A 54,599-nucleotide genomic window follows, 5' to 3' on the forward strand; every position below is an offset into this window, starting at 1 on the left:
GCCCTCCATGCGGTCGAGGCTGTCGCAGGTCGGGCCGAACAGGGTGAAATCCTGCAGCGGCGCCGCGGACTCGCGCAGCAGCCGCAGCGGAAAGCGCCAGCGCAGCGCACCGGCATCCGACAGGCTGCCGTAAATGCCGTCATTGATATAGAGCGCGCCCTCGCGCCGCGCCTGCACCTGCACGACCACCGAAACACCCTGGGCGACCAGGGCGCGGCCGGGCTCCGCCCACAGCTCGTCCGGCGCCTTGCCGCCGAGCCGGGCGGCCAGGGCATCGCGGCCGGCCGTTATGGCGGCCATGATCGCGGCCAGCTCGGGCAGCCCGGCGCCGGGATAGGCGACGGGGAAGCCGCCGCCGACATCGAGGATGTCGAGCTTCACGCCGGCGGCCTGCGCGATCTCGCCGGCGCGCGCGATCGCCGCCGTCCACAGCGCCGGATCGGTCGCCTGCGAGCCGACATGGAAGGAGATGCCGAGCCGCGCGGTGCGGCCGCGGGCGCGGCGCAGCAGGTCCGGCGCGGCCTCGCCGGGCGCGCCGAACTTGCCGGACAGGTCCAAAGCCGCGCCGTTGCCGGGCGCCGTCTTGGGCAGCGCGATGCGCAGGATCAGGCCGAGATCGCCGGCCTGCCTGGTCTCGGCCAGGATCTTGTCCAGCTCGTCGGCGCCGTCGAAGGCGAAGTCGCGCACGCCATGCTCGAAATACGCCGAGCGGATGGCCGAACGGGCCTTGACCGGATGCATGTAGTGGATGCCGGCCTCGGGCAGCACCTGGCGCACCAGGGCCACCTCGGCCGGCGAGGCGCAGTCGAAGGCCCGCACGCCGCCGCGCCACAGCGCCGAGAGCACGCGCGGCTCCGGGTTGCACTTGACGGCATAGAGCGTGCGGCCGGGAAAGGCCGCGACGAAGGACCTGGCCGCCGCGGTGATCGCCTGCGGGCGCAGGCAATGCAACGGCTCTTCCGGGCGCAGCGCGGCGACCGCCGCCGCCACGGAGGGCAGGGCTTCTCGGCTGCGCCGTCGCGCATCGCGGCGCAGCGGGGATACGGCTACTCTCAGACGGGACGCGCGCATCGCACATCCTCCCAGGTACACTCCGGCCTCGCCGCGAACGGCGTGGCGGAACCAACAATGTCGGGGGAAACGCTAACCGATCCGGCGATCCCTGGACCGGCGCGCAACAAGGCTACAACCAACCTCTATGAGGCCAACCTCCATGAGGCCAACCTCTATAAGGCCAGCTGGCGCTGTCTGACGGCGCAACCATCGTCACCTCCTTCAAGGCACCAGCCCACGGATGGCTGGCTCTCCGAAAAGGACGCGTGCGTCGTTGCTTGACCCTGGCGGCCTTGGGCACGTGCGACCTGCGTCTGAGGCGTCATTTAACAACTCTGCGCCGCGACGCAAGTTAAAATTTGCCCGGCGGGAAAATTTTTGCCCGCGCGCCGGCGGCGGATGACAGCGTCAGGCCGGCAGCGCGAGGGCGAGATATTCGTAGACGAGCGTCGCCGCCGCCAGCGCCGTGATCTCGGCATGGTCGTAGACCGGCGCGACCTCGACCATGTCCATGCCGACGAAATTTAGGCCGCCCAGCCCGCGCAGCAGCGCCTGGGCCTGCCAGGTGGCAAGCCCGCCGATCTCCGGCGTGCCGGTGCCGGGCGCGAAGGCGGGATCGAGCGCGTCGATGTCGAAGGACAGATACGCAGCGCCGCCGGTCTTTTCCGAGCCGAGCACGGCGCGGATGCGCTCGACGATGCGGGCGACGCCCTGTTCGTGCACCTCCTGGGCGCTGACGATGCTCACGCCCTGCTGCAGCGTCCAGTCGAGCACCTCCTTCTGCACCGGCGAGCGGATGCCGACCTGGATCATGCGGCGCGGATCGACGAGACCCTCCCGGATGGCGTGGTAGAAGACCGAGCCATGGCCGTAAGGCTGGCCGAAGCTGTCCGGCCAGGTATCGACATGGGCGTCGAAATGCACCACGCCGACCGGACCGTGCCGCCTGGCCCGGGCGCGCAGCAGCGGCAGCGCGATGGCATGATCGCCGCCGAGCGTGACCAGATGGCGGATCGGCGCCGCCTGTCGCTCGATCAGCTCAAGGCTCGCCGCCACATCGCCGAGCGCGATCTCGAAATCGCCGATATCGGCGAGTTTCCCGGTCAGGTCGCGCCGCTGGGTCGGATGATCGCCATCGACCAGCATGCGGCTGGCGCGGCGGATCGCCTCGGGTCCGAAACGGGCGCCGGGGCGGTTGGTGGTGGCGATGTCGAACGGCACGCCGGCGATGACGGCCGCGGCATCCGGATCGCGGCGGGTGACGCCGAGAAAGCCGCCGGCGATGGCGAAGGTCGGGGTTCCGGTCATGACATTCCTCCAGCCTGGGGCGGGATGCGGGCCTGTTTTCGCCGGCTACCCTACAGCCCGGCCGGCCCGGGTCAACCGCATCCCGCAGACGCTCCGCGGCCCGGTGGTCCGGCCGGCGGCAGCCTGATACATTTCTGCGGGTTGCGCTTCCTGGAGCGGATAGCGGAGGGACTGCCATGCCGGACGATCGCAGAGCCCTGCCCGAGCAAGCGACCTGCTGCATCGTCGGCGGCGGCCCGGCGGGCATCATGCTGGGCTTTTTGCTGGCGCGCGCCGGCGTCGATGTCGCGGTGCTGGAGAAGCACAAGGATTTCCTGCGCGACTTCCGCGGCGATACCATCCATGCCTCGACGCTGGAACTGATGCGCGAGCTGGGCCTGCTGCAGGATTTCCTGCGCCTGCCGCATGAGAAGGTGGAATCCTTCACTGCCCGGTTCGGCCGCGAGGACGTGCGGATCGGCGACTTCACGCATCTGCCGACGCATTGCAAGTTCGTCGCCTTCATGCCGCAATGGCATTTCCTCGATTTCCTCGCCGGGCATGGCCGGCGCCATGCCGGCTTCAACCTGCAGATGGAAACCGAGGCGACCGGCCTGATCGTCGACGGCAGCGGCCGCATCGCCGGCGTGCGGGTGCAAACGCCGGCGGGCGCGCGCGAAATCCGCGCCGATCTCGTCGTCGCCTGCGACGGCCGGCATTCGCTGATGCGCCAGCAGAGCGGCCTGCCGCTGACGGATTACGGCGCGCCGATCGACGTGCTGTGGTTCCGCATCCCGCGCCGGGACGGCGATCCGCAGGAATTGCTCGGCCGCGTCGATTACGGCCATGCGCTGGTGCTGATCGACCGCGGCGCCTATTGGCAATGCGCCTATATCATCGCCAAGGGCAGCCTGGATGCGCTCAAGCGCCGGGGGCTGGCCGCGTTGCAGGCGCAGATCGCGCAGCTGGCGCCGTTTGCCGCCGACCGGCTGGACATGCTGGACGACTGGGAGAAGCTGAAGCTGCTTTCGGTGCAGGTCAACCGCCTGCAGCGCTGGCACCGGCCGGGCCTGCTTTGCATCGGCGATGCGGCGCATGCCATGTCGCCGGTCGGCGGCGTCGGCATCAATCTCGCGATCCAGGACGCGGTGGCGGCGGCCAACCTGCTGCATGCCGCGCTGCGCGCGCGCAAGCCGGTCGATCCGCTGCTGCAGCGCGTGCAGCAGCGCCGTTTCCTGCCGACCTGGCTGGTGCAGCGCTTTCAGGTGATGGCGCATGGCTTTCTGGCGCGCCATGTCCTGACGGCGCAGCCGGATCGCACCAGGAATGGCGCTTTGGCGCCGCCCTGGCCGCTGCGGCTGATCACCCGCCTGCCGGTGCTGCGCCAGCTTCTGCCGCGCTTCGTCGCGGTCGGCTACCGGCCGGAGCATATCGCCACGCCGCAGCTATAGGCTAGCCGGCAAGCCGCGCCGGGATGCCGGTGCCGGTACTCCTATTCATTCACCGGTCCTGTTATTCGCCGGGGCCGCGCACCAGGAAGCCGTAATGCAGGTCGAGCATGGCGACGCCGCCGCTGAGCATGCCGACCTCGGTGGCCGCCTGTTCGGCCTTGGCCTGCAGCATCTGGCATTCCCTCCGCTTCTGCTCGCAGAGCGCGGCATAGTCGTCGGGGCTTTGCGCCGCCGGGCCGCGCCTGAGCAGGCTGTTGAGTTCGGCCTCGCAATGCGCCTTGGCGCGGGACAGTTTCTGCTGCCGCTTGATGGCATCCAGGACGCGCTGCTGCGTCGCCTGACGCTGGCGGAGATTGGATGCGGCACTCGGGTTGGCGCTGGCCATGAGATGCTCCTGTCTGCGTGAAATGAAGATCGCGAAAACCAGTGTCGGGAAGTGTCGCATCGAAATGCGCCGCTATCGTGGCGCTATAACACCCGATGACGCGAAATGGTTGCATCGCAGCGGCGCTTTGGAACGGCAGCAGTCTGGAGCGGGGCGCCGGAACATGGCGGGGCCATCCCGGTTGACGGACAGCCGGTACTGGCCATGAGGCGGATGACAATGATCCCCGTCAGTTCCTCCACCCTGCGCGCCGTCGGCTACGAGCCCGAGCGCCGCATCCTGCGGCTGATCTTCAGCAGTGGCATAACCTACGACTATTTCGCCGTACCGTTGTCGGTCTATGACGCGCTGATGTCCGCCGTTTCGAAAGGGCGGTTTTTCAACACGCGGATCCGCGACCGCTATCGCTGCCGCCGCATGCCGCGGCAATGGAACAAAATGACCACCACGCGCGTTTGAATTACGTTGCGGCCTGTTGCCGCAGGCCAGCTGTCATGCTGGGAGTGTACTGGTGACTGTGAGTGTGCTGGTGACTGTGCGTTTCCCGACAGTGGGCGGCTGCAATCCCGTTTTCCTGCAGCCTTGTTGAACGGAGGGGGTACCATGCAGGTGAACGACTGGATCATCGATGTCTGCGCCAAGATCGTCGAGAACGAGGATTATGTCGTTTCGCTGTGCGACGATGCCGATGGCGGCTACGATGTTGCCTTCGTCCGCCCGAAGCGGCGCAGCCAGCTGGCCGGCATGGAGCAGATCGCCGGCCGCGAAGCCCTGATCGCCTTCCGCCAGGCTATGCGCGCCGCCGGCAGCCGCCACGGCTTCCGACCGTAATACTTCCTTACAAGTATTGATCGCGCCGCGATGGAACGCGGCGCGGCGCGTGGTGTTTCCCGCCCGCATGACTGTCGGGGATTCGAACGGGAGGCACCATCATGCAGATGACCGTGCTCCTACTGACGCTGCTGTTCCCCAACTGGGCGCAACAAAGCGCGCCGCACGCCCTGCAAGCCTGCACTGAACGCGCGACCATCCTGGCATCGCGGATGGAGGATTCGGCGGCGAAAGCCGCCGAATTGCAGCGCGCCTGCCGTGCCTTGCTGGCGGAAAAGCGGCAAAAGAGCTGACGCCGAAGCGGGCTTGAGGCGCCGCCGCCGAACAGGCGAGCTTGCGATCTCCTGCTAGCCGTTCAGCGCCGCCCACATCTCGCGGTCGCGTTCCGCCGTCCAGATGCGCGGATGATCCAGCCCGAGCGCCTCGTCGTAGGCGCGCGCCACGTTGAAGGGCTGGCAATGGTCGAAAATGGCGAAATTGCCGAAGCGCGGCCGCATCGCATCATTGGCGCGATCGAAGGCTTCCTTCAGCGACAAACCCTTGGCGGCGCTTTCCGCCACCGAGCCGTAGAGCGTGGTGAGGAAATCGCGGGTCAGCTGCAGGCCGTCGTTGACCTGCCTGGGATTGCTCAGCGCATCGCCGCGCCCGGGCACCAGGGCCTTGGCGTTGAAGCCGGCCAGAACGTCCAGCGTCTTCGGCCAGTCCTTGAAATGCGCATCGCCGCAATAGCAGGCCGAATGATATTCGACCAGATCGCCGGAGAACATCACGCCGGCATCGGGCACCCAGGCCACCGTATCGCCCGCGGTATGGCCGCGGCCCAGATGCATGATCTCGACCCGCCGCTTGCCCATATAGAGCGTCATCTGCCTGGGGAAGCTGATGGTCGGCCAGGTCAGCCCCGGGACGCTGTCGGCGGCCTGGAACAGGCGGGGGAAGCGGCCGTATTCGGAATCCCAGTCCTCCTTGCCGCGCTCGATGATCAGCGAGCGCGTCGCATCCGAGGCGATCACCTGCTGCGGCTTGTAGGCCGAGGCGCCGAGCACGCGCACGGCATGGTAATGCGACAGCAGCACGTATTTGATCGGCTTGTCGGTGACCTTGCGGATATGCGCGATCACCTGATCGGCCATCTTCGGCGTCGCCTGGGTGTCGATCACCATCACGCCGTCATCGCCGATGATCACGCCGGTATTGGGGTCGCCCTCGGCGGTGAAGGCATAAAGGCCATCGCCGAGCTGGGTGAAGGAAATCTTCTTCTCGGCGGTATCGGCGGTGGAAGCGAAGGCTTTCGACATGATGATCTCCCGCTATTTGCCAAACAGGGTTCCGGGCAGCCACAGCGCCAGCTCCGGAAAGAATACCGTCAGCAGCAGCGCAAGCAACTGAATGACGACGAAGGGCATGATGCCGCGATAGATGACGCGGGTGCCGATCTCCGGTGGCGCGATGCCGCGGATATAGAACAGGGCATAGCCGAACGGCGGCGTCAGGAACGAGGTCTGCAGGTTGACGGCGAACAGGATGGCGAACCACAGCAGCACCTGCTCCTTGGGCAGGCCGAAATCCAGCCCGGCAATGATCGGCGCCACGATGGGGATGACGATGAAGGTGATCTCCACCCAGTCGAGGAACATGCCGAGGACGAAGATGAAGGCCATGATGACGAACAGCACCCAATAGGCATTGGTGCCGGCCTCCTCGGCGCCGAGCACGTCGGCGATCATGGTATCGCCGCCCAGCTTGCGGAAAATGACGCTGAAGATGGTGGCGCCGATCATCACGAACATGATCATCGCCGTGGTCTTGGTCGTCTCCTGCAGCACGGCGGTGAACTGCCGCCAGTCCAGCTGCCGCGTCGCCAGCGCCAGCAGGAAGGCGCCGGCGGCGCCCAGGGCGGCCGCCTCGGTCGGGGTGGCGATGCCGGCGATGATCGAGCCGAGCACGAGCAGGATCAGCACCAGGGGCGCCAGCAGATCGCGCGCCAGGCCGAAAGCGGCGGCGGCGAAGCCGATCCGCTCGCGCCGGCCCGAGGGCGGCATCACCTGCGGGCGGAAGATCGCCAGCAGAACGAGATAGGCGACATACAGCACGCCGAGCAGCAGGCCGGGGATCATCGCGCCGGCGAACAGGTCGCCGACCGAGATGCGCAGGGTATCGCCCAGCACCACCAGCATGATGCTGGGCGGTATGAGGATGCCGAGCGTGCCGGTGGCGGCGATGACGCCGGTGGCCAGCCGCGGGTCGTAGCGGTTCTCCAGCATGACCGGCAGCGCCAGCACGCCCATCAGCACCACCGAGGCGCCGATGATGCCGGTGCTGGCCGCCATGACGATGCCGATGATGGCGACCGCGAAGGCATAGCCGCCGGGCAGCGTGCCGAGCAGGCCGGCGAGCGAGCGCAACAGCCGCTGCGCGATCCCGGACTTTTCCAGGATCAGCCCCATGAAGACGAAAAGCGGCACCGCGATCAGCAGCCAGTTGCTCAGGATGCCGGAGAAGGTGCGGGAAACCCCGGTGGAGAGGAAGATCATCGGCACGTCGGCGGCGAAGGCGAACAACACGCCGATGCCGGCCAGTACCAGCGCCACCGGATAGCCCGAGAAGATTCCGAGCAGCAGGGCGGCGCACATCGTCAGCGGCCAGAAATATTCCACGGTCAGGCCTCGCGCCGCGACGGAAGGAAGAAGGAGAGGATCAGGCGCAGCGCGCGCGTCACCCCCAGCAGGCCGAGCAGGCCGAAGCCGAGCGGCATCACCGCCTTGATGATCCAGCGGTCGACCAGGCCGCCGTAGGACGAGCTTTCGCCCGAGTCGAACGCCGCCGCCATGTAGCGCCAGGCGAACCAGGTCATCACGGCGGCGAAGGGCAGCAGGAAGAAGAGATCGCCGAAGATGGTGACGATGCGGCGCAGGCGGTCGGAAAAACTGCCGGCGAGGAAATCGACGCTGACATGGGCGTCGGCATGCAGGGCGTAGACGCCGCCCAGCATCACCAGCAAGGCGAAGAGATGCCATTGCAGGTCGTTGAGGCCGTTCAGGGTCAGGCGCTCGCCGAACAGCGGCACCGGCACGCCCCAATCGAGCAGCACATTGGTGCGGGCCTGCACCATGGCGACGCCGATGCAGACGCTGAGCGTCAGGATCGGCACGGTCCAGCCGATCACCCGCCCGAGTGAGGCGCAGCCGGCTTCGATCGATTCAAGCAACCTGATCACGGATATCATCCTCGATGAATCGAGCCGCCGCCGGCCTGCGCCGGCGGCGGCGTATTGACCCGGTCAGTTGCGCGGCAGGGCCTGCAGCTGGTTCCAGCGGCCGACGCGCTTGATATAGGCGGTCAGCGACTGGTAGGCCTGATTGAACAGCGCATCCTTCTGGGCCTCTTCCTCCATCACCTCGGTGGAAGCCTTATGCAGGGCGGCCAGCACCGGCTCGGGGAAGCGCTGCACCTTCACGCCGGCCTTCTCGATCTGCTCGATGGCGGCGATCTGCGCATTCATCTGGTCGTACATGTTGTAGGTGATGTTGGCCTGGCAGGCCTCGACCATGATCTGCTGCTGCTTGGGCGAGAACTTGTTCCACACATCCATGTTGACGATGATCGTGTCCCAGCTCGCCGGCTGATGCCAGCCGGGGAAGTAGTAGTATTTGGCGATCTTCTGCAGGCCGAGCCCGAGATCGAGCTGCGGCGCCGAGAATTCCGCCGCCTCGATGCGGCCGCGCTCCAGCGAGACGAAGATTTCGCCGGCCGGCACGAGCTGCACATTGGCGCCCAGCTTGGCCATCGCCTTGGCGCCCAGGCCGGCGATGCGCATGTTGAGGCCCTTGATGTCGTCGACGGTCTTGATCTCCTTGTTGAACCAGCCGCCGGCCTCGGGCACGACCAGATGGCAGGGGATGATCTTCACGTGATGCGGATCATAGGCCTTCTGGATGATCTCCAGGCCGCCGCCCTGGAACATCCAGCCGAGGAACAGGTCCGGGTCCGGGCCGAAGGGCATCGAGCCGACCAGATTGGCGACCGGGATTTTGTTGGCCCAGTAGCCGACCCAGTCGAAGCCCATCGGAATCGAGCCGTTGCTGACCGCGCCGAACACCTCGAAGGGCGGCACGAACTCGCCGGCGCCGTGCACCTTGATCTTGATCTCGTTGTTGGTCATCAGCGCGACGCGCTCGGCCCATTTGACCGGGCTGGGGCCGATCGACGGTACCTGCAGGCCGAACACGCTCTGCAGATCGTAGTCCTTGGCGATTGCCGGCGTGGTGGCGAGCAAGGCTCCGCCAAAGGCAATAGCCGCCGCCTTCAAGAATAGCTGACGCATAAGTCCCTCCCCTCGGGGTCTGAAAACCGACCGATCATCCGGCGGCCCTTCTGGGCCCCGGCTGAGCATTCCTCCAATCGCGATCGCAGACGGCCCCGCGAACGGCCCGCTTGCAATCCGACAAGACGGAGAATATGAAATAACGAATACGTTCGCAATACACGAATTAAGATAGGACAAGGACCAATGGCTAAACTATTGGAAAGCGATGTCGCTATCGTCACCGGGGCGGCGCAGGGCAATGGCCGGGCCATCGCCTTCGGCCTGGCCGAACAGGGCGCCGCCGTGGCGCTGGGCGATGTGAAGGCCGCCGACTGCGAAGCGGCCGCGGCGGAAATCCGCAAGCGGGGCGGCCGGGCCTTCGCCGCCGCGCTCGACGTGACCGATGCCGCGCAATGCGCAAGCTTCGCCGCCCAGGCCGAAGCCGCCCTCGGGCCCGCCTCGATCCTGGTCAACAATGCCGGCATCATCCGCCGCGTCGGCATCGACGACCCCGACTACGACCGGCACTGGCAGGAGACGCTGACGGTCAATGCCACCGGCATGAAGAACATGGTGCGCGCGCTGCTGCCGCAATTGCGGCGCACCAGGGGCCGCATCGTCAATCTCGGCTCGATCAACTCCTTCGCGACCGGGCCGCGCGCCACCACCTACACCGCCAGCAAGGGCGCGGTGCTGCAATTCACCCGCGCCCTCGCCGCCGAACTGGCGCCCGAAGGCATCCGGGTCAACGGCATCGCACCCGGCGTGATCGATACGCCGATGACGGAGGCGACCCGCGCCGATCCGGCCGCCATCGGCCGCTTCATGGCGCATACGCCGATGGGCCGCACCGGCCGGCCCGAGGAACTGGTCGGTCCGGTCGTCTTTCTCGCATCCACCATGTCAAGCTACGTCACCGGCGCCATGCTGCCGGTCGATGGCGGTTATCTGACGCTTTGAGCGGAGTACGGCAGTTATGAACGCATCCTCCCCGATAACGAAAACCCATGATTGCGACCTGCTGGTGATCGGCTCCGGCGCCGGCGGCATGGCGGCGGCAATCACCGCGAAGCTGCATGGCCTCGACGTGCTGATCGTCGAGAAGGAGCCCGTCTATGGCGGCACGACGGCGCGTTCGGGCGGCTGGCTGTGGATTCCGGCCAATCCGCTGGCGGCGCGCGAAGGCATCCAGGACAGCAAGGAAGCCGCCCGCACCTATCTGCAGCACGAGGCCGGCAACCATTTCGATGCGGCGCGCGTCGATGCCTTCCTGGAGAACGGCCCGAAGATGGTCGATTTCTTCCAGAACAAGACCGCGGTGCAATTCGTGCTCGGCGCGCAATTCTCCGACTATCATCCCTATCAGCCGGGCGGCCTGGCCGGCGGGCGGTCGATCTGCGCCGAGCCCTTCGACGGCCGCGCGCTGGGCGATCGCATCAAGACGCTGCGGCCGCCGCTCGCCGAGATCACCTTCGTCGGCATGATGATCGGCTCGGGCAAGGAGCTGCTGCATTTCTTCAACGTCACCCGCTCGGTGGTCTCGGCGGCCTATGTCGCCAAGCTGCTGGTCAAATACGGCCGCGATCTTCTCACGCATGGCCGCGCCATGCGGCTGACCAACGGCAATGCCCTGGCCGGACGGCTGGCGAAATCCGCCTTCGATCTCGGCATTCCGCTGTGGCTGGAAGCGCCGGCGCAGGAGCTTTTGCGCGAGGGCGAGGCCGTGACCGGCGCGATCATCGGCTGCAAGGACGGCCCGGTGCGGGTGAACGCCAAACGCGGCGTCGTTCTGGCCACCGGCGGCTTTCCGCATGACATCGCGCGCCGCGCCAGGCTGTATCCGCATGCGCCCAGCGGCCGCGAGCATTGGTCGCCGACGCCCGAGGGCAATACCGGCGACGGCATCAGGCTGGCCAGCGCGCTGGGCGCGACCACGGCCGACGAGCTGCCCAATGCCGCGGCCTGGGTGCCGGTCAGCCGCGTGCCGCGCAAGGACGGCAGCATCGGCACCTTCCCGCATTTCATCGACCGCGCCAAACCGGGCGTCATCGCGGTGACCCGCGCCGGCACGCGCTTCGTCAACGAAGGCAACTGCTATCACGATTTCTGCCAGGCCCTGGTCAAGGCGAGCAAGAACCTGCCCGGCGAAATCTGCGCCTGGCTGATCTGCGATCATCCGACCCTGCGGCGTTATGGCCTGGGCCATGTGAAGCCCTTCCCGGTGCCGCTGTCGCATCAGATCAGGAATGGCTATCTCAAGCGCGGCGCGACCCTGGCCGAACTGGCGCAGGCCTGCGGCATCGACGCCGCGGCATTGCAGCGCACGGTGGCCGACTACAACAGCCATGCGCGCAAGGGCGAGGATCCGCAATTCGGCAAGGGCAGCACGGCCTATAACCGCTATCTCGGCGATCCCACGGTGAAACCCAATCCCTGCATCGCGCCGGTCGAGACCGGACCCTTCTATGCCGTGCAGGTCGTGATCGGCGATCTCGGCAGCTTCGCCGGCCTGAAGACCGATGCGCAGGCCCGCGTGCTGGACGGCCGCACCGGCCAGCCGGTGCCCGGGCTGTATGCCGCCGGCAACGACATGGCCAGCATCATGGGCGGCAACTATCCCGGCGGCGGCATCACGCTGGGCCCGGCGATGACTTTCGGCTATATCGCCGGCCGGCATGCCGCCGGTGTCGCCGATTGACAGGGCACGATTGACAGGACGCGAATGACAGGGCGCGAGTGACAGGCGCGGCCATACCCGCTATTGAAGGGAAAACTGGGTAGGCGAAGCGGCATGTCGGAAAAGGTGGCGGGCGCACAGCAGCCGATCTCGCTATACAGCGAGAACGATTCCGAGGCGCGGCTGCGCATCGGCGGACGCGGCGTGCAGTCGGTCGAAATCGGCGGCCGGCTGCTCAAGCTGCTCGCCGATGCCAGCCAGCCGATGATGCTGCGCGATCTCGCCACCCAGGCCGAGCTGACGCCGGGCCAGGCGCATGCCTATCTGACCAGCTTCCGCAAGCTCGAACTGGTCGAGCAGGACGCGGCCTCGGGGCGCTATCATCTCGGCCCTTTCGCGCTGCGCCTCGGCCTCGCCCGGCTGCACGGCACCGATCCCTACCGCCTCGCCTCGGAAGCGGTGATCGGCCTGGCGGAGGAACTGAGCCTGATGGTGGCAGTCACCGTCTGGGGCACGCATGGGCCGACCATCGTGCTGGTGCAGGAATCCTCCAACTACATCCACGCCAATGTCCGCCCCGGCGGCATGTTCACCGTCACCGGCACGGCGACCGGCAAGATCTTCGCCGCCTATCTGCCGCCCAAGCTGGTCGAGCCGGTGATACAGGCCGAATTGCAGGCGGCGCAGAAGGGCTGGAACAACAGCGGCGCGCTCTCCGGCGAGGCGCTGACGCGCGAGATCGAGAAGGTGCGCCGCGACGGCATCGCCGCCACCATCGACCTGCCGGTGCCGGGCATCAGCGCGCTGGCGGCGCCGATCTTCAATCACAGCGGCCATTTGCAGCTGGCGATCACCGTAATCGGCCCGACGCCGAAGATCGATGTCGGCCTCAGCGGCCCGCATGCCGAGGCGCTGCGCAATTTCACCCGCCGCATTTCCGCCCAGCTCGGCTATTTCCCGCCATCGGCGTGAGGTGCCGGCGCGGAACAAGCCGCCATCCGCCCGGTTGTCTCCTTTCAACACAAGCATAGAGAGGAGAGACAACGATGGCGAAGATCACCGAATCCCGCGTCCTGATCATCGCGGCCAACGGCGTCGAGCAGTCGGAACTGACCGTGCCGCGCGACCGCCTGCGCGAAAAGGGCGCGACCGTCGAGGTCGCCTCGCCGGACGGCCGTCCGATCCGCGGCTGGAACAAGGACGATTGGGGCGAGGACATCAAGGCCGATTGCCGCATCAACGACGTCAATCCGGCCGATTACGACGCCCTGGTCATCCCCGGCGGCCAGATCAATCCCGATCTGCTGCGCGTCAACCCCAATGCGGTGAGCGTGGTGAAATCCTTCGTCGAATCCGGCAAGCCGATCGGCGCGATCTGCCACGGACCCTGGCTGCTGGTCGAGGCCGATGCCGTGCGCGGCCGGCGCATGACCTCATACAAATCGGTGCGCAAGGATGTCGAGAATGCCGGCGCCACCTGGCTGGATCAGGAGGTCGTGGTCGATGACGGCATCGTCACCAGCCGCTCGCCCGCCGATCTGGCGCCCTTCGTCGCCAAGGTGATCGAGGAAATCCAGGAAGGATCGCATCGCCGCCGCGCCGCCGCCGAATAGCGGCCGCGCCGCTTCGCGCATCAGCCGGCGAGGATCATCTCGACCACGCGCTGCACCTCCGCCGCTTCCCGCAGGCTGGCCAGGGCGAGGCCCGCGGGCGGCGGCGCCTTCGCCGTCATCGCCGCCACCTTCGCCAGTTGATCGCGCAGCACCAGAGGCCGCGCCTTCTCGTTCGGGATGGCGGCTTCCGCCTCGGCCCAGCGGCCATCGCTGCCCTCGCGCTCGGCCACCGCCCAGTCGCGCAGGCGGATGCGGCCGCTCCCGCCGAAGATGGTGAAGGTGTTGTGGTCCGGCTTGTCGGTGCTGCCCACGCCGCCCGCAAGCGTCACCGGCAGATTGCCGGCGGACAGCGACGCCGCGATGCTGCGCTCGCTGCGCCCGGCTTCAGGATAGGCGACGCTGTGGCTGTGCAGCGTGAGCGGCCCGAACAGCCGCCGGGCGAGGAACAGGAAATGCGAGCCGACTTCGCGGGTGAAGCCGCCCTGGGCGCGCGCGTCCAGCCAGCCGATCGCATCCATCTGCCAGGGCCGCGGCCAATGGGCGAAGGCGATCTCGACCTCGACGCGCTGCACGGCGCCGATGGCGCCCTCAGCCAGCCAGCGCACCAGCTGGGCGACGCCGAGGCTGGAGGCGAAGGGAAAATTCACCGCGCCGCGGGCGCCGGCGGCTTCGGCCCCGGCAACGAAGGCTTCCGCATCGGCGATATCGACGGCGAGCGGCTTCTCGCAGAAGACGGCGCGGCCGGCGGCAAAGGCGGCGCGCGCATAGGCCAGATGCGAGGCCGGCGGCGAGGCGATGTAAAGGCAGTCGCAGGCGGCGATCACCGCATCGGCCGAAGCCAGCCGCGGCACCGCGGGCAGATCCTGCGCCAGGCGCTGCAGCGCCGCCTGCGAGGGATCCCACAATCCGGCGACCTCGACCACGGCCGGCGCGGCGCTCAACGCGGCGCGCAGCAGGCGTTCGCCCATGATGCCGTAACCGATGATGCCGAGGCGGATGGGGGACATGCGTCAGACTCTTTTCTGCGTGAGGCCGGAAAACGCGCAGATTACCGGCAGCCCGGCGGCGGCGCCATGCTTCGAATCGCGCCCTGCATTCGCTGCATCTTGGCTATGAGAAAACTGCAATTCATCCATCAACGGGTTTTCAGCCATAAAGGCATCGCCATCAGGACGAGCAGTCCTGCTGACACTTTCCCGTGGGCATGGGAAAGTTCCCCCCAGGCCTCTGCGGCATGCCGAGTGATACCGGCGGCACGCCACGCAGCAGAGGCCCACCCTCATACCCGATGCACCGCCCCGCCGGCCTGGCCGGCCAGGAGATCATGATGCGCGTTCTGTCCCGATTGAATATTGGTCCCCGTATCTACGTCGTCATCGTCCTGATGGCGGCGCTGACCATCGGCATCGGCTGGATGGGCATCTTCGCGATGGACCGCTATCAGGGCCAGACCAACCAGATGTCGGCACTGACCGAACGCGCGCTGATCAGCGAGCGCGTCGCCCGCCAGGTGGCGCAGATCGAGGCGCAGAGCCGCGGCATCTATGCCGCGCAGAATCCCCAGGAGATCAGCGAGTATGCCGGGGCGATAGCCGATACCATCGCCAGCATCGAAAAGCAGATGGAGCATTGGCAAAGCGTGCTGCCGCCGGATGTGCGCGCCAGCTTCGACGAGCAGGTCAAGGCGCCGATGCAGTCCTACTTCAATACGCGGCGCATGGTTGCCGCAACGGCGCTGAACGAAGGCGTCGCCGCCGCCATGATCGTCGGCGAGGACGATACCGTGGTCAACATGCGCAAGAAGATGGTCGCCGCCCTGAGCGGCGCCAGCGAGCGCAATGGCAAGCTGGTCGCCGACATGAACGGCCAGCTCGCCGCCTTCCACGGCGAACAGCGCATGATGATGATCGCCATCACCGCCGCCGGCCTGCTGATTGCCATCGTGATCGCGCTGCTGATCGTGATCGGCACGATCTCGCGGCCGATCACCCGCATCACGGCAACGATGCGCAAGCTGGCCGACGGCGACCTCGAGACCGTCGTCTACGGCGCCGAGCGCCGCGACGAGATCGGCGCCATGGCGCAGACGGTGCAAATCTTCAAGGACAACATGGTGGCGCGCAGCAAGGCCGAGGCCGAAATCGCCGAGCAGCGCCGCGAAGCCGAGGAGCGGCGCGCGCTGCGCGAGGCGCGCGAGCGCAAGGCCATCGAGGAGATTTCCGAACTCTGCGACCGCATCGCCGCCGGCGATCTCGGCATGCGGCTGGACGAGACCGGCAAGGAGGGCTTCCTGCTGACCATGTGCCAGCGGCTCAACGGCCTGGCCGGAATGCTGCAGGCGATGACCGGCGAACTGGCGACGATCACCGGCGCGCTGGCCGATGGCGACGTCACCCGCCATGTCGAGGGCGATTATGCCGGCGTCTTCGGCGAACTGAAGGACGGCGTCAACCGCATGGCCGGCCGGCTGAAGGATTTCGCCCAGCGCCTGCGCGCCAGCGCGGCGGCCGTGCGCGATGCCTCGGGCGAGATTTCCGCCGGCAGCCAGGATCTGGCGAGCCGTACCGAGAGCCAGGCGGCGAGCATCGAGGAAACCGCCGCCTCGATGCACGAGATCACCGCGACGGTGAAGCAGAATGCGGACAATGCCGCCGCCGCGAACCAGCTTGCCACGGCGGCGCGCGATACCGCCGAGAAGGGCGGCAGCGTGGTCAAGGACGCCGTCGCCGCGGTCAGCCAGATCGAGACCAGCGCGCAGAAGATTTCCGACATCGTCTCGCTGATCGACGAGATCGCCTTCCAGACCAACCTGCTGGCCTTGAATGCTTCCGTCGAGGCCGCCCGCGCCGGCGAGGCCGGCAAGGGCTTTGCCGTGGTGGCGCAGGAGGTGCGCGCGCTGGCGCAGCGTTCGGCCAATGCCTCGAAGGACATCAAGACGCTGATCAACGAATCGAATGCGCAGGTCAAGACCGGCGCGCAGCTGGTCAATCAGACCGGCGCCTCGCTGACCGAGATCGTCACTGCCGTGAAGAAGGTGGCCGACATCGTCGCCGAGATCGCCGCCGCCAGCCGGGAACAGGCCAGCGGCCTGGAGCAGGTCAATACCGCCGTGGCCAGCATGGACGAAACCACGCAGCGCAACGGCGCGCTGGTCGAGCAGACCTCGGCAGCGGCCCAGGCGCTGAGCGGGCAGGCCGGCGAACTGGCCGAGCTGGTCGCCTTCTTCCGCACCGGCGAAACGCCGGTCGCCGCCGCGCCGAAGGCGGCATTGCAGCCGGCCGGGGCGCAAGCCCCGGCGCAGGCCGCGCCGGCCGCCGCAGACAGGACGGCCAAGCCGGCGGAAAAGACGGCGGCGCGAAAGGCTGTGGCGAATCCGAAGCCGCCGCCCGCCGCCGCGCCAGCGGACGATCAGGACGACTGGCAGGAATTCTAAAGCGCCCTGAAGCTCCGCGCCGGCCGTCATGCGGTCCCAACCGGATAAAAAAAATGACGGGCACCGGGGCGCCCGTCGAGTTGGGGGGAAGGACAGGAGAAGAAAATACCCGGCGCCGCTCAGCACGATGCGGCGCCGGGGACGCGAACTATGTCAGCGGCGGCCTGCGGCCGGTGACGAGATAGGCGATCAGGCTGATGACGAAGACCGCCAGGAAGATGAAGAAAAGAATCTGCGCGATGCTGGCCGAGGCGGCGGCAATTCCGGTGAAGCCGAAGACGCCGGCGATGATGGCCAGAATGAAGAAGATCAAAGCCCAGTAAAGCATGGTCGCTCTCCTTTCCGGTAGCGCGGTCAGGTGGACACCTTCATCCGCTCTGGCGTCCACTTGTCTGGCGCCGGGCTGGGATCAGTGCGGCGAGGATGAAACACGTCAGCCCTGCTTTTGTGCCCTGCCGTTCCGTTGCTCTTTTCGGAGCATGACGCCGCCATGCCGGCGGCCGGCTTTGCTTCGCCTTGAGGCTGGCAAGCGAATGCGGCTGGATTTGACGGAAATTGCGGCAAGATCGCGGCATTTGCGCCGCCGTGCCCGCGCGCCGCGAAGAACGCGGCGGGGAACGCAACGCGGGTTCGTCCATTGTCCCGGCAGCCGATCTCGATCACGCCGCGGCACGCGAATGCCGGGCCAGGGCCATCGAACGATCACAGATTTTCCGGCGGGCTTGTTTTCGCCCGCTGCCGGCGGCCGGACCTACTTCACCTGGAACGGCAGGTTGGCGGTGGCGGCGGCGTTCTTGCCGTCGCGCACGGTGACGAACAGGCGGTAATTGCCCGGCTTCAATCCGGCGATGCCGACGCTTCTCGGTCCCGGCTCGCGCAGCGCCTGCGGGAAGCTGGGCGGCACGCTTTCCGCATCGCCGCCCTTCTTCACGTCGGCGCTTTCCGCCATCACCGTCCAGACCACGCCGACCGGATCGCCGTCGGGATCCTCGGTGGCGATCTCGGCGCGGCCGGTCTTGTCGGCGGTCCAGCTATCGCCCTGCGTGAGCTTGAAGCTGGTGATGCGCGGCGCGTGGTTGCCGTTCGGCGTCGCGCCGCCCCAGGCGGTCGCCATCACCTCGGCGCTGCGCAGCCACTCGCCGTCGGGCAGCAGCTGGCCGTGCCAGGTCGGCGTCACTTCCTGCTTCTGGCCCCAGTAGAAGACGAGCTGGCCCTGCGTGCGCGGCATCAGCGCGGTCAGGTAGCGCGACAGCAGCACGGCCTTTTCATCGCTGGAGGGCTCGACCGGCGCGCCCCAGTCGGTGCGCCTGGCATCCCACTGGCCGAGCGCGCCGAGCTCGGTGACGATCAGCGGACCGGTCCAGCCCTGCGCGCGCACCCGGTCGGGCAGGCTGGCCAGCGCCTCGCCGAAGGAATTCACCCCGAGCACCTGGATGCTCGGCGCCAGCCGGCGCAGCTTGATGATCTTTTCCTTGCCGGTTTCCGCCAGCACGGCCATGACCGGATGATGCGGATCGCGCTGGCGCACCAGCCTGGCGGTCTCCTCGATCGCCTTGAAGGCCAGGGTGGCCTGCTCGCCATCCTCGGGCAGTTCGCCTTCGACCTCGTTGCCGATGCCCCACATCAGCAGCGCCGGACTGTCCTTGAACTGCTCGACAATGTCCATCAGCTTGGCGAGCTGCTGATCGACCGCCCTGCGGTCGGTATAGTCGAAGCCGCGCCGCGGCGGCTCCAGCCACAGCCCGGCGATCACCTTCAGGCCGTATTTCTGCGCCTCGCCCAGCACATAGGGCGTCTCGTCGCCGTAGCTGCGCACCACCGTGGCGCCGAGCTGGCGCAGCAGGTTGAGGCGGCTCTGGCCGTCAGCGCCGCGGATCGCAAACGGCTTGCCCTCGACCAGAATCCGATCGCCGTGCACGCTGACCTCGGCCGCGCGGGCCGGCGCAGCAGCGTAGAGCAGTCCGGCGCAGAGCAGGGCCGGCAGGGTGAGACGAGGCAGGAAACGGTGGCACAACATGGGCGACACTCTTGCCGCGAAGGATCGGCGGAGGCAAGCGACTAAACCGTGGTTCTTTGTCGCTTGACAGGAACCGGCCATCGGCGGCGGCGTTCCGCACCGCACTGTATCGCTATCTGGAGTAGGCAGGCGGGCCGGCGGTGCTAGCCGTTCAATCCGCCGGCGCGCCGGCAGGCACTTCGTCGCCGCTCATCCCCGGCGTCGTGCGCAACGGGATCTCGCGCAGCAGCAGGAAGACGGCCAATGCCACCGCCGCGATCACCGCGCCGAGGCCGAAGACCTCGTGGAAGCTGCGCAGTATCGCTTCGGCCAGCGCCGGATGCAGCGCCGCCGGCGCCAGGTCCAGCGCGCCGGTGCCGGCATGCAGGAGGCGGATGCCGGGCTCGGCGCCCAGCGCCGCCGCCAGGTCCGGCGCCTGCCCCGCCCAGTGATTGAGCCGGGCGATCAGCACCGCGCCGAACAGCGCCACCCCGAAGGAGCCGCCCATCGAGCGGAAGAAGGAGATCGAGGCCGTGCCGACGCCGAGATCGCGCGGCTCGACCGCATTCTGCACCGTCACCAGCATCACCGGCATGACCAGGCCGATGCCGAAGCCGCTCAGCGCCATATAAACGCCGACCCTCAGCAGCGAGGTATGCAGCGGCGCGGTGGCCAGCAGCGTCATGGCGATGGTCACCAGCGTCAGGCCGATCATGGGAAAGATCTTGTAGCGGCCGGTGCGGGCGACGAGCTGGCCCGAGGTGATCGCGCCAGTCACGGTCAGGCAGGTGAGCGGGATCAGCATCAAGCCGGAATCGCCCGGCGAGAGGCGGTAGACCACCTGCAGGAACAGCGGCAGGAAGATCAGCCCGCCGATCATCACCATGGAGAGCAGAAGCCCCGCCGTGTTGGCGACGGTGAAGGCGCGGTTGCGGAACAGCCGCGGCGGCAGGATCGGCTCGGGCGCGCGCGCCTCCTGCCAGAGGCTGAGCAGGAACAGCGCGGCGGCGGCGATGCCGAGCCAGAGGATGACCGGCGAGGACCAGGCGGCGTCGTTGCCGCCCATGGTGGTGATCAGCAGGATGCAGGTCACCGCCGCGACGATCAGCACCGCGCCGGGATAGTCGATCTTGTGGCGCAGGCGCTTGACCTGCAGCCGCTTGAGCGTGGTCTGCGCCACGAACAGCGCGGCCAGCCCCAGCGGCAGGTTGATCCAGAAGACCCAGGCCCAGCTCAGATGCTCGACGAACAGGCCGCCGAGCACCGGGCCGATCACGCTGGACGCGGCAAACACGCTGGCGATGTAGCCCTGATAGCGGCCGCGCTCGCGCGGGCTGACCACGTCGGCGATGGTGGCATGCGCCATCGCCAGCAGGCCGCCGCCGCCCAGGCCCTGCAACGCGCGGAAGGCGATGAGCTGGCCCATATCGCTGGCCAGGCCGCAGAGCAGCGAGGTGAGCAGGAAGATCAGGATCGCGGTCTGCAGCATCAGCTTGCGGCCATAGAGGTCCGACAGCTTGCCGTAGATCGGAGTGACGGCGGTGGAGGTCAGCAGATAGGCCGAGACGATCCACGACATATGCTCGACATCGTGCAGATCGGCGGCCATGCGCGGCAGCGCCGCGGCGATGATGGTCTGATCCAGCGCGGCGAGGAACATGCCGAGCATCAGCCCGGCGATGATGACGACCTTTTCACGATGGGAAAACTGCGGCCGTCCGGGAGCCGGCGATGCGGCAGCGAAAGCAGGGGCAGACATGGGGATTTCAGCTTTTTTCTAATGCGGCCGGCGCGAGACGAGCCGGACACCGATAATCGTCCGTATACGTTACGGCGGCGCCGGCGAACTGGCAAGGAAGAAACACGGTAACGTGACCGATGAACGCATGGCGGTTCTGCCCTCGTCATGCCGCAAGCCGGCATCCGGGGCCCAGTCCTGTTTCCGCGCGCGCGGCAGCGGCGCATCAGGCATTCCAGCCGGGAGTGTTTCCAGGTGTTCGGGAAATGCTCTAGCCTCTGCCGCCATGGCCGCCTCGCCCCTCCGTCCGACCATGCTCGTCGCCATGCTGATCCTGGCCGGCTGCGCTGCGGTGGCGGTGGATCCCTACCGGCCGACCCCGGCGGCGATGCAGCAGCCGCATCCCGAGGCCGTGCCGCATACCGACCATAAAGGCGCGGTCATGCTGCGTTACGATCCGCAGCGTTCGTTCCTGCCGCGCGCCCTGGGCGGCGCGCTGGTCGATTACCGGCTCGGCGTGCGGCGCGGTTTCGCGTCGGCTTTCGCGGCCGATTTCAATGCCGTCGCCGCCGATCCGGAGCAGCCGCTCGATGCGCTGCTGCGCGCCGCCGAAGGCTCCGGCGTCGCCCTGCTGCGCCCGCGCGAGGAAACGGCCGCCGCAACGCCTCATCCCGTCCTGCTGGATGCCGCGCCGGCGGTCGTGGTCAATGTCGCGCGCGATCCGGCCCGCATCGACGCCTTCGCCGCCATCGTCAAGGCGCATCCCAGGCAGCCGGTCTGGGCGATGCTGCCGGCGGCGGGCAAGCCGGGCCAGCCGATGCCGAACCCGGCGCAGGCGCGCGCCCTCGCCTTCGCCGCCCTGGTGCATGGCGCCAGCGGGCTGATCTGGCTGGGCGAGGACAATTACGCCGCGCGCAATGCCGGCGCGATCGGCATTGCCGCCGCGCCGCAGCTCGATTACGGCATCGGCACCGCCGATCCGCCGCCGCGCAGCAGCGTGGCGAAACCCTACATCGCCACGCCAAAAGAGGTGGCGGCGGCGAAGCGGCTCTGGGACAGCATCGCACGGCTCAACCGCGTGCTGATCCGGCTGACGCCGGCCTTGCTGCAGCCCGATGCAAGGCGGCCCTATTCGGTTGCCGTCGCCGCCAGTGACCGGGATGCCAGTGACCGGGATGCCAGTGGCCGCGATGCCACTGGCCGCGATGCGATGGCGGCGCCGGTCCGCACCCTGCTGCGGCCCTGGGAAGGCCGCGAGCTCGTGCTGATCGCGGTCAATCTGGAAAACCGCAGCCATGCCCTGCGCATCGCCTTCGCCCAGCCGCTGCATCATGTGGCGCGGCTGCCGGCCGGCGGCCGCCTCGGCGTGGACCGGGAAGCCGTGGATGCCGATGCGGCCGCCGGCACGATCCGCGACCGCATCGAGCCTTACGGCGTGCGGCTCTACCGCCTGGTTCCCTGAAAAACGGATCGCGCCGCGGCGGCTATCTGGTGAGCTGGAAGCGGTCGCTGAGCTTTTCCGCTACGTCGCCGGGCAGCGCATGGCTGTCGAAGGCATGTTGCAATTCGTGCGCCAGGGACTGCGCCGCCTCGGGAGAGCGGGCCGCCCGCACCCGCACGGATTTATTGCGCAGGGTCGCCACGACGAAACAGTTCGCACCCGGGCGGGCGGACTCGAAAGCGATATCGGCAGTATATAGACGCATGCAGGCGCTCCATCGCGAGTGCATTCACGGAACAGGTTGGAAGGCCGGGTTGACATTGAACACTGCAGCGGCGCAGATGTTCCGCGCCGCAATACCGCTCTCGCCGCATCGCCGCGATGCGCCGCCGCTCAACCCAGTGGTATGAAACGCCGGCTGCATCGCTTTGTTCCAGGATGGCACCGGCAAAATATTTTTCGCGGAAAGCGGCATTAACGGCATTGCAGTCCCGTTTTCGCCGCCTAGCTCATGTCTCATATCCACGCCTCTCTCATGCAGGAGGGATATGTCGTCATGGCTGCGATCCTTGCCCGCTGTCCTGCCCTTTGCCGCATCGGCGCGATGGCGGCGGCATTGGCGGCCTTCGCCTATGCCCTGCCGGCGGCGGCGCAGCAGGGCGGCAATGACGGCTGGAGAGCCGAGCGGCTCGGCTCCGGCTGGTATGGCGTGCTGAGCGGCGCCTGGCTGTTCCCGCGCGATGTCGACGGCAATGCCGACGGCCAGAGCGTCACCGTGGAAAGCAGCGACGGCTTTGTCCTCTATGGCGGCGCCGGCTATCGCTTCAGCAACAATTTCCGCCTGGAAGGCGAGCTCAGCTACGGCAGCCACGATTACGATTCGATTTCGATCGGCGGCGCATCGAGGGGCCTCGGCGGCGATCGCGATCTCTATGCCCTGACGGCGGCGATCTATTACGACATCGATACCGGCACGGTGCTGACGCCCTATCTGGGCGCCGGCGGCGGCCTGCTGTATCAGAATAGCGGCCGGCCGGCGGCGACGGCGAATGGCGCGACGGTGCCCGGCGGCGACAATTCCACCGACCTGACCGCCTTCGGCGAGGTCGGGCTCAGCTACAAGCTGAGCCAGCGCTTCGACCTGGTGCCGTCCTACCGCTATCAGTGGATCAACGACAACCATGCCGGCCTGGACGACAGCGACATGCATGTCCTGCGGCTCGGCCTGCGCTACTGGTTCGATTGAGCATCAAAGCATCGCGGCCCGCGCCGGCGGCCGTCCGCGCCTTTGCGTTTCAGGCATCCCCGCTCAGATCATCGAGGATCGGGCAATCCGGCCGCGCATCGCCGTGGCAGGCTTCGGCGAGATGCTGCAGGCTGCGCCGCATCGCCTGCAGCTCGGCGATCTTGCGGCCCAGTTCGTCGATATGCTTGAGCGCGATGGCCTTGACCGCCTGCGAGGAGCGCGTGCGGTCGCGCCACAGCCCGAGCAGGGCGCGGATATCCTCCAGCGAGAAGCCGAGATCGCGGGCGCGGCGGATGAAGCGCAGCATATGCACCTCCTGCTCGCCGTAGCGGCGATAGCCGCTGGCGCTGCGCCCGGCCGCCGGCATCAGGCCGATGCTTTCGTAATAGCGGATCATCTTGGCGGTGACGCCGGAGGCTTCGCTGGCCTGGCCGATATTCATAATCGCTCCCTCCTCCGCAGCGTCATGCCGGGCGCCAGCGCTTGAGCAGCAGGGCATTGGTCAGCACGGATACCGAACTGAGCGCCATCGCCGCGCCGGCAAAGACCGGATTGAGCAGACCGAAGGCGGCGAGCGGGATGCCGACCAGATTGTAGATGAAGGCCCAGAACAGATTCTGCTTGATCTTGGCATCCGTCGCCCGCGCCAGGGCGATGGCCGCCGCCACCAATCCGGGATCGCCGCGCATCAGGGTCAGCTCCGCGGTCTGCATGGCGACATCCGTGCCGGTGCCCATCGCGATGCCGATATCGGCCGCCGCCAGGGCCGGCGCATCGTTGACGCCGTCGCCGACCATGGCGATGCGCCCGCCCGTTTCCCGGCGCAGCCGGGCGATCAGCGCCGCCTTGTCCTGCGGCAGGATTTCGGCCTCGACCCGATCGATGCCGAGCCGCCGCGCGATCGCCGCCGCCGCGCCCCGGGCATCGCCCGACAGCATGGCGGTGCGGATGCCCATCGCCTTGAGCCGGGCGATGGCGGCGGCAGCGGTCGCCTTCGGCTCGTCGCCGAACGCGATCAGGCCGAGCAGGCGCGGGCCAGGATTCGATCCGGAATGCTGTCCCGGCGCGCTTTGCGCCAGATACGAGATCGTGCGGCCCTGCGCCGCCAGGGCGGCGGCGCGGTCCTGCAGCGGCGCAAGATCGACGCCATGCTCCTGCATGAGACGGGCATTGCCGAGCAGCAGCGGCCGGCCGTCGACGATGCCGGATACCCCTCTGCCGGGCAGGTCGCGAAAATCCCGCAGGCTGCCCAGCGGACCATGGGACGCGGCATGCATCGATGCGCGCTCGCGCAGCGCCTGGGCCAGCGGATGCTGCGAGCCGGCCTGCAGCGCGGCCGCCGCCTGCAGCAGCGCCGTCTCCGTGCCGACCTGCACGACGATATCGGTGACCGCCGGCCGCCCCTCGGTCAGCGTGCCGGTCTTGTCGAACGCCACCAGGCTGACCGCGCGCGCCGCCTCCAGCGCGTCGGCGTCCTTGATCAGGATGCCGTGGCGCGCCGCCAGCCCGGTGCCGACCGTCAAGGCGGCCGGCGTCGCCAGGCCGAGCGCGCAGGGGCAGGCGATGACCAGCACGGCAATGGCGTGCACCGCCGCCGTCTCGATCACGCCGCCGCCCAGCGTCAGGGTCAGCGCGAAGGTGAGCAGCGCGATCAGCGCGACGACGGGGACGAAGACGGCGCTGATCCGGTCGACCAGCTTCTGGATCGGCGGCTTGCTCGCCTGCGCGGTCTCCACCAGGCGGATGATGCGCGCCAGCATCGTCTCGCCGCCGCTGGCGGTGATGCGCGCGACGATCAGGCCGTCGCGGTTGATCGTGCCGGCATGCGCGGCGTCGCCGCGCAGCTTTTCGACCGGCAGGCTTTCGCCGGTCAGCATCGATTCGTCGACGCTGCCATGGCCTTCGACGATCTCGCCGTCGGCGGCGAAAGCCTCGCCGGCGCGCACGACCAGAAGATCGCCCGGCTGCAGCATCGCGCTCGGCACCGTTTCCTCGCGGCCGTCGGGCAGGCGCCGCCGCGCCGTCGCCGGCTTGAGCTGCATCAGCGCGCGCAGGGCCGCGACGGTCTGGCCCTTGGCGCGCGCTTCGAGCCATCTGCCGAGCCGCACGAAGGCGATCACCGCCACAGAGGCCTCGTAATAGAACTGCGGCGCCGCCGCGCCGGCGGCGAACAGGTTCCAGGTGCTCAGGCCCCAGGCGGCAGAGGTGCCGAGCGCCACGAGCAGATCCATGTTGCCGCTGCCGGCGCGCAGCGCCTTCCAGCCGCTGCGGTAAAAGCGCCAGCCGAGCAGGGCCTGCACAGGCGTGGCGATCAGGAATTGCAGCCAGCCCGGCGGCATGAGCTGATGCCAGCCAGCCAGCTCGAAGCCCATGCCGGCCAGCAGCGGCAGGCTCAAGGCCAGCGCCAGCAGGGCCAGGTTGCGTTCGCGCGCGATCAGGCGGGCTGCTGCATCGGCGCGCCGATCGAGCGATGAAGCAGCCTCGTCAAAAGGGCGGGCGTCATAGCCGGCCCTGTTCACTGCGGCGAGCAGCGCCGCCATATCGACCAGGCCGCGCGGGGCGGTGACCGCTGCCTGCCCGGCGGCGAGATTGACGCTGGCGGCCTGCACGCCGGGGACGGCCAGCAGGGCCTTTTCGACATGGGCGACGCAGGAGGCGCAGGTCATGCCGCCGATCCTGAGCGGCAGATGCTCGCGCGGCACGCCATAGCCGGCCGCCTCGATGGCGGCGACGAGCGGCGCGACGGGGGCGGCGGGGGCGGTCAGATCGACATGGACGCTCTCGCTGGCGAGATTGACCCGCACGGCGGCGACCTCCGGCAGGGTGGCCAGGGCCTTCTCGATCCGGCCGGCGCAGGAGGCGCAGCTCATGCCCTGCACCGGCAGGTCATAGGCGGCGCCGCTGGCGGCCGCCAGGGCGGGGGCGGGGGCAGCGGCGGGGACGGAAACAGGGTTCACGGACATGCAGGAACTCCGGATGGCAACGCTGCCCCATCAGATAAGGCTTCCCATCATGGGAAGGTCAAGGCGCGGATCTGAAATACCGTCGCTGACTGTGATATGAATTTGCAAATTCAATGAATTCAATACGGTAACCAAATCATAAGCTCTTTTTTACGCCGGCCTCCGCTATCATAGCGGGTATGAGCTTTGTGGCCACTTTACCGGCTCCGCTGACGGCGGACAGCCGCCGCTTTTTTGCCGCCTGGCATAGCTGGCGGCACGGCAACCTGCTGCCCGAGCGGCGCGATCTCGACACCAAGTCGCTCGGCGACCTGCTGCCGCGCTGCCTGTTTCTGGAAATCCGCGGCCGCGAGAACATCTATATCTGGTTCGCCGGCAGCAAGGTGCGGGAGATGCTCGGCACCGAGCTGTCCGGGCGCAACTATCTCGATCTGACCACGCCGGAGAACCGCCAGCGCCGCGCCGCGCTGCTGTTCGCCGAAGCCGCCCAGCCCTGCGCCGCGGTGATCTATTACTGGCTGCGCGACGGCGGCCATGGCGTGATGCCGGTCGAACTGGTATCGGCGCCGATGCTGGCCGACGATGCCATGCAGGCCAGCCTGATCCTCGCCTGCGCCACGCCGCTGATGCAGGCCGAGCAGGCGATCGTCGCGGCGCCGCAATCCTATGCCGAAGGAGAGGGCCTGCGCTTCATCGATATCGGCGCCGGCACGCCGCCGCTGACCGGCAGCCTGCTGCTGCCGTCGCAGCAGGTGCAGTAGCGCGGCATGGCGAAAAGCGGCATTGAACCCATGAGCCTGTTGCGGCCGCTTCCTCTCCTGCCGGCGGCTCTCGCGCCGGCTATGCCGGCTGCCGGGACTGCGCCGGCTGCACCGGGCGGCTTCACGGCCGAGAGCGAGAAATTCCTCGCCGCCTGGCATGGCTGGCGCGGCCCGGCCCCGCATACGGCATTGCTGCCGCGGCGCGCGCAGGTGGATCTGGTCTCGATCTGCCGCCTGATGCCGCAGCTTGCGGTGCTGGAAGTGCGTGGTCCCGACAAGGCCGTGTTCCGCCTGGCGGGCACCGAGATCGAAAGCCAGTTCGGCGCGCCGCTCACCGGCTGCAACGCCGTCAAGCTCGCACCGCCGGAACAGCAGCTCCAGCGCGGCAGGCGGCTGTGGCAGATGGTGCAGCAGCCCTGCGCCGCCGTGCTGCGCCTGACCGTCGAGCATCTGTCCGGCCGGCATGACGATGTCGAGATCGCCGCCGCGCCGGTTCTGCCCGACGAGGCGGGCGCGCCGGTGCAGGTTTTCGCCGTCCTCAGCCGTCTGCCGCGGCAGCGCTGGGGCGAAAGCGACCCGATCACGCGCAATATGACCAGGAATCTGCGTTTTCTCGATATCGGCGCCGGCCTGCCTGCCAAAATCTGATCCCGCCGCTTTGATCGATACGTCGCCCAGTTGTAACTGCTTGGCGACTTACGGGTTTTTCGCTAGCTTAAGGGCGAGTGAAACGCGGCCGCTTCGGCCCAGAGAAGGGGGAGACGACGCTCTGGCTTCTATCCGACAGCCTTCGGCGCAGCGCTGCATACTTCTGATAGAAGATTCCCAGCCGGTTCGCGCCGCCCTCCGCGCCGCCCTCGAAGCGGCGGAATATGCGGTGCGCGAGGCGATCGGCGGCAAGGACGGCGTCGAGCAGGTTGGCGGCGCCGATTTGATTCTCCTCGATCTCGGCCTGCCGGACATCACCGGCTTCGATGTTCTCGAACAGCTTCGTGACGGACCGCATGCCGCCAAGCCGGTGATCATCCTGTCCGGCCGCGACGAAGTGGACGCGAAAATCCGCGCGCTCGATCTGGGCGCCGACGATTACGTCACCAAGCCCTTCGATCCCGGCGAATTGCTGGCGCGGGTGCGGGCGGCCTTCCGCCGCATGGAGGAGAATGCCAGCGCCAGCGCAGCCGGCATCGTCAAGGTCGGCCCGTTCGAGATCGACGTCACCACCGGCGACACCCGGCGCGAAGACCGGCCGGTGCGGCTGTCGCCGATGGAGGCGCGGTTCGTCAAGCTGCTGGCGCAGCGCAGCGGCCAGCCGGTCGGCACGCGGCAACTGACCGAAACGCTCTGGGGCTTCGACAATGCCGAGCAGCGCCAGGCGCTGCGCGTGCTGGCCCGCAAGGTCCGCTGCAAGCTGGAAAAAGATCCGGACGAGCCGCGTTTCCTGCTGACCGAACCAAGGCTCGGCTATCGCCTGGTCGATCCGGAATTCTCCGCCGCCGGGCACTGACCCGCTATCTGCCACGCCGCTTCAGACCGGCCCGTCGCCGTTCAGAAACATCGGATCGATCTCGCAGGACGTCCAGGCCGGCGGCGCGTCCTTTCTCGGGCCCGCGGCGGCAAGATTGTCATTCGCCGCCGCCATGATGCGCAAAAGGCTATGCAGCACATACGCCGCAGTGGCGGCATCGCCGGGACCGGAGGAAGCGCAGATCCTTTGCAGGTCGATCGTCATCGGCATGCTCGTCTCTCCTCCTCGCTGTCAGCTTGCTGACCGGGCATTGCAAGGGTCGCATCGATGATGGCCGCGGCGCTGCGAATGTCGATTGAATGCGGTTTGCCGCCGCGGCAAATGATTTTGCGCCGCCGGACAGCCTTGCACGTCCCTGCACTGTGATTTGAAAAGTAATGCAGATGTCACGGGGGTTTTGCTAAAATCCTTGCCGGAATCACGGATCGGGCCAGCACGGATCGGGACAGCGATGCGTCCGCACCAGGCAGTGAAATTCGCGCCCGATGGCGCGCCGTCGGGGCCGCGCGGCAAGCGCCGGCTGCCGCCCTTGGTGGCGTTGCGCACCTTCGAAGTGGTGGCCCGGCATCTCAGCCTGATCCGCGCCGCCGACGAGCTTTGCGTCACGCCGGCCGCCGTCAGCCACCAGATCCGCACCCTGGAGGCGCATCTGGGCCTGCAGCTTTTCCAGCGTTCGGGGCGCAACATCACGCTTACCGAAGCCGGCCAGGCCTGCCTGCCCGGCATCCGCGGCGGCTTCGAGATGTTCGCCGACGCCATCGCCCAACTGGAAACCTTGAGCGAAGGCGGCGTGCTGACGGTCAGCGTCGCGCCATCCTTCGCGGTCAAATGGCTGGTGCCGCGGCTGGGCCGCTTCCAGCAGAGCCATCCCAATATCGACGTGCGGGTGGCGGCGTCGAACCAGCTTGCCAATTTCGTCAGCGACAATGTCGATATCGCGATCCGCTACGGCAAAGGCCATTACGCGGATGTCGCCGTCGAGCGGCTGCTGCCGGAGACGGTGTTTCCGGTCTGCAGCCCGATGCTGCTCGAACGGCACCGGCTCAAGACGCCGAAGGATCTTGCCGCCGTCACCCTGCTGCATGACGACAGCCCGGACGACGACCATTCCTGCCCGAGCTGGCAGGCATGGCTGCAGGCGGCGGGCGTCGAGGCGGCCGAGGTCAATCGCGGCCTGCGGTTCACCCAGTCGAGCCTCGTGCTGGACGCGGCCATTCACGGCAAGGGCGTGGCGCTCGCCAAGGCCGTTCTGGCGCAGGCCGATATCGCGGCCGGCCGGCTGGTGCGGCTGTTCCGCAAGGAGACGCCGCTGGATTACGGCTATTTCATCGTCGCGCCGCCGCGCAAGCTGAGCCTGCCCAAGGTGGCCGCCTTCGCGGCCTGGCTGCGCGCCGAGGCCATGCCGGCCCGCGCGGCCGACAAGACGGCCTGACATATCAAAAGCTTGCCGCAAAGGGCGGAAATTTTGCCCGCAATCCAGCTTGCCGGAGCGGCAAATTCCTTTCAATTGTCCCCATCGGCCCGGTTATCCAGACTTGTCCTGGCGATGCCCATCCCTGCCAAGAGGCCGACATGCTGAGACAGACATTCCGCCCGACCCGGCGCCAAATGCTGGCCGCCGCCGCCCTGGCGGCTTCTGCATGCGCCGGACCGGCCGAGGCCGCCGGCAAGCAGTTGCTCAACGTCTCCTATGATCCGACGCGGGAATTGTATCAGGACTACAATGCCGCCTTCGAAAAATTCTGGGCGGCGCAGACGGGCAAAAAGGCGACGATCCGGCAGAGCCATGGCGGCTCGGGCAAGCAGGCGCGCTCGGTGATCGACGGCCTGGCCGCCGACGTGGTTACGCTGGCGCTGGCCTACGACATCGATGCCATCGCCGGGCGCGGCCTGATCGCCGCCGACTGGCAGAAGCGCCTGCCGGACAATTCCGCGCCCTATACCTCGACCATCGTCTTCCTGGTGCGCAAGGGCAATCCGAAAGGCATCAAGGACTGGCCGGACCTGATCAAGCCGGATGTGCAGGTGATCACGCCGAATCCGAAAACCTCGGGCGGCGCGCGCTGGAACTATCTGGCCGCCTGGGGCTATGCCGAGCGCAAAGCCGGCGGCGCGGCCGAGGCGCGCAAATTCGTCCAGCAGCTCTACAAAAATGTGCCGGTGCTCGACACCGGCGCGCGCGGCGCCACCATCACCTTCGTGCAGCGCGGCATCGGCGACGTCTTCCTGAGCTGGGAGAACGAGGCCTTTCTCGCCATCAACGAACTGGGCAAGGACAAGTTCGAGATCGTCGTGCCCAGCGTGTCGATCCTGGCCGAGCCGCCGGTCGCGGTGGTCGACAAGGTGGTCGACCGCCACAAAACCCGCGCACTCGCCGAGGCCTATGTGAAGCACCTCTACAGCAAGGAGGGCCAGGAGATCGCGGCCAGGCACTATTACCGCCCGCGCGATCCGGAGATCGCCGCGAAATACGCCGGGACCTTCCCGCAGGTGAAACTGTTCACGGTCGACGAGCAGTTCGGCGGCTGGGCCGGCGCGCAGAAAACGCATTTCGCCGATGGCGGAATCTTCGATCAGATCTACAAGCCCTCCAATTGACGAAAGGGCGCCGCGCGACGTGACGCAACCGATTTCCCGCATTCCCTTCAAGCCATTGCCCAGCGTGATCCCCGGCTACGGGATGATGCTGGGCCTGGCCGTTTTCTGGCTCAGCCTTGTGGTGCTGGTGCCGCTTTCGGCGCTGTTCCTGAAATCCGCCACGCTGGGCTGGGCGGCCTTCTGGGCGGCGATCAGCGGACCGCGCGTGCTCTATGCCCTGCGGCTCAGCTTCAGCACCGCCTTCGCCGCCGCCGCGTTCAACGCCGTCTTCGGCCTTCTGGTGGCCTGGGTCCTGGTGCGCTACCGCTTCCCCGGCCGGCGCATCGTCGATGCGATGATCGACATCCCCTTCGCCCTGCCGACGGCGATCGCCGGCATCGCCCTGACCACGCTGTGGTCCGATACCGGCTGGCTCGGCGGCCTGCTGGCGCCGCTCGGCATCAAGGTGGCGTTCACGCCGCTCGGCATCGTCGTCGCGCTGGTTTTCATCGGCCTACCCTTCGTGGTGCGCACCGTGCAGCCCGTGCTGGACGATTTCGACCGCGAATTGGAGGATGCCGCCGAAAGCCTCGGCGCCGGGCCGTGGCAGATTTTCCAAAGGGTCATCTGGCCCAGCATCATGCCGGCGGCGCTGACCGGCTTTGCGCTGGCCTGCGCGCGCGGGCTGGGCGAATACGGCTCGGTGATCTTCATCGCCGGCAACCTGCCGCTGAAATCCGAGATTGCGCCGCTGCTGATCGTCATCAAGCTGGAAGAATTTTCCTATGCCGAGGCGACGGCGATCGCGGTGACCATGCTGATCGTTTCCTTCCTGCTGCTCTTGCTGATCAACAGCCTGCAGCGCTGGGCGGAACGGCGCGAAAGGCGCAGATAGCCATGACGGCGACACCGGATGCGATCACGGCGCGGCGCGTGCTGCTCAAGCCCGGGCGGTGGCTCGGCCGCGGCGCGCTGATCGTGGCGGCGCTGGCATTTTTGGGCATCTTCATCGCACTGCCGCTGCTGCTGGTTTTCCTGCAGGCCTTCGCGCAGGGCTGGAACGCCTATATCGCCGCGCTTGGCGAGCCGGATGCGGTGGCGGCGATCGAGCTGACCCTGCTGGTCGCCGCCATCACCGTGCCGCTCAACATGGCGTTCGGCCTGATCGCTTCCTGGGCGATCACCAAATTCGAGTTCCGCGGCAAGAGCTTCCTGGTCACGCTGATCGATCTGCCTTTCTCGGTTTCGCCGGTGATTTCCGGCCTGATCTATGTGCTGGTCTTCGGGCTGCAGGGGTGGTTCGGCGCATGGCTGGAGCAGCACGACCTGCAGGTGATCTTCGCCGTGCCGGGCATCGTGCTGGCCACCATGTTCGTCACCTTCCCCTTCGTCGCCCGCGAACTGATTCCGATCATGCAGGAACAGGGCAATCTGGAGGAGGAGGCGGCCTTCACGCTGAACGCGTCCGGCTGGCAGACCTTCTGGCGCGTTACCTTGCCCAACGTGAAATGGGCGCTGCTTTATGGCGTGCTGCTGTGCAACGCGCGCGCCATGGGCGAGTTCGGCGCCGTCTCGGTGGTTTCGGGCCATATCCGCGGCTACACCAACACCATGCCGCTGCATGTCGAAATCCTCTACAACGAATACAATTTCGTCGCCGCCTTCGCCGTCGCCTCGCTGCTGGCGCTGCTCGCCATCGTCACCCTGATCCTGAAGACCCTGCTGGAATGGCGCCTGGCCCGCGAGCGCAAGCCCGCCCTGGCCGCCGCGTCCTCCGCCGCCTGAACGAACGGACCGAAACAGATGCGTATCGATGTCATTGGCGTTTCCCGTCAGTTCGGCGAATTCGAAGCGTTGCGCAAGGTCGATCTGACCGTGCAGTCGGGCGAGCTGGTGGCGCTGCTCGGTCCGTCCGGCTCGGGCAAGACCACGCTGCTGCGCGTGATCGCCGGGCTCGACTGGCCCGATAGCGGCGACATCAAGTTCGACGGCCGCAGCGCCGGCGGCCGGCCCGTCGGCGAACGCCAGGTCGGCTTCGTCTTCCAGCATTACGCGCTGTTCCGGCACATGACCGTGTTCGAGAATGTCGCCTTCGGCCTGCGCGTGCGGCCGCGAGCGCAGCGTCCGACGGAGCAGGACATCCGCGACAGGGTCGGCGAGCTGCTGAAGCTGGTGCAGATCGACTGGCTGGCCAACCGCATGCCGGCGCAGCTATCCGGCGGCCAGCGCCAGCGCGTCGCCCTCGCCCGGGCCCTGGCCATCGAACCGTCCGTGCTGCTGCTGGACGAGCCCTTCGGCGCGCTGGACGCCAAGGTGCGCAAGGAGCTGCGCCGCTGGCTGCGCCGCCTGCACGAGCAGCTCGGCATGACCTCGGTCTTCGTCACGCATGACCAGGAGGAGGCGCTGGAACTGGCCGACCGCGTCGTGGTGATGAACAAGGGAAGGATCGAGCAGATCGACACGCCGGCGCGGCTTTACGATCATCCGGCCACGCCCTTCGTCTCCAGCTTCCTCGGCGACAGCAACGCGCTGGATTGCCATGTGGCGGCGGGCTCGGTGCTGCTGCCGGGCCTGGACACCTCGGCGCTGGAGCGCGTCGACCTGCCGAATGGGCCGGCCCGGCTTTACGTGCGGCCGCATGACATCGCCATCGGCGCCGCTGCCGGCGGCGAGGCGACGGTCCGTTTCGTTTCCACCGTGGGCGCCTTCGTCCGCATCGAGGCCGAACTGCCCGATGGCCGCGTCGTCGAACTGACCCGCACCCGCGAGGAGCAGAGCGAGGATCCGCTGGCGCTCGGCGCGCGGGTCAGTCTGCGGCTCTACCGCGCCCAGGTTTTCGCCAGCTAGACGCGTTCGCAAGCTGGCCGGCCTTCGCCGAAGCGGCGCGGCGGCTTACTGCGCCGCCGCCCGCATCACCTTGGCCAGCAGGGCCAGCAGCATGGCGCGTTCCTCGGCGCTCAATCCGTCGGTGATCTTTTCCTCGTGGCGCTCGATCAGCCCGAGCGCTTTCCTGTAGATGCGCTGACCTTCGCCGGTGAGATTGAGCGCATGCGCGCGGCGGTCATGCGGCACGCTGCGCCGTTCGACCAGACCGCGTTTTTCCAGCTTGTCCACTGCCGCGACGATGGTGGAGCGGTCCACCCCCAGGGCGCCGCCCAATTCGATCTGCTTCAGGCCCGGATTGGCGGCGATGATCGCCAGCACGCCGAACTGGCCGGGCGTCATGCCGGCGGGGCTCAGCTTGGCGGTGACATTGGCCAGGAAATCGCCGAACACCGCCTCCTGCGTGCGCCGCAGGGTATAGCCCAGCAGCCCCGGCAGCACGCCGAGCGCCGCCGCGCCGTTCCTGCGGTTGGCCTTTGCCGGGCTGCTTTCCGCGCCTGCGGCAGCCGTCGGCGCGGGGCGGTTCTTCTTCACGGAAATGTTCACATCTGCCACTTGGAAACCCGTTTCACGACCCCATATGGATGGCGTGCGACGGCATTCTTCCGCCGTCGCCGCTGCCGGGAGATCCCCCCCTTCCGGCATGCTAATGGCGCAGACATATTTGCGCATAACGCCCGGTTCGCCCCCCGACCGGGCGTTTTTTCTTTCTATAATCCTGTCTAGCCGATCCTGCCGGGATCGGCAATTGAACTGATTGTTTGTCATGCAAACAATTTGACATCCCCCGGTTCGCGGCCTAGTATCGGAATGGCCCGAGAGACGTAGGAGGAAGCGTTCCCGTGCCCCATCAGGTCATCGTCCGCCAATTGCCCGAGCCGATCACCGTCGAGGACGGCGACACCATCCTCTCGGCGGCGCAATTCGCCGGCTTCGACTATCCCTGCGGCTGCCAGTCGGGCAATTGCGGCGCCTGCAAGTCGATGCTGATCCGCGGCGAGGTCGAGCTGATCCCCTATTCGGAATTCGCGCTGTCCGACGAAGAGCGCGCCGCCGGGCTGATCCTGGCCTGCCGCGCCACGCTGCTGTCGGATTGCGAGGTGGCCTGGCTGGAGGAGGGCGAGATCGCCGCGCATCCGCAGCGCAAGCTGAGCTGCAGCGTGGCGAGCGTCGAGCCCGTCACCCACGATATCCGCCGCATCCGGCTGACCATCGACAGCGGCGGGCCGTTCGATTTCTCCGCCGGGCAATATGCCGCCGTCACCTTTCCCGGCCAGCCGGTGCGCGACTATTCGATGGCGAGCCAGCCGGGCGAGAAGGAGCTGGAATTCCATATCCGCCTGGTGCCCGGCGGCAAGGTCAGCCCCTATGTGCTCGACCGCCTGCAGCCCGGCGACAAGGTCGCCGTCGAGGGCCCGCGCGGCATCTCGTTCTTGCGCGAAAACCACAGCGGCCCGATTCTCGCCCTGGCCGGTGGCTCGGGGCTGGCGCCGATCAAGTCGATCGTCGAGCGCGCGCTCAAGCTCGGCATGAAACAGCCGATCCATCTCTATTTCGGCGTGCGCGACGAGCGCGACCTGTATCTGGAAGAGCATTTCCGCGCGCTGGAGAAACAGCACGCCAATTTCACCTTCACGCCGGTTCTCTCGCAGCCGAGCGGGCCGACCGAGCGGCGCACCGGCTTCCTCGCCGAAGCCGTGAAAGCCGACCATCCCGCGCTGGACGGCGCCAAGGCCTATCTCTGCGGCCCGCCGGTGATGGTCGAAACCTGCATGACGGCGTTGAGCGCGGCCGGATTGCCGCGCGAGCATTGCCATGCCGACGCCTTCTATACCGAGGCCGACAAGATCGCACTGAACAAAGGTGCCGCATGAGTGAGGAGCTTAAAGACCGCGTGGCCCTGGTCAGCGGCGGCGGCCGCGGCATCGGCCTGGCCATCGCCAGGGACCTGATGGCGCGCGGCGCCAAGGTGGTGATCGCCGATAACGGCACCGGCATCGACGGCATGGGCGCCGATCCCACGGTGGCCGCCAACGCCGCCGCCGAAATCGGCGCGGTGGCGTTTCCGCAGAGCATCGCCAGCCCCGGCGCGGCGCGGCAGGCGGTGCAGCTTGCCATCGACAGCTTCGGCGCCATCGACATCGTGGTCAACAACGCGGCGATTCTGCGCGACGCCTTCATCTTCAAAAGCGAGCCGGAGAATTTCGAGGCCGTGCTGCGCACCAACCTTTTCGCGGCCTTCTATCTCGCCGCCGCCGCGACGCCGGCGATGCGCGAACAGCAGAAGGCGGGGCGGACTTTCGGTCGCATCGTCAATATCGTTTCCTCCGCCGGCCTGTATGGCAATTTCGGCCAGGCCGCCTATGCCTCGGCCAAGGCCGGCCTGGTCGGCCTGACCCGCGTCGTCGCCATGGACATGGCGCGCGCGGGCGTGACCTGCAATGCCGTGGCGCCCTTCGCCGCCACCCGCGTGACCGACAGCATCAAGCCGGCCAACGAGGCGCAGGCCGCCTACAAGGAGCGCGCGCTGAAGATCGCGCCGCATCACGTCGCCACCCTGGTGAGCTGGCTCGCGTCGGATCATGCGGCCAAGATCACCGGGCAGCTTTTCGGCGTGCGCGGCCGCGAGATTTTCCTGTTCAACCAGCCGCGGCCGGCGGCGCGCACCGCCCGGCTCGACCGGGACTGGGATTTCGCCGCGCTGAGCGAAGCCGCCGCGCGGGAATTCGCGCCGCATTACGCCGATCTGAAAACCGATCTCGAAGCCTTCAATACCGACCCCATCGTTTGATCTCAGGAGATGCCCGATGAGTGCCGCAGCCCCGACCGTGAAAACCACCCATGACCTCGCCGGCCAGCCCGAGGAATTCCGCAAGGCGCTGGAGAAGATCGTCATCAGCCACGCCGTCAATGAACTCTATGGCGCGCGCGTCTTCGACGAGCCGGCCATCGCGCTGGCGCCGACCCCCTACGCCAAATGGCTGACCTGCCGCGTCGCCATGGAGGAATACGGCCATCATGTCCGCTTCCGCGAGCTGGGCGAGGAGATGGGCATCCCGGCGGAGAAGATGGTGCCGGGCGGCGACAAGAAGCCGCTGTCGATCTTCGAATTCCCGCTCAAGACCTGGGCCGAGTTCTGCGTCATCAAGGCGATCGCCGATCTGGCCGAGATCCTGCAGGTCGAGGACCTTGCGCATTGCTCCTTCCTGCCGCTGCGCAACCTGGCCCGCATGACCATGCCGGAGGAGCGTTTCCACGCCCAGTTCGGCAAGGATTTCTGCGACGAACTGCTGCAGACCGAAGCCGGCCGCGCCGAGGTGCAGGATGCCATCAACCGCTACTTCTCGTATCTGCCGGCCTTCTTCGGCAAGGCCGGATCGAAGAACAACGAGATCTACCGCAAATGGGGCATCAAGCAGCGCACCAACGAGGAGATGCTGGCGGATTATCTCGGCCGCGTGAAGGAGCTGGTCGAGGGCCATTTCAAGCTCAAGCTGCCGGAACTGCCGGCGGCGGCGTAGGCTTTTCGCGCGCCGCCCCGGCACGGCCGCGGGCCCGGGCATGACGAAGCGCCCGTTATGGGGTTAAATACCGAATGGAGTTCAATACTGAAATCCTCGCGCGGCGCGAGGAAGGGAAGCCGCCATGAACCAGCAGACCGCGCCTGATCCATCCGTGCTGCAGCAGCGCAAGGCCTATTACGACAAGATCGCCACGCAGAAACTGGCGCCGCTCTGGGAAGTGCTGCATGGCCTGGTGATCAAGGAGCCGAAAAGCGCCTGCCAGCCGGCGATCTGGCGTTACGACGATATCCGCGACCACATCATGGAGGCCGGCCGGCTGATCACCGCCCGGGAGGCCGAGCGCCGCGTGCTGGTGCTGGAGAATCCCGGCATGCCCGGCCAGTCGCGCATCACCACGTCGCTCTATGCCGGGCTGCAGCTGATCATGCCGGGCGAGGTGGCGCCCTCGCATCGCCATACGCAATCCGCCCTGCGCTTCATCGTCGAGGGCAGCGGCGCCTATACCGCGGTGGACGGCGAGAAGACCATCATGGAGGAGGGCGATTTCGTCATCACGCCGTCATGGACCTGGCACGACCACGGCAACGATTCCGACAAGCCGATGGTGTGGATGGACGGCCTCGACATCCCGCTCGTGCAGGCCCTCGACTGCTCCTTCATGGAACGCTATCCGGAAGAGAGCCAGCCGCTGTCGCGCCCGGTCGGCGACGCCCTGGCGCGCTACGGCTCGGGGCTGCTGCCGGTCGATCACGAGGTGACGACGCCGACCTCGCCGGTCTTCAACTATCCCTATCGCCGCACGCGCGAGGCGCTGGAGGCCATGCGGCGCACCGACGAATGGGATCCTTGCCACGGGCTGAAGCTGCAATATGTCAATCCGGCCACCGGCCAGTCGGCGATGCCGACCATCGGCACCTTCATGCAATTGCTGCCCAAGGGCTTTGCCGGCGAACGCTACCGCTCGTCGGACGCCACCGTCTTCAGCGTGGTCGAGGGCAGCGGCTATACCATGGTGGGCGAGGGCGATGCGGCGCAGTGCTTCGACTGGGGCAAGCGCGATACCTTCGTGATCCCGAGCTGGGTGCCGCACCGCCATTACGCGCCGGAGCAGGATGCCGTGATCTTCAGCTTTTCCGACCGTCCGGTGCAGAAGGTGCTCGGCCTGTGGCGCGAAAGCCGCGGCAACCGGTGACGAAACACCGTCCCGGCATACGCCGCCGCCGATGAGGATGCCGGCCGGAACGAGAACGAGGGTGAGCCATGCCGAAGATCACCAAGATCGTCGAAGTCGCCAATGACGACGATGACGAGACGGACACCGACACCGAGATCGAAGCCGCCGATACCGATGCCGCCTATGCCGATGGCGATGTGACCGGCGAGGATGCCGGCATTGACGCGCTGGACGGCCTGCGCGCCGTCGCCCGGCTGGCGCGGCTTTGCGGCCGGATCAACTGGTTTGCCGCGGTCGGCGAGCCGCTCGAGCCGTCCGAGATCGCCGATGCCGAAGCCTATGTCGCCAATCTGGGCTTTCCCGATGTCAGCGTCGGCGCCGTGGAGGACTGGCGCGCCGCCGCCGCCGCCGCGCAGGCGCCGGAATGGCGCCAGGATTGGTGGGATGCGGAAGAGCAGATGCGCCAGGCGCTGCTGCAGGAGGCGCTGCAGATCAATCCCGAGCCCGACCTGATGGTGGCGCTGACCCATGTCTCGACCAAGGCCAGCGAGGTCGCCCATGGCCTGGCGGCCGTCTCGGCGGCGCGCGGCGGCGTGGCCGACGAGGCGCTGATCCGGGTGGCGGCGGGCGCCGCGGCCCAGGCGGCCTATCAGGCGGCCCTGGTGCTGGCCGCGCAGGCGGAGTCAATGGCGGGCGATGCCGAGCATCCTTTCGCGGTCAAGTTCCGCCTGTTCGAGGCCGGCCGCCTGCCGCTCGGCATCGTCGGCAGCACGTTCAATCTCTTCTAGGCGGCCCTTTCAGGCGGCAACGCGGATTCTAGCGCGGAGAATTGCCGTCTTCGTTTCTTTCGCGGCGGCGGCCGTAGAGAAAGACGCCGACCACCAGTCCGCCGACGATCAGGCTGAAGCCGATGCCGAGGATCATCGGCACGGTGGCGGCGGGATCGAAGGGCACCCCCATATCGTGCCAGAAGCCGAGCGACATCACGGCCGCCGCGATCAGCGCCGCCACCAGGGCGATGGTGAGCACGGTGGCAAAGATCTTGTCGGTCCGGGTGATCATGGCAAACCTCCGTTCTTAACTTGGAGCAACGCTGCCCTATAATCCAGAACACCGCCTGCGCTAATCCGTCGCAGGGCGAGGGGAAACCATGCCTAGCCGCGACACCATAGAGGCCTTCATCGCCGCCGTCGAATCCAACGACCATGTCGGCGCCATCCGCGATTTCTATACCGAGGATGCCAGCATGCAGGAGAACCTGACCGAACCGCCACGTCAGGGTCGGCAGGCATTGATGGAGCACGAGGCCGCCGTGCTGCAGCGCGTCGCCGCCGTGCGCAGCCGCTGCATCCGGCCCTATTTGGTCGAGGGCGATACGGTGGTGATCCACTGGGTGTTCGAATTCGACCTGCCCGATGGCAAAATGCGCCGCATCGAGGAACTGGCGCATCAGACCTGGCGCGGCGAGAAAATCTGGCGCGAGCGCTTCTACTACGACCCGGCCCAGCGCGCGGCGCATTAGCGGTTGTAGAGGGCAAGGCGGGCGGGATATGGTCCTTGGGTCGCACTCCGAAGAGCCTGGCCGGTGACCTCCTACAAGCTGCCTTCGATCCTCTTCATCTCAACCGCCCTTGCCACCTTCTATGCCGCCCGACTGATCGGCCGAGGCGATCGCCGACGCCAGTTGCCGCGCCTTTTGCAGTCATTCATCCGCTCGCCGGAACTGACCGTGGTCGATAAGGTCGGTTGGGCCGAGGGCCATTGCTATGTCATCAATCTGGAGCGCGATGTGGTCGACGATCAGGTCGGGATATCGCCGCTGATGGTCTTGGAGAACGGCCGCCCGCTTCCGTTGCCGCATGCCGAGATGGTGGCTTCGGTCAAGCAGGAAGGCGGCGGCCGATATGTGCATCTCGACCGGTTCATCTACTTCTCTCCCAGCGACAACGCCGACCTGCGCAGCACGCAGCGCCGCTACGCCGTCATCGAAACCCTCACGCGCGATCTCAAAACCGTCGAAGCGCTGCTGCATCTGCAGAAGAGAGCCTCGACCTATCGCAATGTCGGGCTTTTCCAGTTTGCGAAACTGCAGACCTATCTCGGCACGCAGCTGCAGGTCGGAGAATCTGGCGCCGCGGGGGATCACGATCTGCGCCTCAAAAACGTCGAGCTTGCACTTGAAGACCTCGGCTTCGGCCGGCTTGCCGCATCTTCAGTCCGTGTTGCCTGGTCGCAACCGGCGCCATGGGGAATGCTCGATATCATCGTCGAAGACCTGACGGCGGATTGGCTGCCATCTCCCGCGCGGCTGACCCTGTCGCTGGGCTTTAAGTCGGATGCCTCGCTGCGGCTGGAGCGCTTCGCCTACGACACGACCGGGGAATTGCATGCAAAGGCGGTTCTGAACTGGCGCGAGGAGCGCCTCGCATCGGCGCAGTTGTCCGTCACGCCGCTGGATGGCCTGCGGCGGACATTGATCGAGGCCTGCGGCGGGGAAGCGGCGGCGGCCGCCTGGCTGCGGCAGATCGTCGCCGCGATCGGCTCCGGCGACCTGCCGCTTGTCGATCATGTCCCGGAGCAGACGCGGACCGCGCTGATCGCAGCCCTGTCGCCATCCGCCATGGCCGCAGGGCTCGACATCACACTTGGGCGCGAGAACGGCGCGCTGGTCATGACATGCGGACTATCCTGACATGGCGGCCATCGACCTCAGCATTGCATTGAAGAAGGCCCTCGATCCGGTTTTTGCCGCCCGGCTGATCGAGATCGTCCAGCCGCAAATCACGGCCGTCCGGGAGGATGCCCTGGTCCTGGCCGATGGCCGCAACATCCCCATCGTCAATGGCGTGCCGCGCTTCGTCGCCTCCGATCATTATGCCGCGTCTTTTTCCTTCCAGTGGACCCTCTACAGGACGACTCAGCACGATGAGGGGCACCAAACCGATTTCAGCCAAAAGGATTTCGAGCTGAAATTCGGCTTGACGCAGGCCGATGTGGCGGGCCGGCTGTTTCTCGATGCCGGCTGCGGCACCGGCCGCCTGTCGGAAATTCTCGCCGGCTGGGGCGCCTACGTCGTCAGCGTCGACCTGAGCGCATCGGTCGACGTGGCGCACGCCCATCTCGCCGGAGCGGATCGCGTCGCCGTGTTCCAGGCGGATATCGGCGCATTGCCATTCCGTCCGGAGAGTTTCGATTTCGTGATTTCGTCAGGCGTGCTGCATCACACGCCCGATACGAGGGCTTACGCCGCAAAGCTGGTGCCGCTGGTGAAGCCGGGCGGCGAATTCGCCATCTGGGTTTATTCGCCGCTGCACGCCAAGCGCAAAGAATGGATACCTCTCACGTCGCGGCTGCCGCATCCGGCCTTTCAGGCCTGGTGTAGCTGGATTGTCGATATTGCGCGGCAGAATCGCCAGAACCCGTTTCTGCGCGCCGTCAGGGAGCAGTTTCCCTTCACGGTGTATCACGAAACCGCGGCCCGGTCGGCGCTTACCCTGTTCGATGGCTACACGCCGACCTATCACGGCGTTCATAGCGAAGAGGAGGTCATCGGCTGGTTCCGCGATTTCGGATTGATCGACATCGGCACCAATGTGATCCCGACCTCGGTGCGAGGCCGCAAACCGGCCGCGGCCTGACCTCCCGATATTTCGGCCGCCGCCGAAGCATCGGCGCGGCGGCGAACGCTACAGTGGCGGCATGACAATGCCCGCCGATCCGCCGCCAGATCCCATCGCCGCCGTCACCCATCCCGATCCGTATCCCTATTACGAGCGGCTGGTGCGCGAGCGGCCGTTTCATTTCGACGCCCGCCTGAACCTGTGGGTGGCGGCGAGCGCTGCGGCCGTGGAAGCCGTGCTGACGAGCGATCTCTGCCGCGTGCGGCCGCCGGCCGAGCCGGTGCCGCGGCATCTCGGCACGGGCATGGCCGCCGCCGTCTTCGGCCGGCTGGTGCGCCAGACCGAAGGGCCCGAGCGCGACCGGCGCAAGCGCCTGCTGCAGGCGGCTCTGGCGGCCATTCCGGCCGAACAGGTCGCGGCGGCGACGCGCGAGCGGCTGCGGGCGCTGCGCGGCCTGCCGCCCGACGATCTGCTCTTCGCGTTGCCGGTGCAGGCGATGGCGCGGCTTCTCGGGCTGACGGACCGCCTGGACGAGACGGCGATGCAGCTCGCGCTTCTGGTCCGCAGCTTTCTGCCGCAGGCCGATTCCGCTGCGATGGCCGATGGCGATGCCGCGGCAAAAGCGCTCCTGGCGCGGTTGCGCGCGGCCGGCGGCCTGGCCCAGGACGGCCTGATGCGGCACCTGCGCGGCGACGACGTGATGCTGGCCAATGCGCTCGGCCTGCTGGTGCAGACGCATGATGCGACGGCGGCGCTGCTCGGCAATGCGCTGCTTGCCCTGGCGCGTCAGCCGGTCTTGCATAGGCAGCTCGCCGCCCGGCCGGACCTGCTGCCCGCCTTCGTCCAGGAGGCGATGCGCCACGATGCGCCGGTGCAGAATACGCGGCGCTTCGCTGCCGCCGACGGCACCCTCTGCGGCCAGGCGGTGCCGGCCGGCGCGGCGGTGCTGGTGCTGCTGGCGGCGGCCAATCGCGATCCCGCCGCCAATACCGAGCCGCATCGGTTTCTGATCGAGCGTCGGCAGCGCCGGCTGTTCGGCTTCGGTCATGGCAGCCATCGTTGCGCCGGGCCGGATATCGCCGCGACCATCGCCGCAACGGCGATCGCCGAGATGATCGCCACGGCGACATTTCCGGTGACGGATGTCACAGCGCTGCGCTACCGTCCGTCTTCCAATGCGCGTATCCCGATTTTCGCCCGGTCCTGAGCCGTCCATCCTGAGTCTTCAATAGGGAGGTTCGCATGAACCAGCCATCGCAGGCCGAAAAGGCCGCCCGCTTCGCAGCCCTGCATCGCGAGGGCTGCTTCCTGCTGCCCAATGCCTGGGACCTGCCCAGCGCCGCGCTGATCGCCGAGGCCGGCTTTGCCGCCGTGGCGACCACCTCTTCGGGCATCGCCTTCGCCCATGGCCTGGCCGATGGCGAGAATATCGGCGCGGATCGCATGCTGGCCGTGGTTTCCGCGATCGCGCGGCGGGTGCCGCTGCCGGTGAGCGGCGACCTCGAGGCCGGCTACGGCAGCGGGCCGGAGGCGGTGGCGGCCAGCGTGCGCGCGGCGATCGGGGCCGGGCTGGTCGGCTGCAACATCGAGGACAGCGATCCGAAAACGCGCAAGCTGTTCGATCTCGATCTCGCGGTGGCGCGGATCAAGGCGGGCGTCGCGGCGGCGGAACAGGCCGGCCTGCCCGATTTCGTGCTCAATGCCCGCACCGATCCGGTGCTGTTCAATGTCGGCGGGCCCGAAGCGGCCTTCGACGAGGCGGCGCGGCGGGCGAAGGCCTATCACGCCGCCGGCGCCAGGTCGGTCTTCGTGCCGGGCCTGTTCGACGCCGACGGTATCCGGCGCATGGCGGCGGCCGTGGCGCCGGCGCCGCTGAACGTGATGGTCTCGACCGGCCGGCCGATGCCGTCGCTGGAGGAATTGCGCCGCGCCGGCTTGCGCCGCCTGACCCTGGGCGGCAGCCTGATGCTGGCGACCTACGGCTATACCAGGCGCCTGCTGCAGGATCTGGCCAAGCCCGATGCCGGCTTCGGCTTCGCCGCCGAGGGCATCACGCATGTCGACATGACCAAGCTGACGCAGAAATACGCCTAGCGGCGGCCGGGGCGGTGCCCTAGTCCACCCACATGCCGTGCTTTCTGTGCCAGTCGGCGATCGACAGCCGCGGATAGAGGTCGTAGCTCTCGTCCGTCTTGCCGATGCGCGGCACCACCCAGCCCGGCTTGTAGCGCAGCATCAGATGCACCCGGGACGGCGGCACCGGCAGCTCGGTGTCGATGGCCGAGGCGAAGGGATGCACGAGGTCCGGCCAGGTCGGATCGTAGAGCCACAGCGCGCTTGCGCATTTTTTGCAGAAATTGCGCTCGCCGCTGCTGGTTTCGCAATTGCCGCCATCGTCGTCGCAGATTTCCGCGCGGTAGACGCCGAGCGCCTTCCGGCCCCTGACCTTCAGGCTGCCGGCGATGCCGGACAGATTGATGGCATATCCGCCGCCGCCGGCGGTCTTGCGGCAGATCGAGCAGTAGCAGAGCTGATAGGGCGCCGGACAATGGCTGTCGACGCTGAATTTGACCGCGCCGCAGCGGCAGGAGCCTTCGAGACGCATCGGCATGACACCTCCTCGGCTGATCGTGAACGCGACTTCGCCGGACAAGATTAGACCGGCTGCGCTTCCCCTCCAAAGGGCAATCCGCTAAAACTCCGCCATGCCGAAGAAAGCCGCCGCGCCGAAGGGCGCCATCACCATCGCCACCTGGAACATCAACTCGGTGCGCGCCCGCCTCGACCTGATGCATGGCTTCCTCAGCGAGTACGGCCCGGACGTGCTCTGCCTGCAGGAGACCAAGGTGCGCGACGATCAGTTCCCGCACGAAGTCTTCGAGCAGCAGGGCTATACCACGCGGCTGATCAAGGGCCAGCCGGGCTATAACGGCGTCGCCATCTTCGCCAAGCATCAGATCGAGTTGTCGGAAACCCGCATGCTGTGCGGCCGCGACGATTGCCGCCATATCGCCGCCCGGCTGCCCGACGGCACCGTGCTGCACAACTATTATGTGCCGGCCGGCGGCGACGTGCCGGATGCGGCGAAGAACGACAAATTCGCCCACAAGCTCGACGTGCTGCGCGAGATGACCGCCTGGTCGATGGAGCTGAAGAAGAAGGGCGGGCGCGAGATCCTGGTCGGCGATCTCAACATCGCGCCGCTGGAGACCGATGTCTGGTCGCACAAGCAGCTGCTCGACGTGGTCAGCCATACCCCGGTCGAGACCGGGGGCATGAAGAAGATGCAGAAGGCGCGCGACTGGGTCGATGCGGTGCGCCATTTCGTGCCGGAAAGCGAAAAGCTCTATTCCTGGTGGAGCTACCGCTCGCCGAACTGGGAGGCGGCCGACAAGGGCCGCCGGCTCGACCATGTCTGGGTCAGCCCGCAATTGCAGCCGAACCTGCGCGGCGCCCGGGTGATCAAGGCGATGCGCGGCAAGGAAAAGGCCTCCGACCATGCGCCGATCATCGTCAGGCTCGAACTGGGCTAGCCTCGCAGATAGGGCCGGGTCCGGCCCGCGTTTCGCGCTCCGTATCCCGCAACGATCCGCTTTTTGCGATCCACTCTTTAACAATCGGCTCCTTCGCGTCGCCGCCGCCCGATAGTTTGCCCCTCAAACTAAGTTGCGCTATATCCTGACGGCCTGGGCTTGCGGGAGAAACGCCGATGCGCGATTTGACTCCGTTCTATTGTCCGCGCTCGATCGCCGTGGTCGGGGCCGGCGAACGCGCCACCTCGTCGGGCGGGGCGGTGCTGCAGAATCTCATCAAGGCGGGCTATACGGGCCGGCTGGTGCCGATCAATCCCAAGGGCGGCACGGCGTTCGGCCTGACGATGCAGCCGGCGCTGAAAAGCCTGGCCGAGCCGGTCGATCTCGCCGTCATCGTCATCCGGCCCGACATGATCGTCGGTGCGGTGCGCGAGGCGGCCGAGGCCGGCATCCGCAATCTGCTCATCCTGCCGGGCGGCTTCGCCGAGGCCGGCGACGAGGGCCGCGCCCGCGATGCCGAACTCAGAGAGCTTGCCGCCGCGCATGGCCTGACCATCGCCGGGCCGAACTGCGCCGGCTACATGCATCTGCGCCCGGACCTGCGGCTGGCGCCGAGCTTTTTGCGCGACCTGCCGCCGGGCGGCGGCCTCGCCCTGGTCTCGCAATCGGGCGCCCTGGCCGAGGAGGTGATCGCCGCGGCGAATCTCCAGCGGCTCGGCTTCGGCACCATCGTCTCGGTCGGCAATGCCATGCATCTCGGCCTGGAGGACCATCTGGAATATCTCGGCGCGGACGAGGGCTGCAGCGGCATCTTCCTCTATGCCGAGGGCATCGAGGACCCCGCGCGCTTCCGCACCGCCGCGCGCGAGGCCGCCAAAAAGAAGCCCATCGTGCTGCTGATCGGCGGGCGCACCGGCCAGGGCGGCAGGGCGGCGGCGGCCCATACCGGCGCCGTCCCCAACAGCGAGGCGGCGCTGGCTGCGTTCGCCGCCGAATGCTGCGCGCTGCGCGTCACCTCCCTGCGGCGCCTGCTGCTGGCGGCGAAGGGCTTCAGTTTCTATCCCGAGGGCATCGCCGCAAAGGCGCTGATCCTGAGCAATTCCGGCGGGCCGGGCGTGGTCTGCACCGACCAGGCGGTGCTCGAAGGCCTCGATCTCGTCGATCTGCCGGCGGCGATGGCCGCGCCGCTGCGCGCGGCCCTGCCGGGCGAGGCAAGCGTCGCCAATCCGATCGACCTCCTGGCCGATGCCCGCGAGGAGCGCTTCGGCCTGTGCTTCGATCTCGCCGTCCAGAAGGGCTATCCGGCCTTCAAGACCATTCTCGGCATCCATGTCGTGCCCTTCATGGTCGATGCCGCGCCGGTGGTGCAGACCATCGCCGAGCGGATGCGGCGCGACCGCCGGCCGCAGGGCCTTGCCGTCATGCATGCGATGATGGGGACCCTGCCGGACAAGGCGGCCTGGTTCGCCGCGCTGGAAGCGGCCGGCATTCCGGCCTTCAACGATGTCGAGCAGATGGCAGAATGCGCCGGCCTGCTGGCGCAATATCCGAAATTGCGCGCGCGCGCCGCCAGCGAGCCGCCGCCCAACCGTCCGCCGGCCTTCAAGGGCCGGGCGTGACGAGGCTTCGGTTGCCGCTCGCCCCGGAAGCTTGCTAGGCTGGCATCAGCCAGGGAGCGTGCGATGACGAACCGACGCCAAGCCTCTGCCGCGCTGCTCGGCGCGGCGCTGCTGATGTTTGCCGCGCCCGGCCGGGCCGCGACCATGCCGTCCGTGCAGCCGTTGCAGCCGCAGCCGGCCGCAGCGGCGATACAGCCGGGCCTGGTGCCGACCTATTACCGCAACATCACCTTCGAGCATGTCGACGACCTGGTCCGCTTCGCCGGGCGCAACAAGGGCGAGGTCGGCAAGCCGGTGGCGCCGGTCGATGGCGGCGATGGCTCGGGCGCGATCTGGGAGTCGCAGATGACGCAGCTCTGGGGCCTGCGCCTCGACGGCATGATCAGGCTGGAGCGCGGCGATTATTACTTCGCCGCCAATTCCAATGACGGCGTGCGCATCTTCCTCGGCGGGCCGATGCTGCTGGAGGATCCCGACGTGCATGGCGACCGCATGAGTTCGCCGGCCGAGGTCAAGGTCACGGTGCCGGGCTGGTATCCGCTGACGATCTGGTATTTCCAGAAAAAGAATACCGCCACCTTGCAGTTCTTCTGGCAGAAGCCCGGCGCCGCCAAATTCGAGATCGTGCCGGCGGCGGCGCTGGGGCATCTATAGGCCGGCGCCGGACGGAAGACGGCGCCGCAGCAGCGGCGAAAAGCGGAAAGAAAACAGCCCGGGCCGGCGGGTGGGTCGAGCCGGTCCGGGCTGTGACTGCACGCTCCCTTACTGCACCGTCTCGCCGTGCAGGTTCAGGTCGAGGCCATCGCGTTCGGTGGCCTCGTCGACGCGCAGACCGATGGTCCAGTCGATGACCTTGAGGATGATCAGCGAGACGACCGCGGTGAACACGATGGTGATCGCGACGCCGTAGATCTGCGTCAGCACCTGGCCGCCATTGCCGTCGATTAGGCCGAGCGGCGCATCCTTGCCGGCGATCGAGGCCCTGGCGAAGACGCCGGTCAGGATGGCGCCGACCATGCCGCCGACGCCATGCACGCCGAAGGCATCCAGGCTGTCGTCGTAGCCCAGCGCGTTCTTCACGCTGGTCGCGGCGACGTAGCAGACGATGCCGGCGACGATGCCGATGATCAGGCCGCCCATCGGATCGACGAAGCCGGAAGCGGGGGTGATGGCGACCAGGCCGGCAACCGCGCCGGAGACGATGCCCAGCACGCTCGGCTTGCCGCGGGCGAGCCACTCGGCGAACATCCAGGCCAGCGCGGCGGCCGCGGTGGCGATCTGGGTGACCGCCATGGCCATGCCGGCATTGGCGCTGGCGCCGGCGGCAGAGCCGGCATTGAAGCCGAACCAGCCGACCCAGAGCATGCCGGCGCCGATGATCGACAGCGTCAGGTTATGCGGCGCATGGCTGATCTTGCCGTAGCCCTGGCGCTTGCCGATCACCAAAGCCGCGACCAGGCCGGCGACGCCGGCATTGATATGCACAACGGTGCCGCCGGCGAAATCCAGCACGCCCATATCGCCCATCAGGCCGCCGCCCCAGACCATATGCGCGATCGGCGCATAGACGAACAGCGACCACAGGCCCATGAACCACAGCATGGCGGAGAATTTCATGCGGTCGGCGAAGGCGCCGGTGATCAGGGCAGGGGTGATGATGGCGAAGGTCATCTGGAAGGTCATGAAGACCGATTCCGGAATGGTCTTGGCCAGCTCGTTCACGCTGTCGATCGCCATGCCGGACAGGAACAGGCGGTCGAAGCCGCCGATGATCGGATTGCCCGGATAGAAGCTCAGGCTGTAGCCGACGACCATCCACAGCACGCTGATCAGGCAGGTGATGGCGAAGCTCTGCATCATGATCGCCAGCACGTTCTGCTTGCGCACCATGCCGCCGTAGAACAGCGCCAGGCCCGGGATCGTCATCATCAGCACCAGGGCGGTGGAGGTGAGCATCCAGGCGGTATCGCCGCTATCGAGTTTGGGGGCTTCGTCGGCGGCAAAGCCGGCAGCCGGCAGCAGGGCGAACATCGCGGCGAGCGCCAGCATGAGCCAGCCGGTCTGCCGCGGACCGGCCGCGGCGGCAACCGGCGCCGCGGGCTGCGAGACGGAAAAACGGTGCATGACGATTGGACCTCCTGATCATGGAAGGTCGCGCCATTCGCCGGACCCGGTCCTCCGGGCTTTCCGGAAGCCGCCCGTTCCGGTGACGGAACATCGGCCGGCCCACCCCTGGCGCATACCTCTGCCCGCAGGAGTTACAAGAAGCATGCCAGCCTTTTGCGGTGCGGCAGCGGAGGATTCCGCCCGGGAAGACCGCTTTTTTCGGATCAGTTGCGATCCGGCTGGCGAAAAATTGGGCAGGACGCGCGCAATCGCCGCTTTTTTCGGCTGCGACCGCCGCAAACCCGCTATGGCTTCGGTTCGAAATCCAGAGCCGCGCCGTTGATGCAATAGCGCAGGCCGGTCGGCTGCGGGCCGTCCGGAAAGACATGGCCGAGATGGCCCTGGCATCGGGCGCAATGCACCTCGGTGCGCAGCATGCCGTGGCTGCGGTCGGGGGTGGTGGCGACCGCCGCCTGATCGGCCGGCGCCCAGAAGCTGGGCCAGCCGCTGCCGCTTTCATATTTGGTCTCGGAGGCGAATAGCGGGGCGCCGCAGCCGGCGCAGCGATACACGCCCGGCCGCTTCTCGTAATTCAGCGCGCTGCTGCCCGGCCGCTCGGTGCCATGCCGCTTCAGCACGTATTCGGCTTCCGGCGACAGGGGCGTGGCGAGGGGCTTGGCGGCTTTGCTCCCAACATTGCTTTCGGTCATGGCATCCTCCATCGGGCATGATTTAGGCACGGAACAGTTGACAATCAATCGCAAGTACCGGGCTGCGGGAACACGCCTTGATCACATGCGCCGGCTTTCGCGCGGCCGTACACTCAAGAGGCGGCCTTTGTGGCTGTTTGACACTTGGCGGTTGCGGGCATGTCGAAGGCCATCGTCTATTTCACGCCAGATCAGACGGACAGCAATACCGGAAACCGGGCCGAGGCATTCCTGGCCGAAGGCTGCCGCCTGCTGGTGCTGGGCTTTAGGCGCGGCCGCTACAACGGCGATTTCCTGCCGTCCTGGCCGAGTATCGCGCTGGGGCGCACCCGCGACGGCCATTACATGATGCGCCTGATCGCCTGTCTCGGCGCCCTGCCGGTGCTGATCCGCAGCCTCAAGCTGCTGGCCGGGGCGGATGTGTTCTATGCCCGCAACATCGATCTGCTGCTGCTGGCGCTGCTGGCACGCGGCCTGATCGGCAAGCCGATTCCGATCGTCTACGAAATCCTCGACGTGCAGCCGGCCTTCGTCGGCAGCGGCGCGGCGGCGCGCGTCTTCCGCGCCATCGAGCGTTTCGGCCTCAGGCGCATCCGGCTGCTGGTGCTCACCTCGCCCGGCTTCCTGCATCATTATTTCCGGCCGGTGCAGGGCTATGCCGGGCCGTGGTTCCTGCTGGAAAACAAGCTGTCGCCGGCGCTCGCCAAAAGCCGCGGCGATCTGGCCCGGCCGGCGGCGGCGGCGCCGCGCCAGTATCGCAGCGGCTATCGCTGGGTGGTCGGCTATTGCGGCCTGATCCGCGGGCGGCAGACCTTCGATCTGATCGCCCGCGTCGCCGAGCGGCTCAGGGGGCAGGTATTGTTCAAGTTCCATGGCGTCTTCACCACGCTGGAGCAGCGCCATTTCGAGAAGACCCTGCAGCGCATCGACAACCTGATCTACGAAGGCCCGTTCAGGAATCCGCAGGACCTGGCCCGGCTCTATGGCGAGGTCGATTTCGCCTGGGCCATCGATCTGGAACATGCCGAGCATAATTCGCGCTGGCTGCGGCCCTGCCGCTTCTACGAGGCCGGCTATTTCGGCGTGCCCTGCCTGGCCGCATCCGGCTTCGAGACCGGCACGCTGGTCGACGAGCTGCAGGTCGGCTGGAGCTTCGCCGCGCCGTTCGAGCAGGCCCTGGTCGATTTCTTCCGCAACCTGACCGACGCGGAATACCAGGCGCGGCGCCAGCGCCTGCTGGCGCTGCCGATCGGCCGCTTCGTCATCGAGGGCGATGCCGCAAAGCTGCTGCAGATGCTGGCCGCGCCGCCGCCGGCGGCGGACATCGCGCCCGAAATCCTCGCCGCCGACTGAACGCCGTTGCCTGCGCGCTCTTGATTGCGCGCCGTCAGCGCTTGCTCAGCTTGCGCGCCAGTTCGTCGAGCTGTTCCAAAGTCTGGTAATGCAGCACCAGCCGGCCGGCTTCCGGATTGCCCGGCTCGGCCTCGATCTCGGCCCTCAAGCCAAGCGCGGCGGTCAGGCCGCGTTCGAAGGCGAGCGTATCGGCATCCTTCTTCGCCGGTGCCGCGCCGGTGCCGCCGTCCGCCGGCGCCTTGGCCGGCCGGCCGCCCTTCTTCGCCGCGCCGCCTTCGCCGCCGACCGCGCGGCCGACGGCAACCAGCTTCTCAGCCTGACGCACCGTGAGGCTGCCTTCGACGATGCGCTGCGCCAGCATCTCGGCCAGGGGATGGCCGACCAGCGGCCGCGCCTGGCCGGCGGTGAGCTGGCCGCGCGCGATCATGTCCTGCACGCTTTGCGGCAATTGCAGCAGCCGCAGCGCGTTGGCAACATGGCTGCGGCTCTTGCCGATCACCTGCGCGACCTGATCCTGGCTGTAGCCGAATTCCGCGCTCAGGCGCTGGAAGGCGCCCGCTTCTTCCAGCGGATTGAGATCCTCGCGCTGGACATTCTCGATCAGGCCGATCTCGAGCGCATCGCGGTCGCTGATCTCCTTGATCACCACCGGCACGGCATGCAGCTGCGCCAGCTGCGCCGCGCGCCAGCGGCGTTCGCCGGCGATGATCTCGTAGGAGCCCGGCTCCCTGCCGCGCCGCACCAGCAAAGGCTGCAGCACGCCCTTCTCCTTCAGCGAGCGCGCCAGTTCCTCCAGCGGTCCGGGGCTGAAGCTCTTGCGCGGCTGATACGGATTGGGCTTGAGCTGCTCGATCGGCACCTCGCGCGCCGGCCCGCGCGGCGCGGCGACCTCGCCCTCCTTGCCCGCGTCGCCCATCAGCGCGGCCAGGCCGCGGCCCAGGCCCTTGCCCGGCACGGCGCGGCGTTTCGGATCGTCGATCATACTCTCACACTGCCCTCTTGCTGCGTCGCCACCGGGCCTGACCCGGGACTCCCGTCAAAAACGGGATGCGCGGGTCAGGCCCGCGCATGACGGAAATGAAATACGGATATCGTGCCGTCACGCTGCATCGCGCAGCGCCTGTTCGCGCCGGATCACTTCGCGCGCCAGCGCCATGTAGGCGGTGCTGCCCGGCGCACGGTGATCGTAGATCAGCGCCGGCACGCCATGGCTCGGCGCTTCCGAAATGCGCACATTGCGCGGGATCACCGTCTCGTAGACCTTCTCGCCGAGGAAGCCGCGCACATCGGCGGCGACCTGTTCGGAGAGGTTGTTGCGCTTGTCGAACATGGTCAGCACCACGCCCTGCACATCCAGCGCCGGGTTGAGCGTGCTGCGCACGCGCTCGATGGTGCGCAGAAGCTGGCTCAGGCCCTCGAGCGCGAAGAACTCGCATTGCAGCGGCACCAGCACGGCATCGGCCGCCACCATGGCATTCACGGTGAGCAGGGTCAGCGAGGGCGGGCAGTCGATCAGCACATGATCGTAATCGCCGAGCCGGCCCTCGATCGCTTCCTTCATGCGGTGCTGGCGATGCTCGAGATCGATCAGCTCCAGCTCGGCGCCGGCCAGGTCCACGCTCGCCGGCACGATGAGCAGATTGGGCACCTTGGTCGGCCGGATCGTCTCTTCCAGCACCGCCTCGCCCATCAGCAATTCATAGGTGCCGAAGGCGCGCTCGTCCTGCGTCAGGCCCAGGCCGGTCGAGGCATTGCCCTGCGGATCGCTGTCGATCAGCAGCACGCGCTCGCCGACCGCGGCCAAAGCGGTGGCGAGATTGATCGCCGTCGTCGTCTTGCCGACGCCGCCTTTCTGATTGGCGATCGCCAGCACGCGGGCGCGGCGGCGCGGCGCGCCCAGCGGCTGCGGCTCCGCTTCGTCTGCCAGAGCGCCTGCCGGTGCGCCTGCGCGTGCCGCGGCGGACATGCCGGCGGCGGCAATCCCGGTATCGCTATCTTCGGCGTCTGCGGACAGGCGTTCCGCCGAGGCCTCTTCCTCATCCGGTGCGGCAGCGCCCGAGACTGCCCCGGTTTCCTGACCGGCATCGCCTGCGGCAGCGGCGGCCAGCTCGGCCGCCAGAATGTCGTGGAAGGATTGTTCTCGTTCTGTACTGGTCACGCGGGTCGCAGTCCCCTCAGCCGCAGGATCCGCGCCGCCGGATCGGTCTGACTCGGCAGCATATCCATTGCCGCGATTGTCCAATATCGCCGGGCCTCGGTCAATTCATCCTCGGCCTGACGGCCTTTGGGGAAGAGATAAACCGTGTCGGGACCGGCCAGGCGATGCGCCAGCGGCAGCAGCTCGGGCAGCGGCGCCAGCGCACGCGCCGAGATCACCTCGGGCGGCCCGCCCAGCGCGGCCTGCAAGGCCGCGGGCTCGACCGCCTCGATGCGCCGCACATGGACCGTGACCGGCAGCCCCATCGCCCGCGCCGCCTCGCGCAGGAAAGCCGCCTTGCGCTGATCGCTCTCGATCAGATGCACGTTGTCCACGCCCAAGGCGGCGATCACCAGCCCGGGAAAGCCGCCGCCCGAGCCGAGATCGAGCCAGCGCCGCGTTCCGGCCGGCGCCAGCGGCAAAAGCTGCCCGGAATCGAGAAAATGCCGGCCCCAGAGATCCGGCAGGGTCGTCGGCGCCACCAGGTTGATCGCCTTCTGCCATCTGGCCAGCAAGGCGGCATAGGCCTTCAGCCGCTCCAGTGTTTCACGTGAAACGCCGGTGCGGGCCTGGAAGTCGTCCGGGGTCATCGGCTTG

At 67.5% G+C, this 54,599-nt stretch carries 58 protein-coding genes (1 of these 58 cut by a window edge); 33 read left to right on the forward strand and 25 right to left on the reverse strand.

Annotated elements, in window-relative coordinates:
* Window positions 1-1,071: the 5' portion of a type III PLP-dependent enzyme gene (locus VF194_RS08165; RefSeq protein ID WP_330889847.1), read on the reverse strand. Its footprint begins 168 nt before the window's first position; only the first 1,071 of its 1,239 coding nucleotides appear in the window; it begins with the start codon at window positions 1,069-1,071; the stop codon falls past the left edge of the window.
* A gap of 390 nt (window positions 1,072-1,461) precedes the next feature.
* Window positions 1,462-2,361: an agmatinase gene (gene speB, locus VF194_RS08170; protein ID WP_330889849.1), complete on the reverse strand. Its 900-nt coding sequence runs from the start codon at window positions 2,359-2,361 to the stop codon at window positions 1,462-1,464.
* 176 nt (window positions 2,362-2,537) lie between these two features.
* On the opposite strand from speB, the gene VF194_RS08175 reads away from it, so the two are divergent.
* Window positions 2,538-3,791 (forward strand): FAD-dependent oxidoreductase, encoded by a 1,254-nt coding sequence (locus VF194_RS08175; protein ID WP_330889851.1) that lies wholly within the window; start codon window positions 2,538-2,540, stop codon window positions 3,789-3,791.
* Between the two features lie 61 nt (window positions 3,792-3,852).
* On the opposite strand, the gene VF194_RS08180 is transcribed toward VF194_RS08175, so the two are convergent.
* Window positions 3,853-4,176, reverse strand: coding sequence for a hypothetical protein (locus VF194_RS08180; RefSeq protein ID WP_330889853.1), 324 nt, complete (start codon window positions 4,174-4,176; stop codon window positions 3,853-3,855).
* Window positions 4,177-4,395: 219 nt separating this feature from the next.
* Here VF194_RS08180 and VF194_RS08185 point away from each other — a divergent pair, with 219 nt between their 5' ends.
* The 3 genes from VF194_RS08185 (at window position 4,396) to VF194_RS08195 (ending at window position 5,300) form a co-directional block, all read left to right on the forward strand.
* Window positions 4,396-4,635, forward strand: coding sequence for a KTSC domain-containing protein (locus tag VF194_RS08185; protein WP_330889854.1), 240 nt, complete (start codon window positions 4,396-4,398; stop codon window positions 4,633-4,635).
* A 144-nt stretch (window positions 4,636-4,779) separates the two neighbouring features.
* Window positions 4,780-5,007 (forward strand): hypothetical protein, encoded by a 228-nt coding sequence (locus VF194_RS08190; protein WP_330889856.1) that lies wholly within the window; start codon window positions 4,780-4,782, stop codon window positions 5,005-5,007.
* 101 nt (window positions 5,008-5,108) lie between these two features.
* Window positions 5,109-5,300 carry a hypothetical protein gene (locus VF194_RS08195; RefSeq protein ID WP_330889859.1) on the forward strand — a complete coding sequence of 64 codons (192 nt, stop codon included), beginning with the start codon at window positions 5,109-5,111 and terminating at the stop codon, window positions 5,298-5,300.
* Window positions 5,301-5,354: 54 nt separating this feature from the next.
* Here VF194_RS08195 and VF194_RS08200 read toward each other — a convergent pair whose 3' ends face one another.
* The 4 genes from VF194_RS08200 to VF194_RS08215 all read right to left on the reverse strand — a co-directional run bounded on the left by VF194_RS08200 (window position 5,355) and on the right by VF194_RS08215 (window position 9,331).
* On the reverse strand, window positions 5,355-6,305 hold the full coding sequence (locus tag VF194_RS08200; protein WP_330889860.1) for an MBL fold metallo-hydrolase: 951 nt from the start codon (window positions 6,303-6,305) through the stop codon (window positions 5,355-5,357).
* Window positions 6,306-6,317: 12 nt separating this feature from the next.
* A complete protein-coding gene (locus VF194_RS08205) occupies window positions 6,318-7,664 on the reverse strand; it encodes a TRAP transporter large permease subunit (RefSeq protein WP_330889862.1) in 1,347 nt (448 codons plus the stop codon).
* 2 nt (window positions 7,665-7,666) lie between these two features.
* Window positions 7,667-8,224, reverse strand: a complete 558-nt coding sequence (locus VF194_RS08210) for a TRAP transporter small permease subunit (protein WP_330889864.1) — start codon at window positions 8,222-8,224, stop codon at window positions 7,667-7,669.
* A 63-nt stretch (window positions 8,225-8,287) separates the two neighbouring features.
* Complete coding sequence (locus tag VF194_RS08215) at window positions 8,288-9,331, reverse strand: TRAP transporter substrate-binding protein (protein ID WP_330889866.1); 1,044 nt, start codon at window positions 9,329-9,331, stop codon at window positions 8,288-8,290.
* A gap of 186 nt (window positions 9,332-9,517) precedes the next feature.
* On the opposite strand from VF194_RS08215, the gene VF194_RS08220 reads away from it, so the two are divergent.
* From VF194_RS08220 to VF194_RS08235, 4 genes are all read left to right on the forward strand, one after another.
* Complete coding sequence (locus tag VF194_RS08220) at window positions 9,518-10,273, forward strand: SDR family NAD(P)-dependent oxidoreductase (RefSeq protein WP_330889868.1); 756 nt, start codon at window positions 9,518-9,520, stop codon at window positions 10,271-10,273.
* Between the two features lie 16 nt (window positions 10,274-10,289).
* Window positions 10,290-12,011 carry an FAD-dependent oxidoreductase gene (locus tag VF194_RS08225; protein WP_330889870.1) on the forward strand — a complete coding sequence of 574 codons (1,722 nt, stop codon included), beginning with the start codon at window positions 10,290-10,292 and terminating at the stop codon, window positions 12,009-12,011.
* 93 nt (window positions 12,012-12,104) lie between these two features.
* The gene (locus tag VF194_RS08230) at window positions 12,105-12,962 is read left to right on the forward strand and encodes an IclR family transcriptional regulator (RefSeq protein WP_330889872.1); all 858 of its coding nucleotides are present in this window, start codon (window positions 12,105-12,107) and stop codon (window positions 12,960-12,962) included.
* A 74-nt stretch (window positions 12,963-13,036) separates the two neighbouring features.
* Window positions 13,037-13,603 carry a type 1 glutamine amidotransferase domain-containing protein gene (locus tag VF194_RS08235; protein WP_330889874.1) on the forward strand — a complete coding sequence of 189 codons (567 nt, stop codon included), beginning with the start codon at window positions 13,037-13,039 and terminating at the stop codon, window positions 13,601-13,603.
* Between the two features lie 20 nt (window positions 13,604-13,623).
* Here the strand turns inward: VF194_RS08235 and VF194_RS08240 are convergent, their stop codons facing one another.
* The gene (locus VF194_RS08240; RefSeq protein WP_330889876.1) at window positions 13,624-14,610 is read right to left on the reverse strand and encodes a Gfo/Idh/MocA family oxidoreductase; all 987 of its coding nucleotides are present in this window, start codon (window positions 14,608-14,610) and stop codon (window positions 13,624-13,626) included.
* A 3-nt stretch (window positions 14,611-14,613) separates the two neighbouring features.
* Complete coding sequence (locus VF194_RS08245) at window positions 14,614-14,757, reverse strand: hypothetical protein (protein WP_330889878.1); 144 nt, start codon at window positions 14,755-14,757, stop codon at window positions 14,614-14,616.
* A gap of 173 nt (window positions 14,758-14,930) precedes the next feature.
* Between VF194_RS08245 and VF194_RS08250 the strand changes: the two genes are divergently transcribed.
* On the forward strand, window positions 14,931-17,036 hold the full coding sequence (locus tag VF194_RS08250; RefSeq protein ID WP_330889879.1) for a methyl-accepting chemotaxis protein: 2,106 nt from the start codon (window positions 14,931-14,933) through the stop codon (window positions 17,034-17,036).
* A gap of 148 nt (window positions 17,037-17,184) precedes the next feature.
* Here VF194_RS08250 and VF194_RS08255 read toward each other — a convergent pair whose 3' ends face one another.
* From VF194_RS08255 to VF194_RS08265, 3 genes are all read right to left on the reverse strand, one after another.
* A complete protein-coding gene (locus tag VF194_RS08255; RefSeq protein WP_330889881.1) occupies window positions 17,185-17,364 on the reverse strand; it encodes a DUF1328 domain-containing protein in 180 nt (59 codons plus the stop codon).
* Between the two features lie 423 nt (window positions 17,365-17,787).
* Entirely contained in the window at window positions 17,788-19,053 is a 1,266-nt protein-coding gene (locus tag VF194_RS08260; RefSeq protein ID WP_330889883.1) for a glycosyl hydrolase, read from the reverse strand.
* Between the two features lie 151 nt (window positions 19,054-19,204).
* A complete protein-coding gene (locus tag VF194_RS08265; RefSeq protein WP_330889885.1) occupies window positions 19,205-20,791 on the reverse strand; it encodes an MDR family MFS transporter in 1,587 nt (528 codons plus the stop codon).
* Between the two features lie 265 nt (window positions 20,792-21,056).
* Between VF194_RS08265 and VF194_RS08270 the strand changes: the two genes are divergently transcribed.
* Complete coding sequence (locus tag VF194_RS08270) at window positions 21,057-22,232, forward strand: hypothetical protein (RefSeq protein WP_330889887.1); 1,176 nt, start codon at window positions 21,057-21,059, stop codon at window positions 22,230-22,232.
* A 22-nt stretch (window positions 22,233-22,254) separates the two neighbouring features.
* On the opposite strand, the gene VF194_RS08275 is transcribed toward VF194_RS08270, so the two are convergent.
* Together VF194_RS08275 and VF194_RS08280 are read right to left on the reverse strand one after the other, a co-directional pair.
* Window positions 22,255-22,476, reverse strand: a complete 222-nt coding sequence (locus VF194_RS08275; RefSeq protein ID WP_330889889.1) for a hypothetical protein — start codon at window positions 22,474-22,476, stop codon at window positions 22,255-22,257.
* A gap of 24 nt (window positions 22,477-22,500) precedes the next feature.
* Window positions 22,501-22,731, reverse strand: coding sequence for a hypothetical protein (locus tag VF194_RS08280; protein WP_330889891.1), 231 nt, complete (start codon window positions 22,729-22,731; stop codon window positions 22,501-22,503).
* Window positions 22,732-22,767: 36 nt separating this feature from the next.
* Here VF194_RS08280 and VF194_RS08285 point away from each other — a divergent pair, with 36 nt between their 5' ends.
* Complete coding sequence (locus VF194_RS08285; protein ID WP_330889893.1) at window positions 22,768-23,457, forward strand: porin family protein; 690 nt, start codon at window positions 22,768-22,770, stop codon at window positions 23,455-23,457.
* Between the two features lie 49 nt (window positions 23,458-23,506).
* Here the strand turns inward: VF194_RS08285 and cueR are convergent, their stop codons facing one another.
* Window positions 23,507-23,899 carry a Cu(I)-responsive transcriptional regulator gene (gene cueR, locus VF194_RS08290; RefSeq protein WP_330889895.1) on the reverse strand — a complete coding sequence of 131 codons (393 nt, stop codon included), beginning with the start codon at window positions 23,897-23,899 and terminating at the stop codon, window positions 23,507-23,509.
* Window positions 23,900-23,921: 22 nt separating this feature from the next.
* The gene (locus tag VF194_RS08295) at window positions 23,922-26,420 is read right to left on the reverse strand and encodes a heavy metal translocating P-type ATPase (protein ID WP_330889897.1); all 2,499 of its coding nucleotides are present in this window, start codon (window positions 26,418-26,420) and stop codon (window positions 23,922-23,924) included.
* A gap of 179 nt (window positions 26,421-26,599) precedes the next feature.
* Between VF194_RS08295 and VF194_RS08300 the strand changes: the two genes are divergently transcribed.
* The 3 genes from VF194_RS08300 to VF194_RS08310 are packed head-to-tail and all read left to right on the forward strand — an operon-like array spanning window position 26,600 to window position 28,685.
* Window positions 26,600-27,181 carry a PAS domain-containing protein gene (locus tag VF194_RS08300; protein ID WP_330889899.1) on the forward strand — a complete coding sequence of 194 codons (582 nt, stop codon included), beginning with the start codon at window positions 26,600-26,602 and terminating at the stop codon, window positions 27,179-27,181.
* Between the two features lie 30 nt (window positions 27,182-27,211).
* Window positions 27,212-27,829: a PAS domain-containing protein gene (locus VF194_RS08305; RefSeq protein ID WP_330889901.1), complete on the forward strand. Its 618-nt coding sequence runs from the start codon at window positions 27,212-27,214 to the stop codon at window positions 27,827-27,829.
* 40 nt (window positions 27,830-27,869) lie between these two features.
* Window positions 27,870-28,685 (forward strand): response regulator transcription factor, encoded by an 816-nt coding sequence (locus VF194_RS08310; protein ID WP_330889903.1) that lies wholly within the window; start codon window positions 27,870-27,872, stop codon window positions 28,683-28,685.
* Between the two features lie 21 nt (window positions 28,686-28,706).
* Here the strand turns inward: VF194_RS08310 and VF194_RS08315 are convergent, their stop codons facing one another.
* On the reverse strand, window positions 28,707-28,916 hold the full coding sequence (locus VF194_RS08315; RefSeq protein WP_330889905.1) for a hypothetical protein: 210 nt from the start codon (window positions 28,914-28,916) through the stop codon (window positions 28,707-28,709).
* A gap of 241 nt (window positions 28,917-29,157) precedes the next feature.
* On the opposite strand from VF194_RS08315, the gene gcvA reads away from it, so the two are divergent.
* From gcvA to VF194_RS08340, 5 genes are all read left to right on the forward strand, one after another.
* Window positions 29,158-30,138: a transcriptional regulator GcvA gene (gene gcvA / locus VF194_RS08320; RefSeq protein ID WP_330889907.1), complete on the forward strand. Its 981-nt coding sequence runs from the start codon at window positions 29,158-29,160 to the stop codon at window positions 30,136-30,138.
* A gap of 140 nt (window positions 30,139-30,278) precedes the next feature.
* Entirely contained in the window at window positions 30,279-31,304 is a 1,026-nt protein-coding gene (locus VF194_RS08325) for a sulfate ABC transporter substrate-binding protein (protein ID WP_414656082.1), read from the forward strand.
* Window positions 31,305-31,323: 19 nt separating this feature from the next.
* Entirely contained in the window at window positions 31,324-32,178 is an 855-nt protein-coding gene (gene cysT, locus VF194_RS08330) for a sulfate ABC transporter permease subunit CysT (protein WP_330889909.1), read from the forward strand.
* A 2-nt stretch (window positions 32,179-32,180) separates the two neighbouring features.
* On the forward strand, window positions 32,181-33,068 hold the full coding sequence (gene cysW / locus VF194_RS08335; protein ID WP_330889911.1) for a sulfate ABC transporter permease subunit CysW: 888 nt from the start codon (window positions 32,181-32,183) through the stop codon (window positions 33,066-33,068).
* An 18-nt stretch (window positions 33,069-33,086) separates the two neighbouring features.
* Window positions 33,087-34,130: a sulfate ABC transporter ATP-binding protein gene (locus VF194_RS08340; RefSeq protein ID WP_330889913.1), complete on the forward strand. Its 1,044-nt coding sequence runs from the start codon at window positions 33,087-33,089 to the stop codon at window positions 34,128-34,130.
* A 45-nt stretch (window positions 34,131-34,175) separates the two neighbouring features.
* Here VF194_RS08340 and VF194_RS08345 read toward each other — a convergent pair whose 3' ends face one another.
* On the reverse strand, window positions 34,176-34,712 hold the full coding sequence (locus VF194_RS08345) for a MarR family transcriptional regulator (protein WP_330889915.1): 537 nt from the start codon (window positions 34,710-34,712) through the stop codon (window positions 34,176-34,178).
* Window positions 34,713-35,008: 296 nt separating this feature from the next.
* On the opposite strand from VF194_RS08345, the gene VF194_RS08350 reads away from it, so the two are divergent.
* From VF194_RS08350 to VF194_RS08370, 5 genes are all read left to right on the forward strand, one after another.
* Window positions 35,009-36,040 (forward strand): FAD-binding oxidoreductase, encoded by a 1,032-nt coding sequence (locus VF194_RS08350; protein ID WP_330889917.1) that lies wholly within the window; start codon window positions 35,009-35,011, stop codon window positions 36,038-36,040.
* Window positions 36,037-36,957 carry an SDR family oxidoreductase gene (locus VF194_RS08355; RefSeq protein ID WP_330889919.1) on the forward strand — a complete coding sequence of 307 codons (921 nt, stop codon included), beginning with the start codon at window positions 36,037-36,039 and terminating at the stop codon, window positions 36,955-36,957. Before VF194_RS08350 ends, VF194_RS08355 begins: the two co-directional genes overlap by 4 nt.
* Window positions 36,958-36,973: 16 nt before the next feature.
* A complete protein-coding gene (locus VF194_RS08360) occupies window positions 36,974-37,687 on the forward strand; it encodes a Phenylacetic acid catabolic protein (protein ID WP_330889920.1) in 714 nt (237 codons plus the stop codon).
* A gap of 124 nt (window positions 37,688-37,811) precedes the next feature.
* Window positions 37,812-38,882: a gentisate 1,2-dioxygenase gene (gene gtdA, locus VF194_RS08365; protein ID WP_330889922.1), complete on the forward strand. Its 1,071-nt coding sequence runs from the start codon at window positions 37,812-37,814 to the stop codon at window positions 38,880-38,882.
* Between the two features lie 68 nt (window positions 38,883-38,950).
* Window positions 38,951-39,652 carry a hypothetical protein gene (locus VF194_RS08370; RefSeq protein WP_330889924.1) on the forward strand — a complete coding sequence of 234 codons (702 nt, stop codon included), beginning with the start codon at window positions 38,951-38,953 and terminating at the stop codon, window positions 39,650-39,652.
* Window positions 39,653-39,680: 28 nt separating this feature from the next.
* Here VF194_RS08370 and VF194_RS08375 read toward each other — a convergent pair whose 3' ends face one another.
* Window positions 39,681-39,926 carry a hypothetical protein gene (locus VF194_RS08375; RefSeq protein ID WP_330889926.1) on the reverse strand — a complete coding sequence of 82 codons (246 nt, stop codon included), beginning with the start codon at window positions 39,924-39,926 and terminating at the stop codon, window positions 39,681-39,683.
* Between the two features lie 88 nt (window positions 39,927-40,014).
* Between VF194_RS08375 and VF194_RS08380 the strand changes: the two genes are divergently transcribed.
* The 5 genes from VF194_RS08380 to VF194_RS08400 all read left to right on the forward strand — a co-directional run bounded on the left by VF194_RS08380 (window position 40,015) and on the right by VF194_RS08400 (window position 44,578).
* A complete protein-coding gene (locus VF194_RS08380; RefSeq protein ID WP_330889928.1) occupies window positions 40,015-40,386 on the forward strand; it encodes a nuclear transport factor 2 family protein in 372 nt (123 codons plus the stop codon).
* Window positions 40,387-40,449: 63 nt separating this feature from the next.
* Complete coding sequence (locus VF194_RS08385) at window positions 40,450-41,556, forward strand: hypothetical protein (RefSeq protein WP_330889930.1); 1,107 nt, start codon at window positions 40,450-40,452, stop codon at window positions 41,554-41,556.
* Between the two features lies 1 nt (window position 41,557).
* Window positions 41,558-42,502, forward strand: a complete 945-nt coding sequence (locus VF194_RS08390; RefSeq protein ID WP_330889932.1) for a class I SAM-dependent methyltransferase — start codon at window positions 41,558-41,560, stop codon at window positions 42,500-42,502.
* Between the two features lie 61 nt (window positions 42,503-42,563).
* Window positions 42,564-43,691, forward strand: a complete 1,128-nt coding sequence (locus VF194_RS08395) for a cytochrome P450 (protein WP_330889934.1) — start codon at window positions 42,564-42,566, stop codon at window positions 43,689-43,691.
* A 35-nt stretch (window positions 43,692-43,726) separates the two neighbouring features.
* Window positions 43,727-44,578, forward strand: a complete 852-nt coding sequence (locus VF194_RS08400; RefSeq protein ID WP_330889936.1) for an isocitrate lyase/phosphoenolpyruvate mutase family protein — start codon at window positions 43,727-43,729, stop codon at window positions 44,576-44,578.
* A gap of 19 nt (window positions 44,579-44,597) precedes the next feature.
* Here VF194_RS08400 and VF194_RS08405 read toward each other — a convergent pair whose 3' ends face one another.
* Window positions 44,598-45,095, reverse strand: a complete 498-nt coding sequence (locus VF194_RS08405; RefSeq protein ID WP_330889938.1) for a GFA family protein — start codon at window positions 45,093-45,095, stop codon at window positions 44,598-44,600.
* Between the two features lie 94 nt (window positions 45,096-45,189).
* Between VF194_RS08405 and xth the strand changes: the two genes are divergently transcribed.
* The 3 genes from xth (at window position 45,190) to VF194_RS08420 (ending at window position 48,290) form a co-directional block, all read left to right on the forward strand.
* Complete coding sequence (gene xth / locus VF194_RS08410; RefSeq protein WP_330889940.1) at window positions 45,190-46,017, forward strand: exodeoxyribonuclease III; 828 nt, start codon at window positions 45,190-45,192, stop codon at window positions 46,015-46,017.
* Between the two features lie 176 nt (window positions 46,018-46,193).
* Complete coding sequence (locus VF194_RS08415; RefSeq protein ID WP_330889942.1) at window positions 46,194-47,636, forward strand: CoA-binding protein; 1,443 nt, start codon at window positions 46,194-46,196, stop codon at window positions 47,634-47,636.
* Window positions 47,637-47,699: 63 nt separating this feature from the next.
* Window positions 47,700-48,290, forward strand: a complete 591-nt coding sequence (locus VF194_RS08420) for a PA14 domain-containing protein (protein WP_330889944.1) — start codon at window positions 47,700-47,702, stop codon at window positions 48,288-48,290.
* 108 nt (window positions 48,291-48,398) lie between these two features.
* Here VF194_RS08420 and VF194_RS08425 read toward each other — a convergent pair whose 3' ends face one another.
* Entirely contained in the window at window positions 48,399-49,685 is a 1,287-nt protein-coding gene (locus VF194_RS08425) for an ammonium transporter (RefSeq protein ID WP_414656085.1), read from the reverse strand.
* A gap of 362 nt (window positions 49,686-50,047) precedes the next feature.
* The gene (gene msrB / locus VF194_RS08430; RefSeq protein WP_330889946.1) at window positions 50,048-50,452 is read right to left on the reverse strand and encodes a peptide-methionine (R)-S-oxide reductase MsrB; all 405 of its coding nucleotides are present in this window, start codon (window positions 50,450-50,452) and stop codon (window positions 50,048-50,050) included.
* A gap of 159 nt (window positions 50,453-50,611) precedes the next feature.
* On the opposite strand from msrB, the gene VF194_RS08435 reads away from it, so the two are divergent.
* Window positions 50,612-51,805, forward strand: a complete 1,194-nt coding sequence (locus VF194_RS08435) for a hypothetical protein (RefSeq protein WP_330889948.1) — start codon at window positions 50,612-50,614, stop codon at window positions 51,803-51,805.
* A 34-nt stretch (window positions 51,806-51,839) separates the two neighbouring features.
* Here VF194_RS08435 and VF194_RS08440 read toward each other — a convergent pair whose 3' ends face one another.
* The 3 genes from VF194_RS08440 to rsmG all read right to left on the reverse strand — a co-directional run bounded on the left by VF194_RS08440 (window position 51,840) and on the right by rsmG (window position 54,592).
* Window positions 51,840-52,787: a ParB/RepB/Spo0J family partition protein gene (locus VF194_RS08440; protein WP_330889950.1), complete on the reverse strand. Its 948-nt coding sequence runs from the start codon at window positions 52,785-52,787 to the stop codon at window positions 51,840-51,842.
* A gap of 117 nt (window positions 52,788-52,904) precedes the next feature.
* Window positions 52,905-53,771 (reverse strand): ParA family protein, encoded by an 867-nt coding sequence (locus VF194_RS08445; RefSeq protein ID WP_414656086.1) that lies wholly within the window; start codon window positions 53,769-53,771, stop codon window positions 52,905-52,907.
* A gap of 188 nt (window positions 53,772-53,959) precedes the next feature.
* Window positions 53,960-54,592 (reverse strand): 16S rRNA (guanine(527)-N(7))-methyltransferase RsmG, encoded by a 633-nt coding sequence (rsmG, locus tag VF194_RS08450; protein WP_330890091.1) that lies wholly within the window; start codon window positions 54,590-54,592, stop codon window positions 53,960-53,962.
* Window positions 54,593-54,599: the final 7 nt, after the last annotated feature.

This window comes from Ferrovibrio sp., assembly GCF_036381655.1.
Taxonomy (GTDB): Bacteria; Pseudomonadota; Alphaproteobacteria; order Ferrovibrionales; family Ferrovibrionaceae; genus Ferrovibrio.

Bases quoted from the DNA above. Each gene is read 5' to 3' on its own strand.
- speB (WP_330889849.1), bottom strand. From the start codon at position 2,361: ATGACCGGAACCCCGACCTTCGCCATCGCCGGCGGCTTTCTCGGCGTC.
- VF194_RS08175 (WP_330889851.1), top strand. From the start codon at position 2,538: ATGCCGGACGATCGCAGAGCCCTGCCCGAGCAAGCGACCTGCTGCATC.
- VF194_RS08180 (WP_330889853.1), bottom strand. From the start codon at position 4,176: ATGGCCAGCGCCAACCCGAGTGCCGCATCCAATCTCCGCCAGCGTCAG.
- VF194_RS08185 (WP_330889854.1), top strand. From the start codon at position 4,396: ATGATCCCCGTCAGTTCCTCCACCCTGCGCGCCGTCGGCTACGAGCCC.
- VF194_RS08190 (WP_330889856.1), top strand. From the start codon at position 4,780: ATGCAGGTGAACGACTGGATCATCGATGTCTGCGCCAAGATCGTCGAG.
- VF194_RS08195 (WP_330889859.1), top strand. From the start codon at position 5,109: ATGCAGATGACCGTGCTCCTACTGACGCTGCTGTTCCCCAACTGGGCG.
- VF194_RS08200 (WP_330889860.1), bottom strand. From the start codon at position 6,305: ATGTCGAAAGCCTTCGCTTCCACCGCCGATACCGCCGAGAAGAAGATT.
- VF194_RS08215 (WP_330889866.1), bottom strand. From the start codon at position 9,331: ATGCGTCAGCTATTCTTGAAGGCGGCGGCTATTGCCTTTGGCGGAGCC.
- VF194_RS08220 (WP_330889868.1), top strand. From the start codon at position 9,518: ATGGCTAAACTATTGGAAAGCGATGTCGCTATCGTCACCGGGGCGGCG.
- VF194_RS08225 (WP_330889870.1), top strand. From the start codon at position 10,290: ATGAACGCATCCTCCCCGATAACGAAAACCCATGATTGCGACCTGCTG.
- VF194_RS08230 (WP_330889872.1), top strand. From the start codon at position 12,105: ATGTCGGAAAAGGTGGCGGGCGCACAGCAGCCGATCTCGCTATACAGC.
- VF194_RS08235 (WP_330889874.1), top strand. From the start codon at position 13,037: ATGGCGAAGATCACCGAATCCCGCGTCCTGATCATCGCGGCCAACGGC.
- VF194_RS08240 (WP_330889876.1), bottom strand. From the start codon at position 14,610: ATGTCCCCCATCCGCCTCGGCATCATCGGTTACGGCATCATGGGCGAA.
- VF194_RS08245 (WP_330889878.1), bottom strand. From the start codon at position 14,757: ATGGCTGAAAACCCGTTGATGGATGAATTGCAGTTTTCTCATAGCCAA.
- VF194_RS08250 (WP_330889879.1), top strand. From the start codon at position 14,931: ATGCGCGTTCTGTCCCGATTGAATATTGGTCCCCGTATCTACGTCGTC.
- VF194_RS08255 (WP_330889881.1), bottom strand. From the start codon at position 17,364: ATGCTTTACTGGGCTTTGATCTTCTTCATTCTGGCCATCATCGCCGGC.
- VF194_RS08260 (WP_330889883.1), bottom strand. From the start codon at position 19,053: ATGTTGTGCCACCGTTTCCTGCCTCGTCTCACCCTGCCGGCCCTGCTC.
- VF194_RS08265 (WP_330889885.1), bottom strand. From the start codon at position 20,791: ATGTCTGCCCCTGCTTTCGCTGCCGCATCGCCGGCTCCCGGACGGCCG.
- VF194_RS08270 (WP_330889887.1), top strand. From the start codon at position 21,057: ATGGCCGCCTCGCCCCTCCGTCCGACCATGCTCGTCGCCATGCTGATC.
- VF194_RS08275 (WP_330889889.1), bottom strand. From the start codon at position 22,476: ATGCGTCTATATACTGCCGATATCGCTTTCGAGTCCGCCCGCCCGGGT.
- VF194_RS08280 (WP_330889891.1), bottom strand. From the start codon at position 22,731: ATGAGACATGAGCTAGGCGGCGAAAACGGGACTGCAATGCCGTTAATG.
- VF194_RS08285 (WP_330889893.1), top strand. From the start codon at position 22,768: ATGGCTGCGATCCTTGCCCGCTGTCCTGCCCTTTGCCGCATCGGCGCG.
- cueR (WP_330889895.1), bottom strand. From the start codon at position 23,899: ATGAATATCGGCCAGGCCAGCGAAGCCTCCGGCGTCACCGCCAAGATG.
- VF194_RS08295 (WP_330889897.1), bottom strand. From the start codon at position 26,420: ATGTCCGTGAACCCTGTTTCCGTCCCCGCCGCTGCCCCCGCCCCCGCC.
- VF194_RS08300 (WP_330889899.1), top strand. From the start codon at position 26,600: ATGAGCTTTGTGGCCACTTTACCGGCTCCGCTGACGGCGGACAGCCGC.
- VF194_RS08305 (WP_330889901.1), top strand. From the start codon at position 27,212: ATGAGCCTGTTGCGGCCGCTTCCTCTCCTGCCGGCGGCTCTCGCGCCG.
- VF194_RS08315 (WP_330889905.1), bottom strand. From the start codon at position 28,916: ATGCCGATGACGATCGACCTGCAAAGGATCTGCGCTTCCTCCGGTCCC.
- gcvA (WP_330889907.1), top strand. From the start codon at position 29,158: ATGCGTCCGCACCAGGCAGTGAAATTCGCGCCCGATGGCGCGCCGTCG.
- VF194_RS08325 (WP_414656082.1), top strand. From the start codon at position 30,279: ATGCTGAGACAGACATTCCGCCCGACCCGGCGCCAAATGCTGGCCGCC.
- cysW (WP_330889911.1), top strand. From the start codon at position 32,181: ATGACGGCGACACCGGATGCGATCACGGCGCGGCGCGTGCTGCTCAAG.
- VF194_RS08340 (WP_330889913.1), top strand. From the start codon at position 33,087: ATGCGTATCGATGTCATTGGCGTTTCCCGTCAGTTCGGCGAATTCGAA.
- VF194_RS08355 (WP_330889919.1), top strand. From the start codon at position 36,037: ATGAGTGAGGAGCTTAAAGACCGCGTGGCCCTGGTCAGCGGCGGCGGC.
- VF194_RS08360 (WP_330889920.1), top strand. From the start codon at position 36,974: ATGAGTGCCGCAGCCCCGACCGTGAAAACCACCCATGACCTCGCCGGC.
- gtdA (WP_330889922.1), top strand. From the start codon at position 37,812: ATGAACCAGCAGACCGCGCCTGATCCATCCGTGCTGCAGCAGCGCAAG.
- VF194_RS08370 (WP_330889924.1), top strand. From the start codon at position 38,951: ATGCCGAAGATCACCAAGATCGTCGAAGTCGCCAATGACGACGATGAC.
- VF194_RS08375 (WP_330889926.1), bottom strand. From the start codon at position 39,926: ATGATCACCCGGACCGACAAGATCTTTGCCACCGTGCTCACCATCGCC.
- VF194_RS08380 (WP_330889928.1), top strand. From the start codon at position 40,015: ATGCCTAGCCGCGACACCATAGAGGCCTTCATCGCCGCCGTCGAATCC.
- VF194_RS08390 (WP_330889932.1), top strand. From the start codon at position 41,558: ATGGCGGCCATCGACCTCAGCATTGCATTGAAGAAGGCCCTCGATCCG.
- VF194_RS08395 (WP_330889934.1), top strand. From the start codon at position 42,564: ATGACAATGCCCGCCGATCCGCCGCCAGATCCCATCGCCGCCGTCACC.
- VF194_RS08400 (WP_330889936.1), top strand. From the start codon at position 43,727: ATGAACCAGCCATCGCAGGCCGAAAAGGCCGCCCGCTTCGCAGCCCTG.
- VF194_RS08405 (WP_330889938.1), bottom strand. From the start codon at position 45,095: ATGCCGATGCGTCTCGAAGGCTCCTGCCGCTGCGGCGCGGTCAAATTC.
- xth (WP_330889940.1), top strand. From the start codon at position 45,190: ATGCCGAAGAAAGCCGCCGCGCCGAAGGGCGCCATCACCATCGCCACC.
- VF194_RS08415 (WP_330889942.1), top strand. From the start codon at position 46,194: ATGCGCGATTTGACTCCGTTCTATTGTCCGCGCTCGATCGCCGTGGTC.
- VF194_RS08420 (WP_330889944.1), top strand. From the start codon at position 47,700: ATGACGAACCGACGCCAAGCCTCTGCCGCGCTGCTCGGCGCGGCGCTG.
- VF194_RS08425 (WP_414656085.1), bottom strand. From the start codon at position 49,685: ATGCTGGCGCTCGCCGCGATGTTCGCCCTGCTGCCGGCTGCCGGCTTT.
- msrB (WP_330889946.1), bottom strand. From the start codon at position 50,452: ATGACCGAAAGCAATGTTGGGAGCAAAGCCGCCAAGCCCCTCGCCACG.
- VF194_RS08435 (WP_330889948.1), top strand. From the start codon at position 50,612: ATGTCGAAGGCCATCGTCTATTTCACGCCAGATCAGACGGACAGCAAT.
- VF194_RS08440 (WP_330889950.1), bottom strand. From the start codon at position 52,787: ATGATCGACGATCCGAAACGCCGCGCCGTGCCGGGCAAGGGCCTGGGC.
- VF194_RS08445 (WP_414656086.1), bottom strand. From the start codon at position 53,771: ATGTCCGCCGCGGCACGCGCAGGCGCACCGGCAGGCGCTCTGGCAGAC.
- rsmG (WP_330890091.1), bottom strand. From the start codon at position 54,592: ATGACCCCGGACGACTTCCAGGCCCGCACCGGCGTTTCACGTGAAACA.